The organism is Halorhodospira halophila (genome assembly GCF_016653405.1).
GTDB lineage: Bacteria > Pseudomonadota > Gammaproteobacteria > Nitrococcales > Halorhodospiraceae > Halorhodospira > Halorhodospira halophila_A.
Genome location: NZ_NHSN01000004.1, coordinates 1 through 56,694, shown reverse-complemented (window position 1 = coordinate 56,694; position 56,694 = coordinate 1). Strand labels below are relative to the sequence as shown.

Genomic DNA, 56,694 nt, shown 5'->3' with positions numbered 1-56,694 from the left:
CCGGGAGGAGCCGCGCCGGCGGGCGGCCGTCGAGGCCCGGATCGAGCAGCTCGTCGCCCACCTGGCGGCGGTCTTCGCCGAGCCGCCGAGCGCCTTCCACCGGCGCTTCCGTCGCCGGCGCTGGGCGGTGGTGGGCCGCCGGCTGCTGCCGATGACCGTCTTCTTCCTGATCCTCGCCGCGGTGCCGCTGTTCGGCGTGGTGCTGCCCGAGGGCGAGATGCCGCCGTGGCTCCACGGTGTCCCGCCGCTGCTGGCCATCGGCGCGCTGCTCTTCTCCGGGACCGAGGTCCCGCTGGTGGACCGACCGCCGTTGCCGCGGCCGCTGACGGCGAGCACCTGGCACGGAGGGAGCGATGGCGGCTGATCCGATGAACATCCCGGCGGTCTCGGTGGCCGCCGCCCGGCAGGCGCTGATCGAGCAGTACGCCGACCCGATCCTACGCCGGCGGGCCACCATGCTGTGGGGCACCCGCGGCGTGGGCAAGTCCTCGGTGGTGGCGCAGGTGGCCGAGCACTTCGGGGTGCCTCTGGTCGACCTGCGCCTGACCACCATCGAGCCGGTGGACATCCGCGGGGCGATCTACGCCGATGAGCAGCAGCAGCGCACGGTGTGGTTCCCGCCGGAGTTCCTCCCCGGTGCCGACCAGCCGGAGGGAATCCTCTTCCTCGACGAGCTCACCGCCGCCGATCAGCGTCTGCAGATCTCTGCCTACTCGCTGATCCTCGATCGCAAGGTGGGGGCGTACCGGCTGCCCGACGGCTGGCAGGTGGTGGCGGCGGGCAATGCCCGCTTCCAGGGGGCGGTGAGCCACGACATGGGCACGGCGCTGGCCGATCGCATGTTCCACTTCAACGTGCAGACGGCCCTGGAGGCGTTCCTCGACTACGCCGCCGAGCGCGAGCTGGCCCCGGAGGTGATGGCCTTCCTGCGGGTGCGCGCCGACCGGCTCGACGACACCGCCACGCAGCTGGCCAACGACCACCTGGTCGGCGCCAGCCCGCGGGGCTGGGAGGATGTCTCTTCGGTGCTCCGGGCCGATCTGGGCGATGCCGTGCGGCGGCTGTTCGTGCAGGGGCGCATCGGGGCCGCCAACGCCGCTGAATTCTTCGGGGTGCTCGATGAGCTGCAGGCGGCTGCCGACGTCACCCGGCTGCTGGCCGCGCAGCCCGGGCCGGAGACCGCGGCGCTGCTGCCCGAGAGCCTGGATGGCCTCTACGGCATGGTCTACGGCCTGGTGGCGGCGGTCACCGACGAGCCGACCCTTACCCGCGCCCTGGAGATCATCGAGCAGTTCCCGGAGATGCGCGGGCGTACGCCGCTGCCGGCGCGCGAGGCGCAGACCCTGGCCATGGAGCTGCTCTTCCAGCGCGGCCTGGTCTGGGGCCTGGAGGGGGCGATCCTGCGCAGCGAGGCGTACCAGCGCTACATGGCCGAGCGCCAGGCCGATGGCGACTGAGCCCTACACCCACCGCGGCACGGCGGCGATTCGCGTGATGGTCGAGCAGGCCCCCGGTACCGGCGGGCTGGCCCTCTGGGCCCACCACCAGGATGTGGAGGCGGGCGACCTCGAGGCGCCGGTGGTCAACGACGGCCGCACCCTCTACTACGCACCGGCCTTTGCCGGACTGCCGCGGGCGCAGCAGGTGGGGTGGGTGGCCCACGAGGTGCTCCATGTGGCCCTTCGCCATGCGCAGCGCCGGGAGGCCCTGGCGGGGGTCCTCGGCGATGTCGATCCGGCGCTGTTCAACCACTGCGCAGACGCCCTGGTGAACACCACCCTTGGCCACCTGGACTGGCTGGAACTGCCCGCCGGGGCGGTGACCCTGGAGCGGGTGCTCCGCGAGGTCCTGCCGGATGACGCCGCCACCCCCGAGCGCGCGCTGCTCGAGTGGGACGTGGAGCGCCTCTACCGCGCCGTGGACGATCGGCGCGGGGGCAGCAGCGAGGACCGGGGCCGGGCCGGGCAGCAGGGCGGGGCGGCGAGCTCGGGCCGGCGCGATGGCGCCACCGGGCGCAGCGATGGGCCGCGGGCAGCGCGGCTGCGCCAGCTGGCCGCCGGCGCCGAGGCCGATCTGTTGCCCGCCGAGGGCGAAGCGCCGGAGGTGGCCGCGGAGCGGGCCCGCGCCTGGTCCGAGCGGCTGCTGCGGGCGCACGCCGATGACGGCGCCTTCTCCATGCTGCGCGGGCTGCTGGCCGATCGGCCGACGCCGCGCACGCCCTGGGAGCACATCCTGCGCACCCGCCTGGCCCGGGGGCTGGCGCGGTTGCCGGAGCGCTCCTGGTCGCGCCCGGCGCGCTCCTGGCTGGCCAACCGCGGCCGCACCGCCGGTGGCCGGCGCATGCCCTGGGAGCCGGGGGTAGTCACGGCGCGGCGGGTGCCGCGGCTGGCGCTGGTGGTGGACGCCTCCGGGTCCATCGACGACGCCCTGCTGGAGCGCTTCGCCAGCGAGCTGACGGCCATCACCCGGCGCAGCGAGGCGCAGCTGGTGGTGATCGTCGGCGACGACCGGGTGCGCCGGGTGGTGCACCTGGCCCCGGGCGACTCGCCACGGGCCGAGCTGACCTTCCACGGCGGGGGTGGGACGGACTTCACCCCGCTGCTCGAGGAGGCCGACCGCCACGCCCCGGATCAGGCGGTGGTGCTCACCGACCTGCAGGGGCCGGTGCGGTTCCGCCCGCCGTGGCCGCTGCTGTGGGTGGTGCCGCCGGCCTGGGCCGATGCCGAGCCGCCGTGGGGCGAGCGGCTGGTGCTGGCCGATGTGCCCGCGGGCAGCCCTAGCGCGGCAGCAGCCGCTCCATGAAATCGGCGTTGCGGAACCACATCAGGGTGGGGGCCTCCGCGTCCGGCACCTCCTCCTGGGTGAGGATCAGGTGCTCGTCGCGGTCCCAGACGAGCCAGGTGAAGGCGTCCTCGATCCGCCGGTCCGGCTCGCCGAGAGCTTCGCGCAGGCGCTCGTGGTTGGCGTCGTGCTCGGCCGGGTCGAGGACGACGTTCACTGCGGCCAGGGCGTTGTCGCTGTCGAAGAACAGCGCCAGGTAGTCGGCGGCGTAATCGTCGGCGCGACTGACCGGGGCGAAGCAGACCCGCTCGCCGGTCTCCAGGCCGGTCTCGTCATCGGTGCACTCGAATTCCACCTTCTCCAGCCGGTCCTCCAGCTCCTCGCGCGGCGTCTCGGTGGTGAGTTCGGTCAGGCGCAGATCCGCCTCCTGGGCCGGGCGCAGATGCTCGCGGGCGAAGGCCAGTACGACCATGATGATGACGAACATCACCAGGGCGGAGATCAGCATGCGCATGGGTCGATGATCCTCCTCGCGGGTGTGGCGACGGCCGACAGCGGAGGCGCGGCCGAGAGAGCGCGCCAGCGCTGGCGGCTCAGGGTACCTGCCCGGTCATTGGCGGCGCCAGCTTTTGAGGTTACGTTACGCGGGTGTCTCGCCGTGACCCCGGGGAGGGGGCCGATGCTCGTCAGTGCCGTGACCGGTCTGGGCGCCGTGCTGCTGCTGATGACCGCCGTGTGGGCGTACAGCCTGCGAACCGGCGACGCCAGTCTGGTGGACCGTTTCTGGGGTGCCGGTTTCGTGCTCCTGGCGCTGCTCTACCAGGCGCTGGCCGGGTTCCCGGCCCACGGCTGGTGGATCGTCGCCCTGGTGGCGCTGTGGGGCGGGCGGCTCAGCCTTTATCTGACCTGGCGCAGCTGGGGAGCGGGCGAGGACGCCCGTTACGCCGCGCTGCGCCGATCCGGCGGGCCCGGCTGGGCCCGGCGCAGCCTGGTGACGGTGTTCGGCCTCCAGGCAGTGGTGCTGTGGCTGGCGGCGGCGCCGCTGCTCCACGCCATCGCCCGGGGCGATGCCGAGGCGTGGACGGCACCGCTGGGGCTGGTCGCCGCGGCGGTCTTCCTCGTCGGCTGGCTCTACGAGACGGTGGCCGACGCCCAGCTGGCCCGCTTCCGGGCCGATCCGCGCAACGCCCGCGCCGTCTGCGACCGCGGCCTGTGGCGCTACAGCCGCCACCCCAACTACTTCGGCGAGATCCTGGTGGCCTGGGGGCTGTGGGGGCTGGCCGCCGCCGCCGGCGGCTGGTGGACGGTCTTCGCCCCGCTGCTGATGACCGGGCTGCTGCTGCGGGTCTCCGGGGTGCCGCTGCTCGAGGCGCACCTGCGCGATACCCGGCGCGACTACGCCGACTACGCCGCCGCGCGCAATGCCATCGTCCCTGGCCCGCCGCGGCCGGCCGACCGGGGGTCCGGCCATGACTGAACGGCAGCGGATCGGCTGGCGCGAGTGGGTGGCGCTGCCGGAGCTGGATATCCACCGGCTCAAGGCCAAGGTGGACACTGGGGCGCGGACCTCGGCGCTGCACACCTTCGCCATCGAGCCCTTTGAGCGCGACGGGCGGACCTGGGTGCGCTTCGGTATCCACCCCCGTCAGCGCTCCTCCGAGCCGGAGCTCTGGTGCCAGGCCCCGGTGGCGGATCGCCGGGTGGTGGCCGACTCCGGCGGCCACCGGGAGTCGCGCTGGGTGATCGCGACCCTGCTCGAACTCGGTGGAATCCGTTGGCGGGCGGAACTCACCCTGACCGATCGGGACACCATGCGCTTTCGCATGCTGCTCGGTCGAACGGCCATGGCCGGCCGTTTCGTGGTCGACCCCGAAGCCTCCTACCTGACTGGGCGGGCCGCGCTCCGCCCCCGTGTCACCGCGACCCGATGAGGAGACGCTGAAACCGTATGAAGATCGCCGTGCTCTCGCGCAACTCGCGGCTCTACTCCACGCGCCGACTGGTGGAGGCGGCGCAGAGCCGCGGGCATCAGATCCGCGTGATCGATCCCCTGCGCTGCTACATGAACATCGCCACCAGCAACCCGGAGATCCACTACAAGGGGCAGAAGCTCGAGCCCTACGATGCGGTGATCCCGCGCATCGGGGCCTCGGTCACCTTCTACGGCACGGCGGTCCTGCGGCAGTTCGAGATGCTCGGCACTTATCCGCTCAACGAGTCCCAGGGCATCAGCCGCTCGCGGGACAAGCTGCGCTCCATGCAGCTGCTCTCCCGCGAGGGGGTGGGGATGCCGGCGACCGGGTTCGCCCACTCCCCGGACGATACCGACGACCTGATGCAGCTCGTCGGCGGCTCGCCGGTGGTGATCAAGCTCCTCGAGGGGACCCAGGGCATCGGTGTGGTGCTGGCCGAGACGCGCAAGGCCGCCTCCAGCGTCATCCAGGCCCTGCGCGGGCTCAAGGCGCACTTCCTGGTCCAGGAGTTCATCGAGGAGGCCGGCGGCGCCGATATCCGCTGCCTGGTGGTTGGCGGCAAGGTGGTGGCCGCCATGAAGCGCCAGGGCAAAGAGGGCGAGTTCCGCTCCAACCTCCACCGCGGCGGCAGTGCCAGCCTGGTGCGCATCTCGCCCAAGGAGCGGGCCACGGCGGTGAAGGCCGCCAAGGTGCTGGGCCTGAACGTCTGCGGTGTGGATATACTGCGGGCCAACAGCGGTCCGGTGATCATGGAGGTCAACTCCTCGCCGGGTCTGGAGGGCATCGAGACCGCCACGGGCAAGGATGTCGCCGGAATGATCATCGAGTTTATCGAGCGCAACCGCAAGCCGGGCAAGACCGGGACCAAGGGCCGGAGGGGCTGATGGCCCGGCGGCGCTCCCCGTTCGTCATCAGCGAGCAGGCCGTGCCTCCGGGGGAGCGGCGCACGGTGCAGCTGGACGTGGCGCAGCTCTACACCCACACCCCGGTGGGCATGCCGGTGCATGTGGTCCACGGCCGCCGCGATGGCCCCACACTGTGTCTGAGTGCGGCCATCCACGGCGATGAGATCAACGGCATCGAGATCATCCGCCGGGTGCTGGCCCTGCCGCAGCTGCGCCGGATGCGCGGTACGCTGCTGGCGGTGCCCATCGTCAACGTCTTCGGCGTGCTGGCGCAGACCCGCTACCTGCCCGACCGGCGCGATCTCAACCGCTCCTTCCCCGGCAGCGCCGGCGGCTCGCTGGCCGCGCGGCTGGCCCATCTGTTCATGAGCCAGGTCCTCGAGCGGGCCTCCCACGCCATCGATCTGCACACCGGTACCGCGCACCGCACCAACCTGCCGCAGATCCGGGCCAACCTCGATGACCCGGGTACCCTCGATCTGGCCCGGGCCTTCTCGGCGCCGGTGATCATCAACTCGGACCTGCGCGACGGCTCGCTGCGCCACGCCGCCGACGAGCGCGGCATCCCGGTGCTCCTGTATGAGGCCGGTGAGGCGCTGCGCTTCGACGAGGACTGCATCCGCCTGGGCGTGCGCGGGATCACCGGGGCGATGCGCGAGCTGGGCATGCTTCCCCGAGTCAAGCGCAAGTATCCGCCGCGCCGTCCGGTGCAGGTGGAGAACACCCGCTGGGTGCGGGCCGAGAGCAGCGGTATCCTGCGCACCACGGTGCAGTTGGGCCAGCGGGTGCGCCGCGGCGAGCAGCTGGGGCTGATCTCCGACCCTTTCGGCGATGGCGAGACGCAGGCGCTGGCGGCCTTCGACGGCATCGTCATCGGCCGCACCAACCTGCCGCTGGTCCACGAAGGCGACGCGCTGTTCCACGTCGCGCGGGTGCGCCACCCGGATCGTGCCTCCGAGGTGGTCGAGGAGCTGGCCGAGCTGGACGCCGAGGAGGAGGATGAACCGTCGTGAGGCGTGCAGGCATCAGGAGGGAGACCGGATTCGATGAGTGAAGCGAAGGGGACGGCGGCCGGGGGGCACCACGCTGGCGGCTTGCCCCTGTCCGAGGCGCGGCGGCGCATCCTCGACGAGGTCGCCCCGCTGATCGGGCAGGAGCGGGTCGCCCTGGGTAATGCCCTGGGGCGCGTGCTGGCGGAGAACATCCACGCCCCGCTGGATGTGCCCGGGGCCGACAATGCCGCCATGGACGGCTATGCGGTGCGCAGCGTCGATGTGCCCGGCGAGGGGGCGGTGCCCCTGCGCGAGGTGGGCTGCGTGCTGGCCGGGCAGGCGCGCCAGCAGCCGCTGGCCGCCGGTGAGTGCGTGCGCATCATGACCGGCGCGCCGGTGCCACCCGGCGCCGACGCCGTGGTCATGCAGGAGCAGGTCGAGCGCATGGAGGGGGCGGAGGTTGTCGTGCCCGGACCGGTCGCCGCCGGCACCAACATCCGCCGTGCCGGCGAGGACCTGGCCGCCGGCAGCGTGGCGCTCGGCGCCGGACGGCGCCTGCGACCGCAGGAGGTGGGGGTGCTCGGCTCCCTGGGCTGTGTCGAGGTGGCGGTCCACCGGCGTCCGGTGGTTGCCTTCCTCTCCACCGGCGATGAGCTCTGCGCCCCGGGCCAGACCCCGGGGCCGGGGCAGATCCACGACAGCAACCGCCACCTGATCGGCGCCGCGCTGCGCCGGCTCGGTGTCGAGGCCCTGGACGCCGGCGTCATCGGCGACGACGTGGGGGCGCTCAAGGCGGCCCTGAGCGAACTCGGCTGCTACGCCGATGCGGTGATCACCACCGGCGGGGTCTCGGTGGGCGAGGCGGATACGGTCAAGGATGCCGTCGACTGCGCCGGCGACGTGGCCTTCTGGCGGGTGGCCGTGCGGCCGGGGCGGCCCCTGGCCTTCGGCCGCGTCGGCCAGTCGGTCTTCTTCGGCCTGCCGGGCAATCCGGTCTCGGCGGCGGGCACGTTCTACCAGCTGGTCCAGCCGGCCCTGCGCCGGCTGATGGGCGAGGCCGGCACCTTGCAGCCGGTCCAGCTGCCGGTGATCGCCGCCGAGCGCCTGCGCAAGCGCCCCGGGCGCACCGAATTCCAGCGCGGCATCCTCGAGCCCGGCGCCGACGGTGCCGTGCAGGTGCGCTCCACCGGGGCCCAGGGTTCGGGGATGCTGACCTCGCTGGTCCACGCCGATTGCCTGATCGTCCTCGAGGCGGAGCGGGGCGACGTGGCGGCGGGGGAGACCGTGCAGGTACAGCCCCTTGAGGGGCTGCAGCGCTAGCCGGCCTTGTTGGCGATGGCGCCGCCCGCTGCCGATGCCCGGATCACCGGCGTCGTCCTGGCCGGGGGCAGCGGCCGGCGCATGGGCGGCCGCGACAAGGGGCTGGTGCGGCTGGCCGGCCGGCCGCTGGCCGCTCATGTGCTGACCCGACTGGCCCCGCAGGTGGCGGCCATGCGCATCAACGCCAACCGCCACGCGGCGCGCTACCGGGCCCTGGGGGTACCGGTGGACGGCGACCGCCCCCCGGGCGGGCTGGGGCCGCTGGCGGGTATGGCCAGCGCCCTGGCCTGCGCGCGGACGGAGCGCGTGCTGGTGGTCCCCTGCGATGCACCGTTGTTGCCCCATGATCTGGCGGCGCGGCTCACCGATGCCCTGGAGGCCGCCGACGCCGAGCTGGCGGTGGCCCGGCTGGAGGGTCGGTTGCAGCCAGTCTTCGCGCTGCTCAAGCGCCGCCTGTGCGCCGATCTCGACGCCGCCCTGGCCGCCGGCGAGCGCCGCGTCCACGGCTGGCTGGCGCGCCACCGGGTGGCCGCGGCGGACTTCGACGATCAGGCGGCGGCACTGGTCAACATCAACACCCCGGAGGCGCTGGCGCGGGTGGCGCGGCGCCTGGACGCGGCGGCGGAGTGACCGGGCCGGCGGGCTGCGGCGCGGCGCCGCAGCGTGTACCATCGTCGGCTTCCAGCGATGCGGGATGGCTCTATGGTGAACGAATCCGACGCCTCCGGGCCGGCGCTCCGGGCCGAGGGGCTGCTCAAGCGCTACGGCGGGACGACGGTGGTCGATGGCATCGATCTGCATGTCCCCCGCGGCGAGTGCTTCGGGCTGCTCGGACCTAACGGCGCCGGCAAGACCACCACGCTGCGCATGATCCTCGGCGTCACGCCGCCGGATGGCGGCACGCTGGAGGTCCTCGGCGAGCCGGTGCCGGCTCGGGCCCGGGCGATGCGCGCGCGCATGGGGGTGGTGCCGCAGATCGACAACCTCGATCCGGACTTCACCGTCCGCGAGAACCTCTTCACCTACGCCAGCTACCACGGCCTCGGCCGCGAGGCCGCGCGGCCCCGGGTGGACGAGCTGCTCGCCTTCGCCGCCCTGGAGGGCAAGGCCGATTCGCCCATCGCCTCACTCAGCGGCGGCATGAAGCGCCGCCTGACCCTGGCCCGGGCGCTGGTCAACGACCCGGATCTGGTGGTCCTCGATGAGCCCTCCACCGGACTCGACCCCCAGGCGCGGCAGAACATCTGGCAGAAGCTGCGGGCGCTGCAGAAGCAGGGACGGACCCTGGTGATCACCACCCACTACATGGAGGAGGCCGAGCGCCTCTGTGACCGGCTGGCGATCATGGACCACGGCCGGATCATCGACTGCGACAGCCCGGCGGCGCTGGCGCGCAGCCACCTGGAGCGCTACGTGGTGGAGCTGCGCGGCGACGAGGCGCGGGCCTGGCTCGGTCGGGCGGGGCTTTCCGGTGCGGCGCGGGTGCGTGAGGTGGGCGAGACGGTGCTGCTCTACGCCGACGACCCGGCACCGGTGGCCGGCGCCCTGCACGAGCAGGGGCTGACCTACCTGCAGCGCCCGACCAACCTCGAGGACGTCTTCCTGCATCTGACCGGCCACGAGCTGAGGGAGTGACCATGAGCGAACGCGTGGAGATCGCCTCGGCGGAGGCGGATCCGCCCTCCGAGCGCGACCGCTGGCTGCCGCGCCCGAGCCTGCGCTTCATCCCGGTCTGGCGCCGCAATTTCCGCGTCTGGCGCCGGCTGATCTGGCCGTCGCTGCTGGGCCACTTCGGCGAGCCGGTGCTCTACCTGCTGGCCTTCGGCTACGGGCTCGGGGCGCTGATCGGCGATCTCGACTCCGGGATGCCGTACATCGTCTTCATCGCCTCGGGCATCGTCTGCTCCAGCGCCATGTTCACCTCCAGCTTCGAGGCGCTGTACTCCGCCTACACGCGCATGGAGACCCAGCAGACCTGGGCGGCGATGCTCGGTGCGCCGCTGTCGGTGGACGACATCGTCCTCGGCGAGGCGGTGTGGGCGGCGAGCAAGTCGCTGCTCAGCGCCGGGGCCATCGGCATCGTCGCCGTGGCCCTGGGCATCCTCAGTCTGCCCGGCATGCTGTTGGCGCTGCCGGTGGTTTTCCTCGCCGCCCTGGCCTTCGCCAGCATGGCGCTGATCATCACCGCGCTGTCGCCGAGCTACGACTTCTTCCTCTACTACTTCACGCTGGTCCTGACGCCGATGCTGCTCCTCTCCGGGGTCTTTTTCCCCATCGAGCAGCTGCCGGCGCTGATCGCCGGGCTGGCCTACCTGCTGCCGCTGGCGCACATGGTCGAATTAGTCCGGCCGCTGGCGGTGGGCGAGGGCCTGGCCCCGGGGGCGCTGCTCCACCTGGTGGTGCCGCTGGGCTACATCGCGGCCGCCTTCACGGTGGCCTCGTACCTCTTCCGCCGCCGCCTGATCCGCTGAGCCGGCCGGGCCGCCGCCGGCTCAGGCCGGCGGCGGCTCGCCGCCGGGCGGTGGCCCCACCAGCCGCTGCGCCTCGGCCAGGGCCTGGCGGACCCGCCGCAGGTCCCCGCCGGCGATGGCCTCCTCGGCCTCGGCCAGGCTGCGGGCCACGGCGGCCAGGTCGCACTGGTCGCCGGCCCGACGGGGCGGGCGCACCGCGCCGCCCGCCGGGCGGCGTGGGCGGAGCTGGGGGATCCGCCGGCCCAGGCGCTGCAGGAGGATGCGGGCGCGGGCCTCGTCGGGGTGGTCGCCGGCGAGCTCGGCGACACTGCGGCTGAGCGCCTCCAAGCGCTGCCCGGCGGCGCGGGCCGGATCCTCCTGACCCTCGATTTCGGTGAGCAGCTGCTCCAGCTGCAGGCGGGTGCGGGTGGCGTCGCCGCCGTGGTTGCGCGGCTGCTGCATCAGGGCGGCCTGGGTGGCCTGGCGGAAGCGTTCGCTGAGTGCCGGCGGCCGTGGCTCGTCCAGTTCCCGCCAGCGGGCCATCAGCGCCCGGCGGCGGGTGTGGTAGCCGGGCCACCAGCCGCCCTCGGCGAGGCCGGTCATGGCGTTGGCCAGCGAGGCGGCGGCGCCCGTGGCCGGTGCCGGATCGTCGTGGTCGGCGGCGGGGGCCGCGTCGGTCTCTGTGGTGGCGGTGTGCCCCTCGGTGGTGGGCGGTGCCGGCGGGTTCAGGCGCCGCTCCGCGGCCTCGGCCACCTCCGGCGCCAGGCTGCGGGCCCGCTCGGCCAGCGCGCGTAGGCTCTTCGGGTCGTCCAGCTGCTCGACAGCGTGCAGCCGGGTGTCGGGGTCGTCGTCGTGGAGGGCCACCTCGGCGATCACCTGCGCCTGCTCCAGCTGGGCGAGGGCGGCGCGGCGCACCGCCGGGGTGCGGCCCTGCTGGGCGATGTGTGCGGCCACCGTGGGGTCGTCGCAGTGGCGCAGCTCGGCGGTTACCGCTTCCGGGGCGGCGTCGCCTACCAGCCGCTGGCGGTAGCGGACCGTGGCGGCCGTGCGCACGCTGGCGTCGGGGTCGTCGCGGCGCAGCCGGCGCAGGGTGGCCAGGTCGCTGCAGCGCTTGGCGGCGGCCTCGCGCACCGGCGGGGCCGGGTCGTCGATCAGGGCGGCCAGGGCCTCGGCGGTCTCCGGCTGGTTGGGATCGAGGTCCATAGCGGCGCGACGACGGGTGGCCGGGTCCGGGTGACGCCAGCGCGGGCCGAAGAGTCCGGAGAGCGTTCGCCAGTGGGCCATGAAGCGGTTGCCGGGGCGTGGGTGAGACTCTGATTCTAGCACCCGGGGCGGGTGCGGTCGGAGCGACGAAAAACCCCCGATACCCGACCGGGTACCGGGGGCGGTTGCGGGCGCCCAGGGGCGCCGGTTCTAGACCTGCTGGCTGAGCTTGATCAGGCGGCGCTCGTGGCGCAGCCCGATGAGCAGGCTCAGGCAGATGAGCAGCAGGATCACGGTGAACGGCAGTCCGGCCGAAACGGCCCCTGCCTGCAGGGCGCTGAGCGCGGCGTCACCGCCGACGAACAGCAGCACACCGGCGATCAGGCCCTCGAGCACCACCCAGTAGACGCGCTGGGCGTCCGGGGCGTCGGTCTTGCCGCCGGCGGTGATGCTGTCGATGACCAGCGAACCGGAGTCCGACGAGGTCACGAAGAAGACCAGCACCAGGAAGACCGCCACCGAGGCGGTGAGCAGGGTCCAGGGCAGCTGCTCGAGCATGTGGAACAGGGCCATGGACTCGTCGGCGCCGATGCCGTCGGCCAGCGCGCCGATGCCCTCGATGGCCTGCTGCAGGCCCACACCGCCGAAGGCACTCATCCAGAAGACGGTCACCACCGTGGGCACGATCAGCACCGCGGTCATGAACTCGCGCACGGTGCGCCCGCGGGAGACCCGGGCGATAAACATGCCGACGAACGGCGACCAGCTGATCCACCACGCCCAGTAGAACGCCGTCCAGCCGTGGAGGAAGGTCTCGTCCTCGCGGCCGACCGGGTTGGAGAGGGCGAAGAAGTCGCCGGCGTAGGCGGCGGTGGTGTGCCAGAGCTGGGTGACGAAGGCGATGGCGCCACCGGCGATGATCACGAAGAGCATCAGCAGCCCGGCCAGGCTGATGTTCAGGTTGCTGAGCAGCTTGATGCCGCCGTCGATGCCGCGCAGCACCGAGATCAGCGCCGCCACCGTAACGCCGATGATGATGGCGACCTGGGTGGCCAGGGTATCGGGGACGGCCTCGAAGACGTAGCTCAGGCCGCTGGCCGCCTGCTGGGCGCCGAAGCCCAGGGAGGTGGCCAGGCCGAAGATGGTGGCCAGCACCGCCACGGTGTCGATGATGTGGCCCAGCGGACCCCACACCCGCTCACCCAGCAGGGGGTAGAAGACCGAGCGCACGGTCAGCGGCAGCCCCTTGTTGTAGGTGAAGAACGCCAGGGCCAGCGCCATGACGCCGTAGATGGCCCACGGGTGCAGGCCCCAGTGGTACATGGTGGCACCCATGGCCGCCTTCGCCGCCTCATCGGTACCGCCCTCGATGTTGAACGGCGAGCCGAACCACTCGGTGTAGTAGCCCACCGGCTCGGCCACCGCCCAGAACATCAGGCCGATGCCCATGCCGGCGGCGAAGAGCATGGCGAACCAGGACAATCGCGAGAAGTCCGGCTTGGCGTCCTGTCCGCCGATGCGGATGCTGCCCAGCGGCAGGATGATCAGCAGCAGGCAGAAGAGGACGAAGATGTTGCCGGCGGTGAGGAAGAACCAGTCGAAGTTGCTGGTGGCCCAGCCGCGGACGCCCTCCAGGGCCTCCTGGGCGGGGGCGGTGAAGATCAGGGTGCCGATGAGGAAGACGAAGATGAGCGCGGAGCTGACGATGAAGACCGGGTTGTGCAGATCCAGAGCCAGCCCGATGGGCTTGATCTCCGGGGTGATGTTCTGCTCGCCGATCTCGTGCTCGGTGTCGTACGCCTGTTCGAGCTCCTCGATCTCCTTCTTCACCTCTTTGGGGTTGGTGTTCTCGGGATCGGTCACGGGTGAAGCTCCCTGTGGCTGACGAGGACCCGCACGCAGGGCTGTCGCAGTGCGGGGTACGGCAAAAGCCTCGCAAAGGCTCCCCGGAGAGTCAATTCGGACTGCGGGGGATCTTTGGGCAGCCAAAGCAGTAGCCCACAAACAGCAAGGGCGCGACCGAGGCCGCGCCCTTGCAGGTGGCTACATGCTTCTCAGACCCGGATGGGCTTAGAAGTAGTAGTCCATGGTGATGTCGATGACGAAATTGGTATCGTCCTCGTAGACACCGGTGCCCGTGGGGTTATCTTCCTCCGTGACGTTGGTCACCAAAGCCTCCAGGTAGATCCAGCCCGGGCCGTAGTTGTACCGCGTGCCGAGTACCGCATCCATCGTGTTGTCGGCATCCGCGCTATCATCCAGACGCAGGGAACTGTCGTCATCCGGCAGTTGCATGGACAGGTCGGTGTAGTGATACCAGTCGCCCTGTGGAACGCCGGCGCTCAGTGCTAGCACCTGACCTTCATCCGGGGTTGGAGTACCTTCGACTTCGTCTTCCAGATCGTAGTGGACGATCTTGCCCGAGACATCGATCCCGCCGTAGGTGCCCTCGAAGTAGGGAGAGAGGGCGTAGAAGGACTCGCTCTCACTAGCATCACCAGTGCTGATCAGCTCACCGGCCTGAGCGGAGAAGCCCCAGCGGGTCTCCAGCGCGGTGAAGCCGACATCGCCAATCAGCGTGTTGCCGCGGAAGTAATCGTTGTCACCTTCCCAGAAACCGAATGTGCCGTCGTCCTGCTGGGTTGGATCGTCGCCCATGTTCTGGTTCTTGACGAACATGAGGCTGCCGTCCAACTCCGTGCCCGGATCCCAGTCGAAACGGATACCAGTGCCGTCGGAGTCATCGAAGCCGGAGGCCTGACGGGCGCCGGGCCAGAAGTTGTAGCGGGACCAGGCGAACGGGATGGAGGTCTTCCCGACCGTCATGGTCCAGTCGTCGCCGTAGTGGCGACCGATCGCGAGCTCCTTGATGCCCCAGGCCAAGGAGTCGTCGCCATCGTCGGCGACTGTTTGCCCGCTAAAGTTTTGGAAGCTGCCACTGCCGAAGCGGACCTCGGCGTCGAAGAACCAGTCATCGTGTTCGTGGTTGGCGTAGATGTTGAACGACTCGAAGTCGATGTTGCCGGCGGTCTCGTCCTCCTCGTCATTGTAGCTGTAGTTCATCCACGCCCCGAACCCGAGGACGTCATCCAACGCCAGCGCCGAGGACATCGGCGTGGCCAGGGCCACGGCCGCACCGGAGAGGACCAGGCTCTTGGTCTTGTTGTTCATGGGTGCTCCCTCTTTTTGGCTCTCTATTGAATCGTGGTGCCCGAATAATTTCGCCGAAACGGCGGGGGCCCGGCAAGGGCCGGGCCCCGCGTCAGGCCGAGCGGATCAGTTGCGGGCGCAGCGGATCCACTCGTCGACCAGATCGGCCTCCTCGTCGAGGAACTGCTCGACGGCCGCCTCGGTGCCTTCCTCGCGGCCGAGGAACATGTACTCGTTGAGCAGATCGATGTCGATGTTGATGCAGCTGGCGAACTCCGCCACCTCGGGGTGGTCCTCGGGGAAGCCCTCACGGGACATGGCGTGGATCGATTCGGCCCCACCCAGGGTGCCCTCCGGGTCCTCCAGGTAGGTGAGGTTCCAGGCGCCGAACTTCCAGTGCGGGCTCCAGCCGGTGACCACGATGGCGTTACCGCGACGGGCCGCCCGGTTCAACGCCGCGGTCATCGCGGAGTCGGAGGCCTCAATCAGATCGTAGTCCAGGTCGTAGTCCTCGATGACATCGTGGGAGAGGCGGGTCAGGCCGGCACCCGGATCGATGCCCTGGATCTGGCCATTAAGCCGGTCGTGCCACTCGGGATCCTTGAGGTCCTCGATGGAGGTCAGGCCCTCGTCGTAGAGGTCCTGCGGCACGATCCAGCCCAGGGCGGCGTCGCCGTACAGGACGCCGAGGTCGACGATGTCGTCGCCGAACTGCTCGATGTAGTCCTCGTGGGTGATCGGCTGCCAGGACATGAGCATCAGGTCGATGTCGCCCTGGGCGAGGCCGGTGTACTGCGGCGCGATGTCGGTCTGCACCAGCTCAACATCGGTGTTGAACTCGCTGGTGATGACATCCTCGGCCATCCGCGTGATGAACTCGGCGTCGGCCCAGGCCGTCCAGCCGATGCGGATCTCGTCGGCGTTGGCCGCGGAGGCCATGCCGGCGGTGATGGCGGCGGTGGCCGCCGCGGTGGTCAGCTTGCGTCGCATGGTACCACTCCTCTGCTGCTTTCCCTCAGTCCGCCCCGCACCGGCCCCGGAGGGCCAGCCACGGGGCCGGGTTCGTGTTCAGCCCTGGGCGGCCGGGCCCTGCTGGCGGTTGCCGAAGAACCAGCGCAGCAGCGCCCCGTAATCGCGCCCCTGGCCGTGCCGGCGCTCGCCGAAGCTTTGCGAGATGCGATCCAGCAGGATGGCCAGGAAGACCACGGCGAGGCCGCCCTCGAAGCCGAGCCCCACCTGCAGGCGCTGGATGCCGGTGAGCACCGTGCCGCCCAGGCCGCCGGCGCCGATCATGGAGGCGATGACCACCATGGACAAGGCCAGCATGATCGTCTGGTTGATGCCCTGCATGATCGACGGCGCGGCCAGTGGCAGCTGGATCTTGACCAGCAGTTGCCGCGGTGTGCAGCCGAAGGCCTGGCCGGCCTCCACGTGTTCCTGGCTGACCTGGCGGATGCCGAGGTTGGTCAGGCGCACCGCCGGCGGCATGGCGAAGATCAGCGTGGCGATGGCCCCCGGCACCGTGCCCAGACCGAAGAAGATCGCCGCCGGGATCAGGTAGACGAAGGGCGGCATAGTCTGCATCAGGTCCAGGATGGGGCGGACCACCATCTCCACCCGGTCGCTGCGTGACATGGCCACACCGATGGGCAGGCCGATGATCAGCGCGGCGATGGAGGAGGCCACCACCAGCGACAGGGTGCGGATGGTCTCGGGCCAGAGTTCCATGCTGAAGATCAGCCCCAGGGCGATGACGGCAAAGATGCCGAAGCGCCAGCCCACGCGCCAGAAGCTGACCAGGATCACCAGCAGCGCCAGCACCCAGGGTGGCGGGTACCAGAGCAGCGCCTGGATGGCCTCGGAGAACAGCCCCATGCCGAACAGCGCCACGGCCACGCCGAGGGCGATCAGGCCGGCCTTGCGGCCCCACGTCCGCCAGGCGCCGACCACCAGGAAGAAGGCGGCGACCCACAGCGGGTAGAGCAGGAGGAACTCGGTGGCGTCGACCAGGGCGCGGATGGCCCCCTCGATGCCGTCGAGCAGGGGCTCGAGGTTGTCGCTGATCCAGTCGACGCCGTTTTCGATCCAGTCGCCAATGGTGATCCGGTCCAGCACGTTGTCGCTGAACCACTCGGCGGCCTGATCGATCGGGCCGATGGTTTCGTGTTCCTCGATATCCGGTTGATCTTGCATGTCTGTCCCTTACGCCTGTTGGGTGCGATCCAGGGTGAGCAGCAGCTGGCTGCGCGAGAGGGTGCCGACGTAGTGCCCGTCGTCATCCACCACCACCAGCGGGTACTCGCTCTCGGCCGACGGCCCGAGCACGTCGGAGATCGCCGTGTCGGCCGCGATGGTCTGCACGCCACTGAGAAAGGCGTCGCCGTATTCGGTGCTGCCGCCGCTGCGGATGGCGTCGGTGAGGCTGTCGACGGAGACCAGCCCCTGGAAGCGGCGGTTGCGGTCGATGACCACGCCGATGTCGCTAGCGTAGTGCTTGAGCCGCTCGAGCGCGGCGCGCACGTCCACGCCGGGGCGCTGGATCACGGTGACCCGGCGGCGCTCGGCGATGTCGCCGGCGTTGTAGACCTGGCTGACGTCCACGCCGTAGAAGAAGGAGCGCACGTACTCGTTGGCCGGGTTGGAGACGATCTCCTCTGGCGTGCCGATCTGGACCACCTGACCGCCCTCCATGATGGCGATGCGGTCGCCGATGCGCATGGCCTCGTCCAGATCGTGGGAGATGAAGATGACCGTGCGGCTCTGCTCCTGCTGCAGACGGATCAGCTCATCCTGCATCTCGGTTCGGATCAGCGGATCGAGGGCCGAGAAGGCCTCGTCCATGAGCAGGATGGAGGGGTCGGTGGCCAGGGCGCGGGCAAGGCCGACGCGCTGCTTCATGCCGCCGGAGAGTTCGTCGGGGTAGCTGTCGGCGTTGGCCGCCAGGCCGACGGCCTCGAGGGCCTGCAAGGCCTTCTCGCGTCGCTCCGCGGTGCCGTGCCCGGAGACGTCCAGGCCGAAGGCGGCATTCTCGGCGACGGTCTTGTGCGGGAGCAGGGCGAAGGACTGGAACACCATGGACATGTCGCGTCGGCGCATGTTGATGAGCTCCTGCTGGCTCATCGCCATGATGTCGTGGCCATCGACATAGATGTGGCCGTAGGTCGGGTCGATCAGGCGGTTGAACATCCGCACCATGGTCGACTTGCCGGAGCCCGACAGCCCCATGATGACGAAGACTTCACCCTCGTGGATGGTGAAGCTCGCTTCGCGCACGCCGACGGTGTTGCCGGTGCGCTGGAAAATGTCGTCCTTGTTGTAGCCCTGTTTGAGCAGCTCCATGGCCCGCTCGGGTTTCGGGCCGAAAATCTTGTAGAGGTCTTCTACGACGAGTTTTTCAGTCATGCTGATCCGTCGGTTTGAATGGAGCGTGGTGCAATCAATGCTAGGGGTGCGCGTGCCGCGGCCACTGGGGGATCAGTAGCTTGAACAAGGCCCGGGCCGGGCGACGGCTGGTGTGAAGCGAGCGCGTGTGCGCTGCCTTTTTGCTTGGTCATGCTTTTCAACTAGAACATGCCCAATGCACCCGTTGCAAGATCAGCATGTTAAAAAGCCCTCTTTCGGGTCCGGGAGCGGGGGGCGGCCGCGGCGCGGCGTTTGCGTCCACCCGCCGTATGCCTTATGCTTTCGCGTTCCAATCGTCACGGCGATTGGCGACTCAGGAGAGGTGTCCGAGCGGTCGAAGGAGCGCGCCTGGAAAGCGCGTGTACCGAAAGGTACCGAGGGTTCGAATCCCTCCCTCTCCGCCAGGCGATGGTGGCTGCACCGGTCCCCCCGCGACGAGTCGCTGTGAACCCCGTCAGGCCCGGAAGGGAGCAGCGGCAGCAGCGATCCTCGGGCGCCGGGGTGTGGCTGGTGTGGCTGCCTCCACCCAACCGGAGCCGCCGTCGGCATGACCTACCAAGCCCTTGCGCGCAAGTGGCGGCCACGCCGCTTCGAAGAGGTGGCCGGCCAGGAGCACGTCCTGCGCGCGTTGGCCAACGCCCTGGCCGATGGCCGTCTCCACCACGCCTACCTGTTCAGCGGCACCCGCGGGGTCGGCAAGACCACCGTGGCGCGCATCCTCGCCAAGTGCCTGAACTGCGAGCAGGGCATCACCGCCGAGCCCTGCGGCACCTGTGACAGCTGCCGCGAGCTGGACGCCGGGCGCTTCGTCGACCTGATCGAAGTGGACGCCGCCTCGCGGACCAAGGTCGAAGATACCCGCGAGCTTCTGGACAACGTCCAGTACGCGCCCACCCGCGGGCGGTTCAAGATCTACCTCATCGACGAGGTCCACATGCTCTCCAGCCACAGCTTCAACGCGCTGTTGAAGACGCTGGAGGAGCCCCCGGACCACGTGAAGTTCCTGCTGGCCACCACGGATCCGCAGAAGCTGCCGGTCACCGTCCTTTCGCGCTGCCTGCAGTTCCACCTGCGCCGTCTCTCCAGCACCCTGATCCGCGATCGGCTGCTGGGGCTGGCTGAAGAAGAGGGCGTGACGGTGGAGTCCGGCGCCGCCGCTCGCCTGGCCCGCGCCGCCGACGGCAGCCTGCGCGACGCCCTGAGCCTGCTCGACCAGGCGCTGGCCTTTGGCGAGGGGGCGGCCCGGGACGACGAGGTCGCGGCGATGCTCGGCGCCATCGAGCGCGACCACGTGCTGGCGGTGCTCACTGCCCTGGCCGATGACGATGGCGCGGCACTGATCGGTGCTGCCCGGCAGATGGCCGAGGCGGCGGCGGACTTCGACGAGGCCCTGGCCGAGCTGGTGGCCACGGTGCACAGCCTGGCCCTGGCGCAGCAGGTGCCCTCGGCCATCGGCGAGGACGAGCCCGAACGCGATCGGCTGCTGGCGCTGGCCGAGCGCATCGATGCCGAGGATCTGCAGCTCTACTACCAGATCGGCGTCAATGCCCGCCGCGATCTGCCCTACGCACCGGACCCGGCCACCGGCTTCGAGATGGCCCTGCTGCGCATGCACGCCTTCCGACCCGCCGAGACGGCGCCGCGGATCAGCGCACCAGCGGGCAGTGGTGGGGCGGCGGCCGGCGGTGGGGCCGGCCCGTCTGTGGCGAACGCGCCGCCCTCGGGAGCGGGGTTGGGTGCGGCCGCGCCCCGGGATGGGGCTCCGGCGTCGGCGCCGCCCCCGGCTGAAGGCGCGGAGGCGGGTCCGCAGCCGGCCAGCGACGACGAGGAGGGCGCGGCGCGCTGGACGCGGATCGTCGGCGAGCTCGACGGGCCGCTGCGCATGCTTGCCGGACAGTGCGAGTGGGTCGGCCGCGAGGGGGAGCGTGTTATCCTGCGGCTGGACGAAAGCCACGAATACCTGAACAATGCCGAGCGGCGCGAGCGGCTGCAGACGGCGCTGGGGCGGTTCTTCGGCGAGGCGATCACCCTGCGCATCGACATCGGCCCGACCCGGTGGACGCCGGCGATGGCCGAACGGCAGCAGACCCGCGAGCGCCAGGCCGACGCGGAGCGGGCCCTGGCCGCGGACCCCGGGCTGCAGGGGCTGTGCGAGGCCTTCGACGGCCAGCTCCACGGCGTGCGGCCGGCCGATGGCGAGAGCAATCATCCGTAAAGACGAGCATCGAGGTAGAAGGCGATGAAGGGCGGACTCGGCAATATCATGAAGCAGGCCCAGCAGCTGCAGGAGGACATGCAGAAGGCCCAGGAGGAGATCGCTGCCATGGAGGTCAGCGGCGAGGCTGGGGCCGGTATGGTCAAGGTGACCATGACCGGGCGCAACGAGGTGCGCAAGGTCGAGATCGACCCCTCGCTGTTCGAGGACGACCGCGAGATGGTCGAGGACCTGGTGGCGGCGGCGGTCAACGACGCCGTGCAGAAGGTCCAGCGCGAGAGCCAGGAGCGCATGTCCGGCATGGCCGAGGGCATGGGCCTGCCCCCGGGGATGAAGCTGCCGTTCTGATCGGCAGCCGATGAGCGTCTACTCGCCGCGGCTGCGCGAGCTGGTCGAGGGGCTGCGCCGTCTGCCCGGAGTGGGCACCAAGACGGCGCAGCGCATGGCGCTGCATCTGCTCCAGCGCGACCGTGACGGCGCCCGGCAGCTTGCCGCTGCGCTGCAGGGGGCGGTGGAGGGCGTTGGCCACTGCCCCGATTGCGGGCTGCTGACCGAGGAAGAGCGCTGCGGGCTCTGTGCCAGCCCGCAGCGCCGTCGTACGCTGCTTTGCGTGGTCGAGAGCAGCGCCGACGTCTTTGCCCTCGAGCAGGCCACGGATTTCCAGGGGCTCTACTTCGTCCTCGGCGGGGCGCTGTCGCCGCTCGACGGCATCGGCCCGGAAGAGCTCGGGCTGGATCGGCTGCAGCAGCGGCTGGATGCCGGCGAGGTCGAAGAGATCATCCTCGCCACCAATCCCACCATCGAGGGCGAGGCCACCGCCCACTACGTCCAGAGCCTGGCCGCCGAGCGCGGGGTGCGCACCACGCGCATCGCCCACGGGGTGCCCATGGGCGGCGCGCTGGAGCAGGTGGACCAGGGGACCCTCTCTCACGCTTTCATGGGGCGGCGGGATTACGAGGGCTGAGCATCGGCCGGAAAAGGAGGCACCGATGACCGACTGTATCTTCTGCAAGATCGTCGCCGGGGAACTCCCCGCGGAGATCGTCCACAGCGGCGAGCACGTGATCGCCTTTCGGGATCTCCATCCCCAGGCGCCGACCCACATCCTGATCATCCCGCGGCGCCACGTGCCGACGCTGCACGATCTGACCGCCGACGACGGCGAACTGCTCAACGAGATGTTCACCGCCGCCCGCACCCTGGCCGAGCAGGAGGGCCTCAGCGAGCGTGGCTACCGCACCGTCTTCAACTGCAAGGACGAGGGCGGGCAGGAGATCCACCACCTGCACCTGCACCTGCTCGGTGGCCGGCAGATGACCTGGCCGCCGGGCTGAGCGCCGCGGCCGCCGCCGCGGGTCGTGGGCTACAGCTCGCCGAGGCGCTGGCCGCCGAGGGCGCAGAGCCGCCGGAACGCCTGGAAGCTCGGCTCGTCGAGGGCGTTGTCGATGCGGTGGCGGTCGGCGTAGACCATCCCCTGCGGGCGGCCGTTGGCGAACACCGCGGCGAGGAAGGCCGAACGGCCGTCGGCGAGGGCGTGCAGGGGCTGCGGCACGCGGTGCCGGATCCGCTCGTAGCGCTGCGGCGTCAGCCACACCGCCGATGGCTTCGCCATCAGCTCCTGCAGGAGCGAGGGGCGGGCGAGGTCCACCCGAAAGCGGTGGAAGTTCGGGTCGCCGGCGGCGCCGAGGACGTACTGTCCGGCCAGGGTCTCGCCGTCCGGGAGCATCTGGGCGTAGAGCACGCGGCTCAGCCCCAGGCCGTCGTAGAGCCCGGTGAGGACCAGGTTGAGGATGCAGTCGCGGGGCGAGACGCGGCCCTGGCGGCGGCGCATCTGCGCCTCGGAGCGCGCGTAGTCGCGGTTCTCCAGTTCATGGCGCACCCGTTGGAAGACCTCGCGACGCGGCGCCAGGCAGACGCCGCCCTTGGCGGTGCCGTCGGAGAGGTAGGGGTTGTCGGAGGTCTCGCTGATCGGCGCGCGAGCCGGTTGTTCCGGCTCGTCCTCGTCCGTCTCGCCCAGCAGCGGGGCGAAGGTCACCGGTTTCCAGGGCAGCAGCTCGGCGGCCTCGGCGGCGCCGGCGGAGATCTCCGCCCGGGTGGCCTCGTCGTCGAGTTCGAGTAGCTCGGCGAGGGCGTCGAGCAGCGGCGGCATCTCCGGGTGGTGCCACCCCTGGCGGGCCAGGGCGGCCAGCCGGGTGGCCAGGCCCACCGCCCAGCTGCGCGGCGAGCGCGTGTCGGCGGCCAGCGCCTCGCTGGATTCGGCCACCAGGGCGGGCAGCTGCCACTGCTGGGCCAGGGCCAGGTTGAGTTCCCCCAGGGAGAAGCCCAGGGCGACGTACTCCGCCTCGGAGGCGTAGGCGGGCTCCGGCGCCATCTCGTGGATGGTGCGCATCACCCGGCCCTCGTCGTGGCTCCACATGACCAGCTCGGCGCTGTGGCGCAGCATCGCGGCGGTGTAGACCTCGTTGGGCAGCAGATCGGCGAGCTGCCACGCCCAGCGCCGGGCCTGGCAGGCGGCGTGGATGGCCCGCTCGCAGGTGAACAGGTAACCGCGGTAGTTGGCCCGGGTCAGGGCCGATTCGGCGCGGGGCAGCCCGTCGGCCACAGCGCGGACGTTGCGCACCCCGCGCAGGAGCACGGCCTCTTCCATGCTGTGCACGCCGGAGTCCAGGTGGCGCGAGGCGTGGGTATTGACGTCGCGGATCAGCCCGAGGACCAGGGCCGGGTCCACGTAGATCTGCGCGGCCAGATCGCGCGGCGGCAGCTCATAGTCCAGCGTGTGCCGGGGCAGGCGCGGCAGCCGCGGCTCGCCGATGGCCGCAACCCAGTCCTCCAGACGCCGCTGCGGGGATTCGGGATCCTTGTTCATGGCGTCATTGTAGGGCCCCTGAACGGCTCCGGGAATGGAAAGGGCGCTGCCCCGACAGGGTTGATCGGTTAGACTGGCGGCCACGGATCCTCCAGCCAGCAGCCACAGGGGGGCAGGCAGGCACACATGCTGGTTATCATTGGCGCTGCCATCGCATTCTTCTCGGTGATCGTCGGCTACACCGCCCACGGCGGCCCGCTGGCCATCCTCTGGCAGCCGTACGAGTTCCTGATCATCTTCGGCGCGGCCATCGGCGGCTTCCTGATCGCCAATCCGCTGAAGGTCATCAAGCGGGTGTTGAGCACCATCCCCAAGATCCCCGGCGGAGCGCCCTACGGGCGCGAGCACTACATGGATCTGCTCGCGCTGCTCTACGAGATCTTCCAGCGCGCCCAGCGCGACGGGCTGCTCTCCATCGAGGACGATGTGGACAACCCCCACGAGAGCGAGTTGTTCAAGTCCTACCCGCGCATCCTCAACGACCACGTGGCCCTGGAGTTCCTCTGCGACTACCTCCGTCTCATGGTGGGGGGCAACATGAACCCCTTCGAGATGGAGAACCTCATGGACGTGGAGATCGAGTCCCACCACAAGGAGGCGTCGCACCCGGCGGCCGCGGTGAACAAGGTGGCCGACGCCATGCCCGGGTTCGGCATCATCGCCGCGCTGCTCGGCGTGGTCATCGCCCTCGGTTCTTTGGACGAGGACGTGATGACCATCGGCGGGTTGGTGGCCTCGGCGCTGGTCGGCACCTTCACCGGCATCTTCGCCGGTTACGCCTTCGTCGGCCCGCTGGGCCAGGCCATGGAGCACCGGGCGCAGGAGCAGACCAAGTTCCTGGAGACCATTAAGCTGACCCTTTTGGCCGTGCTCAACGGCTACAAGCCGGTGGTGGCGGTGGAGTTCGGCCGCAAGGCGATGTTCGAGGCGGAGCGACCGACCTTCTTCGAGCTCGAGGAGCACGTGAAGATGCAGGCCGCCCGCAGTCAGGACGCTTAAGGGCAGCCCCGGGGCATGGTCGAGGAGAACAAGACCCGCCCGGTCGTCATCAAGAAGGTGGCGAAGCACGGCGAGGAGCACCACGGCGGCTCGTGGAAGATCGCCTTCGCCGACTTCATGACGGCGATGTTCGCCATCTTCCTGGTCCTTTGGCTGCTGCTCGCCCTGGACGATGATCAGCGCAAGGGCATCGGCCAGTACTTCCGGGATCCGCAGGCGGCCCATCCGCCGGCGGCCCGCGACGTGATCGACTTTGAGGGCGAGCGCCGCGCGCCCATCGACCTGGAGGGCATGCCCCTGGGCGAGGGCGGGTTCATTCGGGCCGAGGAGATGCAGGATCTGGCCGAGCGCTTCCAGGATGCGGTGATGGACGACCCGGACCTGGCCGAGTACGCCGATCAGATCATGCTCGATATCACCGACGACGGTCTGCGCATCCAGCTGGTCGACCACGACGGTCGGCCGATGTTCGAACTCGGCAGCGCCGACCCCAAGGACCACACCGAGGAGATCCTCCGTGCCCTGGCCGGTGTGCTCGAGGAGGTGCCCAATCCGGTCTCGCTCTCCGGTCACACCGACGCCCGGCCGTTTGCCCGGGACGACTACGACAACTGGTCGCTGTCCACCGACCGGGCCCATTCCGCTCGGCAGACGCTGGTCGACGGGGGGCTGCCCGCGGGGCGCATCGGCCAGGTGGTCGGCTACGCCGATACCATCCCCGCCGACCCGGACGACCCCCGGGCCGACATCAACCGCCGCATCTCCGTCGTCCTGCTCAGCCGCGCGGCGGTGGCGAGCATCGCCGAGCGCGAGCGGCGCATGGACCCCGATGAGCACGCCCTGGATGCCCTGCCGCGCCGGCCGCGGGAGCTGCTGACCCCGGAGGAGCGGCGGATCGAGCAGGGGCTCGACGACGTCGAGGAGACGGTCCCGGAGGTCGATGAGGATGAGGCGGCGGAGGCCGACGGCGAGGCCGAGGAGGCGCCGGACGACGACGGGGAGGAGGCGGGCCCCGAGGTGGAGATGCCCGACCTGGAGCCCCCGGCCGAGCCGGAGACCTGGTGACGCCCGGGCTCGGCGCCGATGCTAGACTGAACCACTCACGCGCAGGCGAGAGCACACGTATGGGTTTCTCTGAATGGAATCTGATCTGGATCGATCTTGAGATGACCGGTCTGGATCCGAGTCGCGACCGGATCATCGAGATCGCGGTGGTGGTCACCGACAGCAACCTCGACACCCTGGCCGAGGGACCGGTGTTGGCCATCCACCAGGATCGATCCTTGCTCGACGGCATGGACGAGTGGAACACCCGCCAGCACGGCCGCTCGGGGCTGACCGAGCGGGTGCGGGCCAGCACCGTGACTGAGGCGGAGGCCGAGGCGCAGGTTCTGGCCTTTCTCCGGCAGCACGTGCCGCCGCGGACCTCGCCGATGTGCGGCAACAGCATCTGCCAGGACCGGCGTTTCCTGGCGCGCTGGATGCCGGAGCTGGAGGCGTACTTTCATTACCGGCACATCGACGTCAGCACGCTCAAGGAGCTGGCCCGGCGTTGGGCGCCGGAGGTGGCCGAAGGGGTGCGCAAGTCCGGCAACCACCTGGCCCTGGACGATGTCCGCGACTCGATCAACGAGCTGCGCCACTACCGGCGCGAGTTCCTGCGCATGCCGGCCTGACGCCGGCGGGAGGGGAGGATGCTGCTGCTCGATCCGGGCGATCTGCAGACCCTGCGCGAGCGCGAACCGGTGCTCGTGGTGGATGTCGGGGACGACGACGGCCGCTACCGGCAGACGCACATCCCGGGGGCGGTGCACCTGCCCTACGGCCACCTGACGCGCGCCGAGCCGCCGGCGATGGGGCTGGTCCCCGACGCCGCGGTCCTGGGCAAACGCCTGGGCGCGGTGGGGATCGACGACTCGGTCACGGTCATTGCCTATGACTCCGACGGCGGGGGGCGGGCGAGCCGCCTGCTATGGACGCTGGATCTACTCGGTCATCCCCGCCATGGGTTGCTCAACGGTGGTCTTCAGGGGTGGCTCGCCGAGGAGGGGCCGGTGGAAGGCAGCGCGGTGGCACCGCAGTCGTGCAGCTACTCGGCGCAGATCCGCCATCCCGAGTGCCTGGTCGACCGCGACTGGGTGCTGGCGCACCTGGACGACCCATCGGTGACGCTCATCGACGCCCGGTCCCGGGGGGAATACACCGGTACCGACGTCCGCGCCCGCCGGGGTGGTCACATCCCGGGGGCGGTGCACCTGGACTGGCAGGCGCTGATGGATCCCGAGGATCCGCCGCTACTGCGCCCGGCGCCGCAGGTGCAGCAGCTGCTGCACGAGCGCGGCATCGACGACCCGCGGCAGGAGCTGGTGGTGCACTGCCAGACCCACCACCGCTCATCCCTGACCTACGTGGTGCTGCGCGCGCTGGGCTACCAGCGGGTGCGCGCCTACGCCGGCTCCTGGTCGGAGTGGGGCAACGATCCGGAGCTGCCGGTCCGCGAGGGCGGCCCGTAGCAGTGCATCGCAGCGGGTAACCGTGGGGAAGGGCGGACCGGGGAGGGGCGCCGCCGCCCCCCGGTCCGTGGGAGGAGCAGCGCCTTACTGCTCCTTGCCCGCCAGATACAGCCAGGTCTCGACGACCGTATCCGGGTTCAGGGAGACGCTCTCGATGCCCTCGTCCATCAGCCACTGGGCCAGGTCGGGGTAGTCCGACGGGCCCTGGCCGCAAATGCCGACGTACTTGCCGTGGCGGCGGCAGGCCTGGATGGCCATGGAGAGCATGCGCTTGACCGCCTCGTTGCGCTCGTCGAACTGATCGGCGATGACACCCGAGTCACGATCCAGTCCAAGGGTCAACTGAGTCAGGTCGTTGGAGCCGATCGAGAAGCCGTCGAAGTGCTCCAGGAACTCGTCGGCGAGCACGGCGTTAGAGGGCAGCTCGCACATCATCATGACCTTCAGGCCGTCCTTGCCGCGCTCCAGGCCGTTCTCGGCAAGCAGGCGGATGACCTGCTCGGCCTCGGCGGTGGTGCGCACGAAGGGCACCATCAGCCAGACGTTGTCCAGGCCCATCTCGTCTCGGACCCGGCGCAGGGCGCGGCACTCGAGCTTGAAGCACTCCTGGAAGTCGGGGCTGATGTAGCGCGAGGCGCCCCGGAAGCCGATCATCGGGTTCTCTTCGTGCGGCTCGTACTTCTCGCCACCGATGAGGTTGGCGTACTCGTTGGACTTGAAGTCCGACATGCGCACGATCACCGGCTTCGGGTGGAAGGCGGCGCCGAGCATGGAGACCCCCTCGGCGAGCTTGTCCACGTAAAACTCCTCGGGGTTCTCGTAGCCGGCCGTCTGCGAGCGGATGACCCGCTTGATCGACTCCTCCTGCTGATCGAACTCGAGCAGCGCCCGGGGGTGGATGCCGATCATCCGGTTGATGATGAACTCCACGCGGGCGAGGCCGACGCCCTCGTTGGGCAGGAACTGGAAGTCGAAGGCGCGGTCCGGGTTGCCGACGTTCATCATGATCTTGAACGGCAGATCCGGCATGTCGGACAGGGAGACCTCGCGGACCTCGAAGTCCTGCTTGCCCTCGTAGACGTAGCCGGTGTCGCCCTCGGCGCAGGAGACGGTGGCGTCGATGCTATCCGGGATGGTCTCGGTGGCATTGCCGCAGCCGACGATTGCCGGGATGCCGAGCTCGCGGGCGATGATCGCGGCGTGGCAGGTGCGGCCACCGCGGTTGGTGACGATCGCCGCCGCGCGCTTCATGATCGGCTCCCAGTCCGGGTCGGTCATGTCGGTGACCAGCACGTCGCCTTCCTGGACGCGGTTGATCTCACTGACATCCTGGACGACGCGGGTGGGGCCGGCGCCGATGCGCTGGCCGATGGCACGACCCTCGGTCAGCACCTGGCCGCGATCCTTGAGGTGGTAGCGCTCGAGCACCTGGCCGCCGTCCCGGCTTTTCACCGTCTCCGGGCGGGCCTGGAGGATGTAGAGCTGCCCGTCCTCGCCGTCCTTGCCCCACTCGATGTCCATGGGGCGGCCGTAGTGCTTCTCGATGATCACCGCCTGGCGGGCGAGATCCTCGATGTCGGCGTCGTTGAGGCAGAAGCGCATGCGGTCGGACTCGGGGACGTCGACGGTCTCGACGGTCTTGCCGTGCTCGGTGCTGCCCGAGTAGACCATCTTGATCGCCTTGCCGCCGAGGTTGCGGCGCAGGATGGCCGGGCGGTTCTGCTCGAGGTTGGGCTTGTAGACGTAGAACTCGTCGGGGTTGACCGCGCCCTGGACCACCGTCTCGCCCAGGCCCCAGGAGGCGGTGACGAAGACGGCCTCACGGAAGCCGGACTCGGTGTCCATGGTGAACATCACGCCGGAGGCGCCGATATCGGAGCGCACCATGCGCTGGATGCCCGCCGAAAGGGCCACCTGCTCGTGGTCGAAGCCGTGGTGGACGCGATAGGCGATGGCGCGGTCGGTGAATAGAGAGGCGAAGACGTGGTGGATGGCCTCGCGGATGCCGTCCAGGCCGCGGACGTTGAGGAAGGTCTCCTGCTGACCGGCGAAGGAGGCATCCGGCAGGTCCTCGGCGGTGGCCGAGGAGCGCACGGCGAAGGAGGCCTCGCCCGGGTGCTGCGACTCGAGCTTCTCGTAGCCGGCGCGGATGGCGGCGTCGAGGCTCTCGGGCAGGGGCGCGTCGAGGATCATCTGGCGGATCTTCGCGCCGGTGGCGGCGAGCTGCTCGACGTCGTCGACATCCAGCCCCGCCAGCGCGTCACGGATCCCCGAGCGCAGGTTGTTGGCGTCGAGGAACTCCCAGTACGCCTTCGCCGTGGTGGCGAACCCGCCCGGGACACGGACGCCCGCCTTGGCGAGGTTGCTGATCATCTCGCCGAGGGAGGCGTTCTTGCCGCCTACCTGGTCAACATCGCCCATGCCAAGGGCGTCGAACTCCACTACGTAATCTTGCAAGGCTGTGCTCCCCTGAAGCGTCACAATGGCCGTGCTCGCGGTGCTGCGTGCCGCGGCCGGCGGTCTTGGTCTAAGATGGCCCGCCGACACATGGCCGCAACGGGACCGACCCACCGATGACTGATGTGCGCAGGGTTTTCTTTGTCTCCGATCGTACCGGGATCACGGCCGAGGCCCTCGGCCACTCGCTGATGACCCAGTTCTCGGTCACCACCGAGCAGGCCACGATCCCCTTCGTCGAAACGGTGGAGCGGGCACGGGCGGCGTTACGCCGGATCACGGCGGCATCCACCGAGGATGACCATCCGCCCATTGTCTTCTCCACCATCATCGACCCGGAGGTGCTCGCCGTCCTGCGCGGGAGCGAGCACATTGTCCTCTTCGATTTCTTCGACACCTTCATCGCGCCGCTCGAACGCGAGCTGGAGGTGCCGTCGAACCATGTCATCGGCCGGTCGCACGGAATCGCGGATGATAGCACGTACGATGTGCGGATCGATGCCATGAATTTCGCACTGCACCATGACGACGGCGCCACCCATCAGCACTACGGCCGCGCCGACGTCATCCTGGTGGGGGTCTCGCGCAGCGGGAAGACCCCGGCATCGCTCTATTTGGCGCTGCAGTTCGGCGTCTACGCCGCCAACTACCCGCTCACCGACGACGACCTGATCGCCACTCGGCTGCCCCGGGCGCTGGTCTCGCACCGCGAGAAGCTCTTCGGGCTGACCATCGACCCGGACCGGCTGCACCAGATCCGCAGTGAGCGTCGCCCCAACAGCCGCTACGCCGAGCTGCGCCAGTGCGAGTACGAGGTGGCGCGCGCCGAGGCGATGTTCCGCCGCGAGGGGATCCCCTATCTGGACATCACCACCATGTCCATCGAGGAGATCTCTTCGACGGTGATCCATCAGCACGCGCTGACCCGGCGCGTCTAGGCCATGGGTTTGCTGCGCGGCGGGGCATGTTATGCTCGCGCGCATGGTTCAGGAAGCCTCCGCCACGCACCGAGCCCTTGAGGCGAAACCGCGCACCTTCGCGGCGCTCATGGAGCTCTACGAGACGAACTACATCTACATGCGCCGCCTGGTGCCCGATCTGGAACGGGCGGATGCCGAGCGCGAGATTTCCTTCTCGCGGGACGGCGTGGCGCTTCGTCTCGAGGTGCTCGAACGCAGTCGCTACACCACCACCGTCCTCCTGACCCACCGCTTCGCATCCGGCTGCGGGGCCGAATCGCTGCCGGAGCTGACCGTGCGGGTCTACCACGACGCCCGAGTGGCCGAGGTGATGGCCACCGGCGGGCGTACGGTGCGCGATCCGGCCGGCAGCCTGGAACAGCGCTGGGTCAGCAATCGGTTCCTGAGTCGCTGGCTGCGGTTCAGCCTGGGCGAGGGGCACGGATTTCGCCTGCAGTCCGGGAGTTCGACGGATCGACCTTGACCGGACGCAATCCGGCCGCTATAACCAGAGATACCCCCCATCTTGTTAAGGAATTGGCTATGCGCTTGTCGACGAAAGGGCGTTACGCGGTCACTGCGATGATGGAGCTGGCCCTCAACAGCGAGAAGGGGCCGGTGACCCTCGCGGAAATCTCCCACACCCAGGGCATCTCGCTGTCGTACCTGGAGCAGCTGTTCGCGCGCATGCGTCGCGACGGGCTGGTCGTCGGGGTGCGCGGCCCCGGCGGCGGCTACCGCCTGGCGCGTCCGGCGGGCGAGATCTCGGTGGCGCAGATCATCACCGCAGTGGATGAAGGCACGGCCCAGGGGCAGAGCGTTGGTGAGGGAGGCGCCGACGACGACCGCTGCCTGACCCACGACCTGTGGGTCGACCTGAGCCGGCAGATCTACGACTTCCTCAACGGCATCACCCTCGAGCAAATGGCCCGCGACGCCGGCGTGCGCGAGGTGGCGGAGCGCGTCGGCTCCGGTGATCGCGACGTGGGGCGCGGCGACCGCTCCTCGTCGGTGGCCTGAGTCGTACGGGAGTCTCCATGGGTCCGGTCCTGGTGGTTCGGCATGCCATTGCCGAACCCCGCGACCAGGCCCCCGACGGCAGGGATCGGACCCGCCGCGTCTCGGATCAGGGGCAGCGGGTCATGCGTCGGGCGGCGCTGGGGCTGCGGCGGGTGGTCGAACACCTGCCGCTGGTGGCGCACAGCCCGCTGACCCGTGCCGTGCAGACCGCAGCCATCCTGGATGCCGCCTTCCCCGAGTCTACTGCCCGGCGCGAGCTGGCTGCGCTGGCCCCCGGCGGGGATCCCGCGGCCATCTTCCAGTGGCTGGCCGGGATCGATGAGACGCCGGTGGCCCTGGTGGGCCACGAGCCCGATCTCGGCTGCTGGGTCGGGCACGCCCTGATCGGCTCGCCGGTCTCCTTCCTCGCCTTCCCCAAGGCGTCCGTCTGTCTGCTTGACTTCCCCGAGGGGGCGGCCCCCGGTGCGGCGCGGTTGATCGGTCACTATCCTCCCCGGGTACTCAGCGACCTGTCGGAGGTGGCGCAGTGATGCACGATGAGCAGGTGATCGCGGCGGTTGATCTGGGTTCGAACAGCTTCCACATGGTGGTCGCGCGCATCGATCCGGCCACCCGTACCCTGCGCGTCATCGACCGGCTGCGCGAGACGGTTCGCCTGGGCTCCGGGCTGGAGCAGGGGCAGAAGCGTCTGAGCGAGGCCGCCCGGGAGCGTGCCCTGGCGTGTCTGGCCCGCTTCGGGGACCGGCTGCGCCGCCTGCAGGCGCAGCAGGTGCGGGCGGTGGGTACCAACACCCTGCGCCGCGCGCGCGATGCCGCCGATTTCATGCAGGAGGCCGAGCACGCCCTGGGCCACCCCATCGAGGTGGTCTCGGGCTACGAGGAGGCGCGCCTGATCTACCTCGGGGTGGCCCACAGCCTCGGTTTCGATGAGCACCGCCGATTGGTGGTGGACATCGGCGGGGGCAGCACCGAGCTGATCCTGGGCCGCGGTCCCCGGGCCGAGCAGATGGAGAGCGTCCATCTCGGCTGTGTGTCACTGACCGGGCGCTGTTTCGCCGACGGTCGCATCACCGAGCGGCGGTTCCGGGAGGCGGGGGTTCTGGCCCGCCTCGAACTCGGGCCGGTGGAGGGGGCCTTTCGGGCGCCGGCCTGGCAGGGTGCGGTAGGCGCCTCCGGGACCGTGCGCGCCGCGGCGGACGCCTGCGCCAGCCGGGACTGGTCGCCGCCGGGGTGGATCACCGCCGAGGCGCTGGGCCGACTGCGCCGGCTGGCGGTGGAGGCCGGCGATGCGGAAGTCCTGGGCGAGTGGCTGGGCCTGTCCGGCGACCGCCGGCAGGTCTTCCCGGCTGGGCTGGCGGCGCTGTGCGCCGTCTTCGAGGCGCTGGGCATCGAGCGCATGGAGGTTGCCGACGGCGCCATGCGCGAGGGGGTGATGCACGACCTGGCGGGCCGGCTGGGCATGCTTCAGCACAGCGAAGACGCCCGGGCCAACACGGTGGCGGCGCTGCGCCGGCGCTACTCGGTGGAGTCGGGACAGGCCGACCGGGTGGCGGCGACGGCGGCCACGCTGCTGGAGCAGGCGGCGCCTAGCTGGGGGCTGGTCGATCGCTTCTACCATGACATCCTGGACTGGGCCGCGCAGCTCCATGAGATCGGCCTGGACATCTCCCACGCCCAGTACCACAAGCACGGCGCCTACATCCTTCGCAATGCGGACATGGCCGGCTTCTCCCGCCAGGAGCAGCAGCTGCTGGCCCTGTTGGTGCGGGTCCACCGCCGCAAGCTCGCCCGCGGGCAGCTGAAGGCCCTGCCGCAGCGGTGGCTGGATACCGGCAAGCGGCTGGCGGTGGTGCTGCGCCTGGCCGTGCTGCTTCACCGCGGCCGGGCCGACGGCAGCGTGCTCGAGCCACGGGTCGAGCCGCTGGGCGACGGCATGCGCCTGTGGTTCCCGGCGGGGTGGTTGGCCGACAATCCTCTGCTGCAGGCCGATCTGGCCCAGGAGCAGCGCTACCTGGAGCGCGCCGGCATGACCCTGGAGCTGGCCGAGTCGGCCGGCTAGGGCGGCGCCGGCGCGCGGGCCAGGTTTAGGCGTCCTCGGCGAGGTGGGCGAGCAGGGCCTGTTGGGCACTGAACGGGGTCTCTTCATCGCCCTCCGGCCGGGCGCGCACGTAGGAGCCGTCCGCCTGGAGCAGCCACGCCTGCTGGGTATCCGCCAGGTAGTAGGCCAGGTCCTTGCCGATGCGCTCACGCGCCTCCCGGTCGTCGATGGGGAAGGCGGTCTCCACCCGGCGGAAGAAGTTGCGATCCATCCAGTCGGCGCTGGCGCCGTACATCTCCGGGGTTCCGGCGTTCTCGAAGTAGAAGACCCGGGTGTGCTCGAGGAAGCGGCCGACGATCGAGCGCACGCGGATGTTCTCCGAGACCCCGGGCAGCCCGGGGCGCAGGACGCACATGCCGCGGACGATCAGGTCGATCTCCACCCCGGCCTGCGAGGCCCGGTAAAGGGCCTGGATGGCGCGCGGCTCGGTCAGGGCATTGAGCTTGGCGATGATCCGTCCGCCGCGACCTGCGGCGGCGTGCTCGGCTTCGCGCTCGATGCGGGCGAGCACGCCGTCGTGCAGGGTGAACGGGGCCTGGAGCAGGCGGTGCAGATCCTTGAACCGACCCAGGCTGGTCAGTTGCAGGAAGACGCTGCGCACGTCCTCGCCGATGCGCCGGTCGGCGGTCAGCAGGCCGTAGTCGGTGTAGAGCCGTGCGGTGCGCGAGTGGTAGTTGCCGGTGCCGAGGTGCACGTAGTTGCACAGGCGGCCGCCCTCGCGCCGGACGATGAGCATCATCTTGCCGTGGGTCTTGTAGCCCACTACTCCGTAGACCACGTGCGCGCCGGCCTCCTGGAGGCGGTTGGCCAGGCGGATGTTGTCCTGCTCGTCGAAACGCGCACGCAGCTCCACCACCACCGTGACCTCCTTGCCGGCGCGGGCGGCGCGGACCAGATTGTCGACGATGGCCGAATCGGGGCCGGTGCGGTAGAGCGTCTGTTTGATGGCCAGGACGTTGGGGTCCTGGGCGGCCTGGCGGACCAGGTCGACCACCGGCAGGAAGGATTGGAAGGGGTGGTGGAGGAGGATGTCCCGCTGCCGGATGGCCTTGAACAGGTCGGTCCCGGTGCTCAGCACCGCGGGCAGCCCCGGTGTGAACGATGGGTACTTGAGGTCGGTGCGGTCGACCAGGTCGTAGACGGCCATCAAGCGGTTGAGGTTCACCGGGCCGTCCACCTGGTAGAGGTCGTCGCGGCCGAGTTCGAACTCCTCGAGGAGGAAGTCGGCCATGGCGTCCGGGCAGTTGGCTGCCACCTCCAGGCGCACGCCCTGGCCGTAACGGCGCTGCGGCAGCTCGCCCTCCAGCGCGCGCATCAGGTCGTCGACCTCCTCCTCGTCGACGAAGAGATCGCCGTTGCGGGTGACGCGGAACTGGTAGCAGCCGCGCACCGTCATGCCCGGGAACAGGTCGTTGACGAAGGCGTGGATGACCGAGGAGAGGAAAACGAAGTCATTCGGGCCGCCGCCGTCGATCTCCGCCGCCGGCAGCTGGATGATCCGGGGCAGGGCGCGGGGCGCCTGAACGATGGCGTAGCCGGTGTTGCGACCGAAGGCGTCCTTGCCCTCGAGCGAGACGATGAAGTTGAGGCTCTTGTTGAGCACCTTGGGGAACGGATGCGCCGGGTCCAGGCCGAGGGGGCTGAGGATGGGCAGCAGCTCGGTCTCGAAGTAGTGGCGCAGCCAGTCGCGCTGTGCCTCGCTCCAGTCCTGGCGGCGTACGAAGTGGATCGACTGCTCGGCCAGCGCGGGGATCAGCTGCTCGTTGAGCACCCGGTACTGCTCGTGGACGATCTCGTGGGCCACTGAGCCGGTGGCGCGCAGCACCTCCTGGGGGCTGCGGCCGTCGGCCTCGGTCTGCACCGAGCCGAGCTCCGCCCGCTGCTTGACGCCGGCCAAGCGGATCTCGAAGAACTCGTCCATGTTGGTGCTGAGGATGCACAGGAACTTGAGCCGCTCGAGAAGCGGTACGCTCGGATCCCTGGCCTGTTCCAGGACCCGGCGGTTGAACTCGAGGAGGCTGAGCAGGCGGTTGTTGTAGAGCTCGGGCTGTTTGAGGTCGGTCGGTTCTTGCATGCCTTCTACGCTAGCAGAATCCGCCTCTGGGCGGTTTTTCGATTCTATGACATCCTGCGAATGTGAAGCCCGACAACCATCGAGGAGCGACGATCATGAGCGACGAGCGCCCCGCAGCGGACCCCAGCGAGGACCCCGGCGAGCAGCGCCGCCTGCAGCGTCGGATCGACCGCGCGGTGGCGGGGCTGGTGCTCTATGAGCGGTCATGGTGCCCGTTCTGCATGCGGGTCAACATGACCCTGCGCAGCCTCGGCATCGAGCTGGAACGCCGCGATATCGGCCAGGATCCCCAGGCCGCTCGCGAGCTCGAGGAGCACGGTGGCAAGCGCATGGTGCCCTGCCTCTACATCCCCGACGGCGGCGACGGACAGTGGCTCTACGAGTCGGGGGATATCGCCGCCTACCTGCGCGCACTGGTCGAGGAGCTCGGCCCCGACGGGCGCGACGGGTGAGCGGGGGTCAATCCGCCTTTTCCAGGAGCCGGTCGCGGATCGCCTGGTCCGGGTAGCCGTCGGCCGGCAGCCCCCGATCCTGCTGATAGGCACGCAGCGCCGCGCGGGTCTGCGGGCCAAGGAGCCCGTCGACGGGGCCGGCGTCGAAGCCCAGCTCGTTGAGGACTTCCTGGATCTGGCGCAGTTCGTTGTGCCGCGGGGGCGGCTCGTCGGGGAAGTCCGCGCGCAGCGGCGGGGCGCCGTCGAGCCGGTCGGCGAGCAGGCCGACGGACAGGGCGTAGGAGACCGAGGCGTTCCAGCCCATGATGCGGCGGAAGTTCTCGTAGACCAGGAACGCCGGGCCGTTGCGTCCCATGGGCAGGAGCAGCGCGGCCGGGATGTCGCTTTCCGGCAGGTCGGACCCGTCGGCCCGACGCACGCCCAGCTGCTGCCATTCGTCCAGTGGTTGGGGGTCGTCCAGGCCCAGGTGCTCGAAGCCGAAGCCGTCGGCCAGCCTGACCTCGCGGCCCCAGCGTAGGCCGGGGCGCCAGCCCATGGACCGCAGGTAGTTGGCGCCGGAGGCGAGGGCATCGGCCACGCTGTCGCGTAGATCGATGCGCCCGGAGCCGTCGTAGTCCACGGCGTGCTCGCGCAGCGTGGTGGGCATGAACTGCGTGTGCCCCAGGGCGCCGGCCCAGGAGCCGCGCAGGCCGTCACGCGCGAGCTTGCCATCCTCCAGGAGCGCCAGCGTGGCGTCGAGCTGGTGGAAGAAGAAACGCGCCCGGCGGCCCTCGCAGGCGAGGGTGGTCATGGCGTCGATGATGGGCACCTCACCGAAGTAGCTGCCGTAGTGGGTCTCCATGCCCCACAGCGCCACGAGGTAGCGCGGCGGTACGCCGAAGTCGGCGTGGATCCGCCAGAGCAGTTCCCGGTGCTCGTCCATCATCGCCTCCCCGCGGTCGATGCGCTGATCCGTCAGCCGGGCGTCCAGGTACTCGCGGAAGGTCTGCACGAACTCCGGCTGCTCGCGGTCGAGCTCGAGGATGCGCTCGAGCTGCTCGACGTCGGCGAAGGTCTCCTCGACCACCGCGGCGTCGCGGCCCTGCTCCTTGAGATCGGCGCGCAGGTTGGTGACGCACTGCTCGAAGTCGTCGGCGAGGACGGGGGCGGTCAGGCACACCGCCATGAGCATCGGCCAGCGGGGGGGGCGCGGCATGGTCTCGATTCTTCCAGGCTGAACGGGGCCCCTCACAGGGCGTTGCGTGCAGTGTAAGATAGCGCCGCCAACCGGTCGACCGCTGCTGCGAGGAGTCCGATGTACGCCCTGATCCGCCGTCTGCTATTCCGGCTCGAACCCGAGCAAGCCCACCGCGTGAGCATGCGACTCGCCCGCCTGGGTCTGCGTATCGCCGCTGTGCCCGGGGTGCGGGGCCTGCCCGCGGTGCCCCGACGGGTGATGGGGATCGATTTCCCCAATCCGGTCGGTCTGGCCGCCGGCTTCGACAAGGACGGCGAGTACATGGACGTACTCGAGAAGCTCGGTTTTGGCTTCCTGGAGCTGGGGACGGTTACCCCGCGCGCGCAGCCGGGCAATCCGCGCCCCCGGGTCTTCCGGATCCCCGAGCACGAGGCCCTGATCAACCGCATGGGTTTCAATAATCAGGGCGCCGAGCCGCTCGCCCGCCGGCTCGAAGTCTCGCAGCACCGTGGTGTGATCGGTATCAATATCGGCAAGAACCGGGATACGCCCCCCGAGCGGGCCGTAGAGGACTACGCCCTGGCGCTGGGAATGGTCTACGGGGTGGCCGACTACGTGGCAATCAACCTCAGCTCGCCGAACACCCCGGGGCTGCGCGATCTGCAGCATGAGGGCGCGCTTCGCAACCTCCTCGATCGCCTCCAGACCGAGCGCAAGCGCCTGGCCGAATTCCACGACAAGCGGGTGCCCCTGGTGGTCAAGATCGCCCCGGATTGGGATGCCGGGGAGCTGGATGCCACCTTGGATATCCTGCTCGAGCGCCGGGTGGACGGCATCGTGGCCACCAATACCACGCTGGGGCGCCCCGGGGTGGGCCGGGATCCCCGGGGCCGCGAGAGCGGCGGGCTCAGCGGGGCGCCGTTGCGCGAGCAGGCTGAGCGCGTCCTTGAGCAGGTGGCGGCCCGGCGCGAGCGGCGTACGGCCCTGATCGCCGCCGGGGGGATCTGCTCCGGCGAGGACGTGAGCCGGCGCCTGGATCTGGGCGCCGATCTGGTCCAGCTTTATACCGGCATGATCTACCGCGGACCGGGTCTGGTGCAGGAGGCCGTACGTGCCGCCGCCCGGCACGCCGGTCAGCCCGGCTAGGGGGCGTCGTCGGGCCGACCGCTCTGCGGCTGCAGCCCGGCGATATAGATCATGACGTAGGCGTTGTGGTTGAGGTAGAGCCGGTGCTCGAGCTTCTTGATCGACTCGAGGTAGAGGCGGGTGCTCTCGGCGCCGAGGGCGTGGTTGAACAGCTCCAGGGGCAGCTCTGGCTCCATGGCGGCGCGGAACTCGTCGAGGTCGATGGCGTCGATGATGGGCGATGGCGGCTGCGCCGTATCATCGTTGCTCTGCGGGTCGAACTGCTCGAGGTAGGCCACGCTGCGCAGGATCCGCTGGCGGACGTCGCCGATAATCTCCTCCCGGAAGACGCGGTAGTCCCCGCCGCGCAGTTCGCTGACGCGTGAGAAGAGCGCCTCGAGGTGGCGCAGGTAGATCAGCACCCCGCGTTTGAGCAGCACCGAGTCGTGGACGATCCGCTGCGCCAGCGCCTCGGAGGTCTGGAAGCGGCCCAGGTCGATGCGGATCTCACGTGCGTCCAGGGCGATGTAGAGCGGATAGGGCAGGGGGGTACCGCTGGTCAGGGTGGCCCCGGCCCACTGACCGCCCTCCTCGGTGGACCAGCGTTGCCAGGCGACGTAGCCGCGGTTGAGGATGCGCTCGCCGAAACGAAAGGGGACGTGGAAGAAGATTTGGTCCCCCTCCCGAAGCCGCTCCCGGCTGGCCAGCCAGTCGGGCAGGAAGATCCCCAGCCCGCCGCTGCTGACGTCGTGCAGCAGGTATTGGAAGGGCTGCAGGGCCTCGCCGCGCGAGCCGAGGAACGGCAGGGCGATGGACTCGACCGGGCGGCGCAGTTCGCGCCGGGCGTCCATGGCCGCTCGGGCGCTTTCAGTCACCATGGGATCGTCCCTCCAACAGGGCGGCGGGCTCGCTGCGCATCCGTCGTAGCGGGTCCAGGGCCTCGGATGGCACCCCGGCATCGAGCCGCCAGTCCTCCTCCTTCCGGTACTCGGCGTGGACGCCGGCGTGCGGGCCGCGCCGGCGCTCCAGGTGCGCCAGGCGCTGCCCGGCCTGGGCGTGCCCCGGTGCCATCTCGAGCACGCGCCGGTAGGTGGCCCGTTCGGCGTCACATAGGCCGAGGGTGCACTCGATCTCGGACTGATCGAAGGCGGTCTCCAGGTTGTGGGGCTGGAAGCGTGCGGCACGCTGGAGGACGGCGAGGGCGGCCCGCGGCTGGCGGTCCTGGACCAGGGCCTTGGCGTGGGCCTCCTGGTGGACGGCCCGGTGCTCGGCGAGGGCCGGATAGTCCGGGTGGGCCGGTGCTGGCAGCGGCGCCTTCTCGGGCGCGGGCGTAATCAGCACGGGACGGGCCGAGGCCTCGTCCTCGGCGTCCGCGGTGCTATGTAGTTGGTTCAGCAAGGCGGCGTAGCGCTCCTTGGACTGCTTTCGATCCCCGGCCCAGCCCGCCACGCGCGCGGCCTCTACGGCGAAGGTCGGATCCGTCGGGTTGGCCTCGGCGAGGGTGTCGTAGAGTTCCAGGGCGCGCTCGTAGTCGCCCTGCCAGGACGCCAGCCGGGCCCGGGTCAGGCCGGCCTGGGTGGTATCGGGGAAGCGCTGCAGGATGGTGGCCAGGGGGTCCTCGGCCTCGGCCAGGGCGCCGCGGGCGATGAGCTGATCGGCGAGCAGGTAGCCCGCCCGGGTCAGTTCCGGCTCCAGCCTCAGGGCCCGGCGCGCGGCTGCCTCGGCGGCCTCGCGTTCGCCGCGGGCCGCGGCGTGTTCAGCGACCTTGAGGTAATCCCGGCCGCTGCGCGGGTCCGCCGGCGGCTCTGCAGTCAGGGGTTCCGGCTCCGGGTCGTCGGCCGGCCCGGGTGTCGCCCGGTGGGCCAGCCCTTCGAGGCGTGCCGATGCCCGGGCATTCCCGGGATCTGCCTCCAGGATGCGGGCGTAGTGGTGCTCAGCGGCGTAAGGCCGGCCCTGGGCCTGAAGGATGTCACCGAGCTGGCGCCGCAGTTCCTGGTCCCCGGGGGTCTCGTCGAGGAGCCCGCGCACGGCGTTTTCCGCGCCGTGGAGCACCCCGGAGGCGGTCAGCGTGGCGACGTAGAGCAGGTGTTCGGGGCGGCCCCGGAGGGGACGGAGGGCCCCCAGCAGGACCCGGGCCCGGCCGCTGCGCCCGAGTGCGAGCTCCACCCGGGCCTGCAGCAGGAGGCTCGCTCGCGTGCGCTCCGCGCCCGCCGGGAGGGAGGTCAGAAGGCCCGCGGCGGTCGCGTCATCCCCCATCCAATGCAGGAGTTGCGCTGTGTCGTAGACCAGTGTTGGGTCCTGCGGGGCTTTCAACTGATCGCAAAACCTCTATTATAGCCTATTGAACCTGTTTAATGCGATATGCCATAATTAGGTTATGGTGCCTATCAGCAAAGCCGCCAAGATCCTCGGCGTCTCCGTTCCCACGCTCTATCGCTGGGAGAAAGAGGGGCGGCTTCTGCCAGACAGCCACACCAAGGGCGGCCAGCGGCGTTACGACGAAGCACGTTTGAGTCGTTTGGCTGGCAAGTCGCACGCCGAGCGCACCGAAGACGCCGTCACCGTTGCCTACGCCCGTGTCTCCAGCTCGGATCAGCGCTCGGACCTAGAGCGCCAGAAGCAACTGCTCACGGACTTCTGCGGGGCGCGCGGATGGACGTTCGAGGTCATCGCCGATCTCGGCTCCGGGATGAACGACCGCAAAAAGGGGCTGCGCGGGCTGCTGTCGCGGCTGATCGACGGCAAGGTGGATCGCCTCGTGCTCACCCACAAGGATCGGCTTCTCCGCTTTGGCAGCGAGCTAATCTTCGCGGTCTGCGAGATGCGCAACGTCGAGGTGGTCATCATCAACCAGAACGAAGAGGCGTCCTTCGAGGAAGAACTCGCCCAGGATGTCCTTGAAATCATCACGGTGTTCAGCGCCCGGCTCTACGGTGCGCGCTCGCGCAAGAACCGGGCGATCATCGAGGGCCTCCAGAAGAGCGTTGCGGCGGCGGACAATGAGCATGGCTGAGGCTGCTACCAAGATCCGGCTGGAGGTCGAGGGCGATGTGGCTGCGCAACTCGACGGCCAGTCGCGGATCTGCAACTGGCTCTATAACCACCTGCTCGAGCGCGCCAACAACCTGCGCGCGCAATATCGACACACGCAAGACCCCGAGATCGGTGGGCTGCTCTACAGCAAACGCGGATTGCGGAACCTCCTTCCGCAGATCAAGGAGGAAAACCCCTTTATCAAGGTCGTACACTCCTCACCTTTGAAAAACGCCGCGCTGCGCGTCTCCGACAGCATCCGGCGCCACCAGGACGCACGGCACGGCCGCCGCAAGGGCGGCCCTGTGGGCTGGCCCCGGTTTCGATCCTGGCGGCATAGTGGGTGGTTTTCGCTGCTCTACGACGAGCCGAACAAGGGCTTCAGGATCCACGGCGAGCAGCTCACGCTCTCGCTGGGCAAGGATCGGAACAACCAACAACGCTATGTCGTCGTTCGGGCTCCGGGTGTGCAGAAAGCCCTCAAGGGCAAAACGGTCAACAACCTCCGCATCGTCAAGCAGCAGGGCGTGTTCTACGCCGTCTTCGGGGTTGATCGCCCTGTTCCCAAGCCGAAGGAAATCAACCACGCGATCGTCCTCGATCCGAACCACAAGAACCTCGCTTACGGCGTCGATTCGGAAGGCAACGCTGTCTCCATCGAGACGCCGTGGTGGCTCAAGATCCTGGATCGGCGAGCCGATGAGCTCCAGGCCAAACGTGACCGATGCTGCAAGCACTCGGTGCGCGTGCCGGTGCTCGACGCCGACGCTCAGGAGACAGGCCGCCACTACTGGCGGCCATCGAAGCGATGGATGCGCTATGATAAGGCCCTCCAGCGGGTGCTGGCGAAACGTCGAGAGCAGAGCAAGACGTACCTCGCCACCGTCGCCAACCGGCTGTATCGCCACTACGACTGGGTGGTGATTGGCGACTACACCCCGAAGGGCAACGGCATCACCACCGCCATGCGCCGGGCGATGAGTAATCGCTCGGTCATCGGGCAGTTCAAGGACACCCTCTCCTGGACGGCGCTCAAATCGGGCAAGCAGTTTTCGGTGTTCCAAGAACACCGGACGACACGGACTTGCTCCGAGTGTGGACACGCCGTCGAGGGAGGCATCGCCCCCGGCGTGGACGAGTGGGATTGTCCGTGCTGCGGTGCCCATCACCTGCGCGACGAGAACGCCGCGCGCAATGGATGGGCCGTGTTCCTGCGGGAACAGAAGCAAAACAACGGCGGCTTTCAGCCGCCAGTGCCTCGCTCAGGCCCCGCTGCCGTGCGGCAGCGGTGGACCTGGCGTGTCCGGCCTAGCGGGATCTACTCGCGGGGGTCGGGCTGGGCGTGCGACGCCTGAGCGCCAGGGAAAAACGCGGCTGTGGCCAGCAGCCGGGCCAGAACCCGTGAACAGGTTTGATCGGGTTTTGGCGAGCGGCAGCTGGGCTTGGGTGAGGAGGCGTCCGGGGCGGTGGAGCAGGCCCTGTGCGAGGCGGTCAACAACGCCATCATCCACGCCCACGGCCAACGAGCAGGCTACACCGTGCGCATCACCGTCCGGCAAGACGACGACTGGCTGATCGTCCGGATCCACGATGAGGGCGAGGCAACAGGCCCGGACTTGCCCCCGGTGGAGGCGTCCGGCGGCACGGTGGATCTGGACGAGGGCGGCCGCGGGCTGCGGATCATCCAGGCCCTGATGTGGCAGGTCTGTTACCTGCGGCGCCCGGAGGGCAACACGCTTGAGATGCGATACCCGCTGCCGGGCGGTACCGAGGACTGACCCGGGCGGCGTTCGCCGGTATCCCGGGTGGCCCGCAGTGGCGCCTGTGCGCTACCATCCTGTTCCATAGGAGAGGTGGCTGAGCGGTCGAAAGCACCCGACTTGAAATCGGGTGAGGGCATGCGCCCTCCGGGGGTTCGAATCCCTCCCTCTCCGCCAGCGCATTTCAAGTCGCCAGTTTGCCAGGTCGGCGATTTCCACCAGATCGAACGTGCACTCAAGTCCTTTCCTGGAGAGCCTAACGGACTACAAAACCCTGCGGGATAACGGGTTAAAGGGCGCGTCGCATTGGTGGAATGGCGCTGGCCCGGTCGTCCACTGAATCTTCGCCCGCTCGAAGGGATGCGGGGTTGACATTCCCGCCCGACGCAGAACCAGCGTGGTTATTTCTGCACAGGCGATGCGAGAACCCCGCGTAAGCCGCTGACATCTGGAGGCGTGTTCGCAAGGTGCTGATTTGTGGTTGGTTTGTAGCTGGACAGTCTTTGTCCAATAGACCTCGAAGGCCTTCGCGAAGCGGGTTCAGCTGACTTTCTCCACACGGTTTTCCACAGGTTCTGTGGAATCCTGGCCGACCCAGGGGCAAGGAGGTGAGATGCAGCGCCATGTCGTTTTACCCGACGGAGAGCGGGTTCCGGCCCTCGGCCAGGGGACCTGGCGCATGGGTGAGCGCCCAAGCGAGCGCGCGGCCGAGGTCGCGGCGCTGCAGGCCGGGCTGGATGCCGGGCTGACCCTGATCGATACCGCTGAGATGTATGGCGACGGCGGTGCCGAGCGGGTGGTGGGCGAGGCCCTGGCCGGGCGGCGGGATCAGGCCTTCATCGTCAGCAAGGTCTTCCCGTGGAATGCAAGCCGCAAGGGCGTGGTCCGCTCGTGTCAGCAGAGTCTCGAGCGTCTGGGCACGGATCGGATCGATCTCTACCTGCTGCACTGGCGCGGCGGCGCCTCGTTGGGGGAGGCGGTGGCCGGATTCCAGGATTTGCAGCGCGCGGGCTGCATTCGCCACTGGGGCGTGAGCAACCTCGATGCGACTGACCTGCAGGAACTCTGGGGGGTGCCCGGCGGGGGCGCGGTCGCCGCGAATCAGCTGCTCTATCACCTTGGCGAGCGGGGTATCGACTGGGACACGCTGCCGTGGTTGCGCCAACGCGGCATCCCGGTCATGGCTTACTGCCCGCTCGGGCAGGGCGGGCTGCTGAACGACTGGCGTCTCGTGGGCTTTGCGGAGCGTCACGGCATCACGGCGGCCCAGGCGGCGCTGGCCTGGTTGCTGGATCAGGGCGACGTGATCGCCATCCCGAAGACGCGAACGCCGGAGCGTGTTCTCGAAAACCGCGCCGCGCTCGAGATCACCCTGACCGAGGCGCAGCATACGGAACTCGAAGAACTCTTCCCGCCGCCGGACGGCCCCCGGCCGCTGGCCATCGTTTGATGGGGCCTGAGGCGCCGTATTTTTACCGGTTTTGCTTTGTTACCCCGTAGGGCGGGCCCGCCTTCCGAGGGTGGGTCAACTCTGTTGGCCAGCTGGGGTCAGCCTACGGGGCCGCTAACAATCCTGGCCAGCAAGAGCCAGAGTTCCTTGCGCTCGAGCGGTTTGTTCAGATAGGCATCGCAGCCGAGGCCGAAGCACTCCTGTTGGAAGTGCTCCAGGGCATGGGCGGTGATCAGGGCGATGGGCGTGCGCGCCAGGGCGTGTTCCGCCTCTTGTGAACGGATTATGCGCAGTGCCTCACGGCCATCCAGCTCGGGCATTTGAAGGTCGAGCAGGACGAGGTCGGGGCTCGCTTGCTGCCAGTGCTCGATGGCCTCGCGGCCATTTTGCACGCAGGTGATCTGTGCGCAGCCAGCCTGTTCGAGCAGGTTGTTCACGAGTAGTGCGTTGGTCGGCTCATCTTCGGCGACGAGAACGCGCAGCCCAGTCCCCACCGGCGCGCTTGTATCAACTTCGGCCTCTTCGGGGGTGTATAGCAACGGGGTGGCGGAGGTGGCTGGTGGCATCGCCACCGTGAAGCGGAACCTCGTTCCGTGGCTGGGCTGGCTCTCGACCGAGATGCGCCCACCCATCAGCTCCACCAGCTCTTTGCAGACCTTCAGCCCCAGGCCGCTGCCTTCCTTGCGGGCGAGCGCAGGACCAGCCTGCCGGAACGCCTCGAAGATGTGCGGCTGGTCTTCCTCCGGGATGCCGGCTCCGGTGTCCGTGACGGTGAAGGCGAGTTCATGCTCGGATGAACCGCGCTCTACGTGAACGCGGATATGGCCCGATTCGGTGAAGCGCAGCGCGTTGCTGACCAGGTTGTAGAGCACCTGACCGAGGCGCACCGGATCGCCATGGACCCGGAATGGGGCTTCGGTGCCTGAAGACCACTCCAGGTGCAGGCCCTTCTGCTCGGCCAGCGGCACGAGAAGCCCCAGCTGGGTATCCATGAACGCGCGCAGATCGAAATCCTCCTCGCTCAGCTGAACTCGGCCGGCTTCCAGCCGCGAGAGCTCCAGGACGGTGTCGATGAGCCCGAGCAGGGTATGGCTTCCGGCTTGGCAAAGCTCCACATGGTGATGCTGCCGCGGGTCCAGCTCGGAGTGCGCCAACTGATCCAAGAATCCCGTGATGGCATTGAGCGGCGTGCGCAGGTCGTGGCTGACCGCGGCGAGGAACATCCTTTGGTCCTCCAGCGTACGTTGGCGCTCCTCTTCCAGGGCTCGACGCTCACTGATATCGCGCAGGATCCCCGCCGCGTGCCAGCGCCCGGCAATCTGTACGGGTGCCAGGGTCAGCTCCAGGGCGATCTCGTGTCCGTCGCGGTGGATGGCCACGACTTCGGTCTGTTGGCCCACGCGGGTTTTGCCGCCGGACTCCCGGAAGTGGCGCATGCCTGCCTGCATCGCCTCCCGGTGGCGCTCGGGGACGAAACGGTCATGGAAGGGGGCACCTGCAAGTTGGTTGGCGCGATAACCGAGTAGTCGCTCGAAGGCCGGGTTGCAGTACACCAGCCGGTCCTCGGCATCGATCAGAACAATGGCATCGCGCGCGGCGGTGGTGATCGCCTGGAATTTGGCTTCGGCGGCGTGGTGGGCTTGTTCGAGATAGCGCCTGTCGGTGATGTCCTCGAGGATATGGACCGAGCTGCGGTAGGCCCCCTGTTCATCCAGAACCACATACGAGCGTGAGTGAAAGACTCGGCCGTCAGGCAGTTCGATTTCTTCGGAGGTCTCGGAGCAGCCGGTCTCGGAAGGACCGGCGTCGCCGGCGGATACTTTGGCCATGGCCGACTGGCATCCGGGCAGGGGGCCCTCGCCGCGGGGGAAGAAGTGCCAGTAGGGCTGGCCGGTCACCTGATCGAGCGTGGCGCCGGCCTGCTCCAGGTAGGCGCGATTCGCGCGCAGGATGCGATAGTCCTGGTCGTGGAGGAAGATCGGATGCCCCATGGCATCCATGGCATCGTTCCAGCTAGGGATGGGGTGCGCTTCCACGGGTGGGCTCTCCGGTGGTGGTGCCGGTCTCGGGCTCCTTCCGCAGCGCCAGCGATTCGATCCATTGCCGCAGCTCCGTGCGATCCAGCGGCTTGCCCAAGAACGCATCGAAGAGCGCGGACTCCAGGACCGCTTCCACTTCGTTGCGGGCATAGGCGGTGTAAAGGGCGATGGGTACCCGGGGGTAGCCCTCGGCCTGTTCCTCGGCCCGGATGTGTTCGGCCAGCTTGTCGCCATCGAGTCCGGGCATGTGGCGGTCGAGCACCAGGGCATCGAAAGTCCTTGTTTGCCAGGCCGCCAGAGCGCCGGCGCCGTCCTCGGCCGTGGTGACCGTGCAGCCGAGTTGCTCGAGGAGGGTCCGGGCTAGGAAGACGTTGACCGTCTGGTCATCGGCCACCAGTACACGCAGCGGGTCCGCCTGCGTATCCCCGCCAGAGGGCCGGGTGGTGGCGCTCAGGCCAGCGGCGGTGGCGCGGTCTGTCCCCGGTGCCGCTACGGGTGGCAACGGGAGCGTCACGGTGAACGTGGAGCCTACCCCCGGCGTGCTCTCGAGCGAGATCTCTCCGCCGAAAAGCTCGGTGAGTTCGCGCACGATGGCCAGGCCCAGGCCGTGGCCGCTGCGCGAGCCGCGATAGCCGGCGCGATCGAAGGCCGCGAAGATGTGCGCCTGCTGGTTTGGGGGAATCCCCGCCCCGGTATCGCGCACGCGGAAGCTGATCCGTTCATCGGGCTCTGTGCATACCGTTAGATCGATATGGCCTTCGTTGGTGTACTTGATGGCGTTGCTGAGCAGGTTCGACAGGATCTGGCCCATCCGGGTGGCATCGGCGTTCACCCAGTGCGTCACGCCGGGGTCGATGCTGCAAGAGAACGCCAGGCCGTGTTCTTGGGCCAGGGCGGTGTAGACGGTGCACTGGCCCTCGATCGCCGAGTGCAGGTCGAAGGGGGTCGGGCGCAGTTCCAGCCGCCCGGCCTGCAGTCGGCTGAGATCGAGCAGCGAATCGATCAGTTCCAGCAGACGACCACTGGCACGGCGGCACTGTTGCACGTAGACCTGACGCTGCTCTTCTTCCAGGTCCGGCTCGGCGAGCAGTTCCACAAAACCGGTCAGAGCGTTGAGGGGCGAGCGCAGATCGTGGCTGACCGCGTTGAGGAAAGTCGTCTTGGCCTCCACGGCCTCGGCCAGCTCCCGCTCCGCACGCGTCTGGTGGCTGATGTCGAAGCTAACGCCCAGTGTCGCCACCAGCTCTCCGCGCTGATCGGTAATGGGGTGGACGGTGAACAGCGCCGGGAACGTGCTGCCATCCCGGCGGCGCAGCTCGGTCTCTAGGCGGATCGGTTGGTGCTCGCGGAACAGCTGATCCACATATTGGGGCAGCCGCTCCATGTCCGCTTCGGTATGCAGCAGGCTGACGTGTTGGCCGAGCAGCTCCTCGCGGTCGTATCCGAACAGCGCCTCAGCGCCGGTGCTGGCCTCGAGGATGACGGAATTCAGGTCGGTCTTGATCAGGCTGACCGAGCTGGCCGCCTCGATGATCGCCTCGAGCTCCTGCTGCCGCTGTTGAAGCTGCTCGCGCAGCTGCTGCTCGGCCTGCTCGGCGCGGCGGCGCGCGGTGATGTCCACGCCCACCGACTGGACGTGGCTCAGTGTGCCGTGCTCATCGAAGAATGCGCGGTTGGTCCAGAGGGTCCAGTGGGTCTGGCCGTCCGCGCCGGGAATGCTGTTCTCGAAGTGGCCTACCGGCTCCTGAGGAGTCAGCCTCGCCAGGTGCGCTCGTGCCTCATCGCGCTCATCGGCGGGCAGGAAGTCGATCCAGCGTTGCCCGATCAGCTGATCCGGTTCGGTCTGCACATGCGCTGCCAGGGCGGGGTTGGCATAGGTGATGGTGGTATCGGGCAGGAAGCGCTCAATCATCAGCGGCTGGTTCTCGACAAGGTCCCGGTAATGGGCCTCCCGCTCGGCGAGCTCGTGCTGAAGGGTCCGTTGCTCGGTGACGTCCTGGGCCGTCCCGCGCAGGATTTGCGGATTCCCGGCTGCGTCAAACTCCGCATAGCCGCGTGCCTGCACAATCCGCTGACTGCCGTCCGGGGTTGTCAGGCGGTGCTCGATCTCGTAAGGCTCTCCCTGGTTCAGGGTGCGGTCGATGGCCTGATGGAGGGCCGGGTGATCCTTGGCCGGCACTCTGGAGAGAAAACTCTCCCAGTCCATGGGCTCCTGCGTCGGCTCCAGGCCGAGGAGGCGGTACATCTCGTTCGACCAGTGAACTGTTCCGCAAGGGATGTCGTAAAGCCAGTGCCCGAGCCGGGCAATGCGCTTGGCCTCGGTCAGTTCCAGCTCGCTGCGGCGCAGTGCGAACTCGGTCTCCTTGAGGGTCTGGACATCGACATGGGTACCCACCATGTAGCTCGGCGAGCCGTCGGCGCCGCGGCGCAGGGTCTGCCCCCGTCCCTGCACCCAGAGCCAGCCGCCATCGGCGCAGCGGTAGCGGAGTTCGACCGTGAAGGGCCGGCCTTCGTCGAGGTGGCCTTCGATCACCGGCTGGATGCGTTCAAGATCCTCGGGATGGATCATCGCCTGCCAGTCGGCGAAGGTCAGGGCGCCCTGCTGATGGGGATCATAGCCGAGCATGCGCCAGCAGGCCTCATCCCAGTACACCTGATCCGCCGCCAGGTCCCAGTCCCAGACCCCGAAGCCGGCGGCCTCCTGGGCCATGCGCAGACGCTGCTCATGGGCAAATTGAGTCGATAGATCGATACAGGCACCGATCTTTCCCACGACTTCGCCACGCTCATTGAGCAGCGGCGCGGCGCTCACTTGCGCCTGGAAACGCTCCCCGCTACCCCGAATCAGCTCGCACTCCGTGGTGTAGCCTTCGCCGGTTTCCTGCATGCGGGCGATCCCCTCACGGATCTGCGCATATTCGTCAGGGTCGTGCAGTATACAGATGTCGCTGCCGACCAGCTGTGCGCGTGTGTACCCAAACATGCGCTCGGCACTGTGGTTGGCCTCGCGCACTGTGCCCTCCAAGTCAACCTCGGTCAGGGCCACATCAGGTACCGCCCGAAGGATGGCCTCGATTCGTTGCCGGCCCGCCTCGCTGCGCTCCAGCGCCTGGCGCTGCTCGGTGATGTCCTGAATGGTCCCCTGAATGATTTGCTGGCCGTGCTCACCCTGCCAGCGCTGGGCGATCTCGCGGACCCAAAGCGTGCGCCCCCCGGGGTGGACGATGCGGTACTCGCCCTCGCAGGAGAGCAGGGAGGGATTGTTCTCGAACTGGAATTCGGCGACCTGGTCTCGATACCCCTCGGGGACCCGGGCGATGAACGACTCCCAGTCCGGTGGCGGCCCCTCCGGGTCGAAGCCGCAAAGCTGATAGGTCATCGAAGACCAGATCAGCTTCCCGGTCTCCGGGTAGGCAACCCAGTGCCCGATCGCCCCCATCTGCTCGGTCCGCTCGGCGCGCTGCAGGGCCTGGTCCCGGGCCTGGCGTTGCGCCTCCAGCTCAGCAACCTGCTGCTCGAGCAGATCTGTCTTGTGTCGAAGGCGCATGTGGGTGTCCACCCGCGCGCGGACAATCGCCGGTGAAAACGGCTTGGTGATGTAGTCCACCGCGCCGAGACTCAGGCCGTATTCCTCATCACTGGCCGCATCACGTGCCGTGACGAAGATAATGTCGATGCCACTGGTTTGCGGATCCGCCTTGAGGCGGCGGCAAACCTCGTACCCATCGAGGCCCGGCATCTGGATGTCGAGGAGGATCAGATCCGGTTGGGGCCGGTGCGAAGCCTGCAGCATCACCAATGCCCTGTCGCCGGAGTTAGCGACCTGAACCCGGTAGTTGTCCTTGAGCAGATTGCCAAGCGCCTGGATGTTCGTGGGCTCATCATCGACCACCAGAACGCTCTGGTGTGGCGTATCGCTGCTCATGTTGCCCCTTCTTGGTTACCTGTCAGCAGCGAGTTGAGCCGCTGCAGCGCCTCATCGAGCTCGAACTGTTCCACGAGGGCCTCCAATGCATCGCAGTCGAGTCCCTGGCCGCGCAGGTAGGCCAGGGCCTCCTGGAACGTTTCCTCCTCGATGAGTTCGCTGGCCTCCAGTTTTTGCCGCAGGCACGTCACGGCCTCCGGCGACCCTTGCCGGGCTGGTTCCGGCTCGCTGTTGAGCCCGTTTAAGGCCTGACCGGCATCCTGCAAAGCCTGCTCAAGGGCTTCGACGCATTCCGCGGTGACCGCATGACCGGTTTTCAGGGCGTGATCGATTTGCTCCGCCTGCTGCTGCAGGTCCACGGCCCCGAGTGTTCCGGCCACGCCCTTGAGGGTGTGGGCGAGTCGGCTCGCCTGCGCGTTATCACCGGCGCGCAGATAGTCGATCAGCGCGGTGTAGTCCGTGGTCAGTTGGCCGCGGAACCTGCGCAGCTGCCGCAGGTAGAGGGTTTCATCGCCACCGAGCTGGCGAAGCCCGCGTTCGAGATCGAACCCGGGCGGTCCGGCTGGCAGAGTATGAGTTTCCCGGGCCGAAACATAATCTTCCGGGACCGCCGCCGCGGTGCGCTCGGCCCGCAGATGCTCGATCAGTGCGGCGTAGAGATCCGGGCTTTCGATCGGCTTGCCCAGGTGGCCATCGGCGCCGGCCTGCGCCGCGCGCTGACGATCCTCATCCATCACGGCCGCTGAGAGGGCGAGGATGGGGCGGTCGTAGCCTTCTTCGCGCAGTACCCGCATCGCCTCATAGCCGTCCATCACCGGCATCTGCAGGTCCATCAGCACCAGATCCGGCGGATTGGCGCGCACCGTCTCGACGGCCACGGTGCCGTTCTCCGCGGTCGCCACGGTAGCCCCGGTCTTCTCCAGCAGTTCCGTGGCCACCTCCCGGTTGGTCTCGTTGTCTTCAACGAGCAGCAGGCGGTGGCCGCGCAGATCCGGCGCGTGGTGGGATGTGCGCTCACCGCCTCTCGGGCCTTCCCCTCCCTCGGCGCGAGCGAGTGCATCAATCAGCACGCGGTGGCCGCGGGTATTCGGGCAGGCGATGGTCGCTTCGCGGTCTTCGCCGAGAGGCAGAGTGAGTGTGAAGGCAAACGTGCTGCCTTCCCCGGGGGCGGAGTCGACCGTGAGTTCACCGCCCATGGCTTCAACCAGCCGCCGGCTGATCACCAGTCCAAGGCCGGTGCCGCCATAACGCCGGGTGGTGGAGGTATCGGCCTGGCCGAAGGCCTGGAAGATCCGGGCGATTTGCGCCTCGCTCATGCCAATGCCGGTATCCCGCACGTAGAAACGCAGCGTGGTATGGCCTGAGGGAGCTGGTGCGATGCCCCGTATGCCGAGCTCCACGGTGCCGCCTCGCTCGGTGAACTTCGTGGCGTTGCCGAGCAGGTTGCTGAGCACCTGCGAAAGGCGCAGGGAGTCGCCGACCAGGGTCTGTGGCAGGGACGGTGGGATGTCGTAGAGCAGTTCCAGGCCGCCGGCGTGGGCCTTCTCGCCAAAAAGGGTCGCCATCTGCTCAACCACATCAAAGAGCTGGAACTCGCGGGCCTCCAGCTCCAGCTTGCCCGCCTCGATCTTGGAGAAGTCGAGGATGTCGTTGAGGATGCCGAGCAGCATCTTCGATGAGTGCTCGATCTTCCGCAGCTGGTCGCGCTGCTTGGCGCTCAATTCGGTTTGCGCAAGGAGTTGGCTGAGACCGATGACCGCATTCATCGGGGTGCGGATCTCGTGGCTCATGTTGGCCAGGAACTCGCTCTTGGCCCGGTTCGCGCGCTCGGCTTCCTGGCGCGCTCGTTCCAGGGCCTCCTGCTGTTGCCTGCGCTCGGTGATGTCGTCCTGGACACCGAAGTGGCCGGTGGCGCGGCCATGCTCATCGTAGAGGCAGGTATAGTCCCCGTGGATGATCACGGGTGTGCCATCCAGTCTCCGTTCATGCGTCACCGCGCGGGCCCGGCCTCGGTCGAAAACCTCCCGGAGCACGGCGCGACTGTGCTCGATCTGTTCGTCGGGGAAAAAGTCCCGGCAGGCATGGCCGATGAAATCCTCACGAGTAGCCCGATACTGATCGAGCATGGCCTGATTGATCTTGGTCATCCGCTGATTGGCCAGGACATGGTCAAGCAGCGACTCTTTCTCCGCCTCTGAAGCCGAGTGCCAGTCGATCGGCTCATCGAGCATCATGAAGAAAAAGCCAATGATCGACTGGTTGAAGAATTCCTCGAGCAGCGCCTTGCTCTCGGTCAGTTCCTGCTCGGCGCGGACTCGGTCGGTGATATCGTGCACATACCCGTGCCAGAGGGTGCTGCCGTCAGCCAGGCGCTGCGGCGTGGCGTGTCCCTCGAGCCAGACCGTGCCCTTTAAGGGGTGCTGGATCCGGTAGCTGTGGCGCCAGGGCGTCAGGGTCTGGGCCGATTGCTCAATGCTCCGGTAAACCTCTTCCCGGTCGGCTTCCCATACCACTTCGAAGAGGCGATCGGCGCGCTCCAGGGCCTCTTGAGGCGTGGTGCCGTAGATCTTCTCAATGCCCTCGTTGGCGTAGACGAAAGCCGAGCTTCCGTCAGGCCATAGGCGGTATTGATAGATGAATCCGGGTAGCTGCGCGGCGAGATTGGCCAGCTGCTCCCGCGCCCGCTCGGACTCCTGTTGAGCCTGCTTGATCTCGGTGCGGTCCTCGTAGACCGCAACCACTTCGCCGGAAGAGAGCCGGAAGATCCGGTTCTCGCGCCAGCCGGTGATCCGTTCGTCCTGGTAGGCGGCCAGCGGCAGCTCTTCGGGCACGCCGGTGTCAGCCACCCGCTGCAGCGCCGCGAGCAGGCCCATCTCCTCGACACCCGGGAAGCATTCGGCGAGCGTCCGGCCGATGAGTTCATCTCGGGATCTCTGTTCAATGCGCTCGGATGCCGGGTTGAGATCGATGAACTCGAAATCCCGTCCCTGATCCACCGGGCGATACACGGCCACGCCACTGCCGGTCTGCTCGAAGATCCCGGCGAAGCGTTCCTTGGCCGCCTGCAGGGCTTGCTCGGCGCGGTGCTGTTCGGTGATATCGAGCACGAATCCGTCCAGGTGGGCCACATCGCCCTGGGCATTGCGCACGGCAACCCCCCGCTCCTGGACCCAGCGTAGTGACCCGTCTCGGTGCCGAAGGCGGTATTGCACCTCCCAGGGACGGTTTTCGCCCACCGCCTCGGCGATGGCCTCATCGACCCCGGCCAAATCATCCGGGTGAATGAGCTGGGCATAGGAGACAGTGGCATTGTTGACCAGTTCGTCGCTGGCGTAGCCGGTCACCCGCTCGGCCGCCTGACTGACCAGAAGCATGGTCCAGTCATCGTCGTCGAGGCAGCGGAAGGTGATCCCCGGGACGTTATCCATCAACGAGGCGAGCTGGTTGTTGGCGTCCTCCAGCGCTTGTCGGGTCTGCTCGATGTCGGAGATATCCTGGATGATCGACCAGATGACCTCGCGCCCCTCCGGGGTGGTGGTCTTGAAGCCGTGGAGCAGGACCGGATAGCAGTGGCCGTCCTTGTGGATGTACTCCTTTTGGAACGGCCCGTAGCGTCCAGTGCGTTGCAGCGACTCGATCTGCTCGAGTTCCTGCGGTCGATACGCCTCCGGGGTCACGTCCCAGTAGCTCAGCGCCCGGAACTCCTCGCGGGTGTAGCCGGCGGGCTCGTTGATGGCGTCGTTGAAATCGAGGAACTCGCCGGTGTGGAAGTCGTTCATGGCGATACCAACCGGCGAGAGTTCGAAGAGCCCGCGGAACTTGGCCTCTGCCGCGGCGAGGTGGCGGAGGTTCTCTTCCTCCTCGGTTACATCCTGGTTGACGCCCACGACCCGCACCGGGGCGCCGGAGGCATCGCAGACCACCTGGGCAAGCCCGAGCAGGGTGCGGAATCGGCCGTCATCCGCGCGGCGGATGTCCATCCGGATATTGAATGGAGTGCGGGTGGCTACCGCCTCGTTCAGCGCAGCCACCGCGCTATCGCGGGACCCGGGTAACAGGGCCTCGGCCCAGTCCTCGAATGAATGACCGAAAGTGGCCGGGTCCACACCGTAGAGGCGGAACATGCCCTCATCCCACTCGAGCCGTCCACTGGTCAGGTCGTAGTCCCAGATGCCGATGCTGGCGGCCGAGGTCGCCAGGTGCAGGCGCTGCGAGAGCTCCTCCTGAGTCCGTTCCGCGTCTTTTTCGGCGGTGACATCATGCTCAACGCCGAGCAAGTGGGTGGGTGTGCCCTCGGCATCGCATTCCACACGGCCCGTTGAGCGCAGATACCGGATCGCCCCATCCGCACGCCGGATGCGGTAGGTCAGATCCCAGGCGGTGTGGCGGTCAAAGGCCCCGCGAAAAGACGCCTCCACCCGTGCCCGGTCCTCTGGGTGGACGTGCTCGCGCCAGAGCGCCTCCGTCCACGGAACGGGACCAGTGGATGGATCTGTCCCCGGGTGCCCATACAGCGTAAGCAGTTGCTCGTCTGCCGTCACACGGCCTGACTCGAACTCCTGCCGCCAGAAGCCCGCCCCAAGACCTTCGCGCAGTAGACTGAGCTTGGTCTCCGCATCGGACGGCTTTTCTTCCGGCGCGCCTTGCTCGCCCAACCGTTCCACCTGGATCTCGACCCCGCCAAACTTTATTGATCAAGGCTACAGTACCCCATCCTACTCAATGACCACAAAAATTATCCTCCTTCCGCTGAGCGAGGGCCTGTCAGGCTGATTGGGGGTTATCCGGAGTTTCGGGCTCCTGCTGGCAGGCTGGTGTCGGATGCCCCCGTATGGCCGTAAGCACGCGCTCTTCCAGGTTGGCCAGCGCGCCGGGGCGCAGGTGTGCCCCTCTTTTTTGAACAGGGTGCTCGAGCTCGGCCCGGATCTGCCCCGGCGTGTCTCCGATCACCAGGATGCGGTGGCAAAGCTGGACGATTTCCCGTACGTCGTGGCTGACGAAGACCGCAGCTACGCCCGAGTCCACCACCCGCTCGCGAACCAGCTCGAGCAGTTCGGCTCGGTTGATGTAGTCCAAGCTGGCAAAAGGCTCGTCCATCAGCAGCAAGTCCGGATGAGCAGCCAGCGCACGGGCAATCCCCACCCGCTGGCGCATGCCGCCGGAGAGCTGCGCTGGGTATTGGCGGGCCGCCGCTTCCAGACCGACGCCGCGCAGCGCCTCCAGTGCGCGAGGCTTCTCCGTCCGGGGCAGCACCAGCTCGATATTGCCCTGTGCGGTTAGCCAAGGGAGGAGATGGGGTTCCTGGAAGACCATGCCCAGTCGACCGTAATGGCGCCGGATGGTGCCGGTGTCGGGTGTTTCGCGTCCGGCGATCAGGCGCAGCAGGGTGGATTTGCCGCAGCCACTGGCGCCGGTGACCCCGACGACCTCGCCGGGGGTCACGGCGAGGTCGACTGCCGATAGGCCCCCGCCGCCGGAGAAGATGCGGCTTGTGCCTTCCAGGGCGACGACGGGACCGCCGTGCCGGGTTGCCAGGGCTGGATCCGTGGGCCCTAGGTCGGTCTGGTTACGCATGTTGGAGCCTTCGTTCGATGAGTTGCCGGCCGGGATGAATCAGCAGGTACTCCAGCGCCAGTCCGAGGATGACGATCCACAGGACGTGGGCATAGACCGTCGTCACGGCGCCGTAGAGGTAGCTCCCCCAGAGCGATTGCCCCAGCCCCGCATCGCTTGCGAATGCCTCGGCCATGATCACTGCGCGCCAGCTGACCGATAGCGCCCCGGAGGCCGCGCCGGCCAGGGTCAGCGCCAGGTGGGGGAGCAGGATGCGGGTCAGGCGGGTGTACCAGTCGAGCTGGTACACATGGGCCATGTCCATGATGCCTCGGTCGATTTGCGCAATGCCGTGGCTGGTGGCCATGTAGATCAGAGGCAGCGCCATGCTTACGCCCACCAGCACCGGAGGGCCGGCGCCGATGCCGAGCCAGAGGACCGCAAGGACCAACCAGGCGATATGCGGGGCTGCCTCGATCAGGACGATGACCGGGTGCAGCGCCCGCTGCAGGGTTGGCCATCGTGCCGCCCACAGTCCGATGGTCACGCCGCCGAGCACTGAGAACAGGAAGCTGAGCACGACGTTGCGCAGCGTCACCGCGGTGCTCGCCCAGTGCTCGGTGGATTGAAGGAAGCCTCCGAGTTCAACGGCGACGGTTTGCGGATCCGGCAGGATGGAGTCCGGCACTTGCTCAGCGGTGACCAGCCACAGCGCTGCAACGCCGAGGAGTCCAGCCCAGGGTGGCCAGCTGGTCCAGAGGCGGCGCTACTGCGCATGCTCCGTAGCGAGCGGGTGGTGTGGA

The 56,694-nt window shown here is 68.7% G+C and carries 48 protein-coding genes, 2 tRNA genes and 1 other RNA gene (1 of these 51 only partly in view); 33 read left to right on the top strand and 18 right to left on the bottom strand.

Annotated elements, in window-relative coordinates:
- The 3 genes in view from CCR79_RS01655 to CCR79_RS01645 are tightly spaced (each overlapping or abutting the next) and all read left to right on the top strand, a layout consistent with a single transcriptional unit that may run on beyond the window.
- Positions 1–364: the end of a hypothetical protein gene (locus CCR79_RS01655; protein WP_201168024.1), read on the top strand. The gene continues 605 nt to the left of window position 1, outside the view; the window shows 364 of its 969 coding nt (coding positions 606–969); the start codon falls outside the window, past its left edge; its stop codon occupies positions 362–364.
- A complete protein-coding gene (locus tag CCR79_RS01650) occupies positions 354–1,457 on the top strand; it encodes an AAA family ATPase (protein WP_201168022.1) in 1,104 nt (367 codons plus the stop codon). The genes CCR79_RS01655 and CCR79_RS01650 overlap by 11 nt, the downstream gene beginning before the upstream one ends.
- On the top strand, positions 1,447–2,802 hold the full coding sequence (locus CCR79_RS01645; protein WP_201168020.1) for a DUF2201 family putative metallopeptidase: 1,356 nt from the start codon (positions 1,447–1,449) through the stop codon (positions 2,800–2,802). Before CCR79_RS01650 ends, CCR79_RS01645 begins: the two co-directional genes overlap by 11 nt.
- Here the strand turns inward: CCR79_RS01645 and CCR79_RS01640 are convergent.
- A complete protein-coding gene (locus CCR79_RS01640; RefSeq protein WP_201168018.1) occupies positions 2,777–3,295 on the bottom strand; it encodes a hypothetical protein in 519 nt (172 codons plus the stop codon). The genes CCR79_RS01645 and CCR79_RS01640 overlap by 26 nt on opposite strands.
- A 165-nt stretch (positions 3,296–3,460) precedes the next feature.
- Here CCR79_RS01640 and CCR79_RS01635 point away from each other — a divergent pair, with 165 nt between their 5' ends.
- From CCR79_RS01635 to CCR79_RS01600, 8 genes are all read left to right on the top strand, one after another.
- On the top strand, positions 3,461–4,258 hold the full coding sequence (locus tag CCR79_RS01635; RefSeq protein ID WP_201168016.1) for a DUF1295 domain-containing protein: 798 nt from the start codon (positions 3,461–3,463) through the stop codon (positions 4,256–4,258).
- Positions 4,251–4,712, top strand: coding sequence for an ATP-dependent zinc protease family protein (locus CCR79_RS01630; protein ID WP_201168013.1), 462 nt, complete (start codon positions 4,251–4,253; stop codon positions 4,710–4,712). Before CCR79_RS01635 ends, CCR79_RS01630 begins: the two co-directional genes overlap by 8 nt.
- A 17-nt stretch (positions 4,713–4,729) precedes the next feature.
- Positions 4,730–5,638, top strand: coding sequence for a 30S ribosomal protein S6--L-glutamate ligase (gene rimK / locus CCR79_RS01625; protein ID WP_201168010.1), 909 nt, complete (start codon positions 4,730–4,732; stop codon positions 5,636–5,638).
- Entirely contained in the window at positions 5,638–6,672 is a 1,035-nt protein-coding gene (locus tag CCR79_RS01620) for a succinylglutamate desuccinylase/aspartoacylase family protein (RefSeq protein WP_242510777.1), read from the top strand. The genes rimK and CCR79_RS01620 overlap by 1 nt, the downstream gene beginning before the upstream one ends.
- A 33-nt stretch (positions 6,673–6,705) precedes the next feature.
- A complete protein-coding gene (gene moeA, locus CCR79_RS01615; protein ID WP_201168007.1) occupies positions 6,706–7,971 on the top strand; it encodes a molybdopterin molybdotransferase MoeA in 1,266 nt (421 codons plus the stop codon).
- Between the two features lie 15 nt (positions 7,972–7,986).
- Positions 7,987–8,601: a molybdenum cofactor guanylyltransferase MobA gene (gene mobA / locus CCR79_RS01610; RefSeq protein WP_201168004.1), complete on the top strand. Its 615-nt coding sequence runs from the start codon at positions 7,987–7,989 to the stop codon at positions 8,599–8,601.
- A 72-nt stretch (positions 8,602–8,673) separates the two neighbouring features.
- Positions 8,674–9,606: an ATP-binding cassette domain-containing protein gene (locus CCR79_RS01605; RefSeq protein WP_201168001.1), complete on the top strand. Its 933-nt coding sequence runs from the start codon at positions 8,674–8,676 to the stop codon at positions 9,604–9,606.
- 2 nt (positions 9,607–9,608) lie between these two features.
- The gene (locus tag CCR79_RS01600) at positions 9,609–10,442 is read left to right on the top strand and encodes an ABC transporter permease (RefSeq protein WP_201167998.1); all 834 of its coding nucleotides are present in this window, start codon (positions 9,609–9,611) and stop codon (positions 10,440–10,442) included.
- 21 nt (positions 10,443–10,463) lie between these two features.
- On the opposite strand, the gene CCR79_RS01595 is transcribed toward CCR79_RS01600, so the two are convergent.
- The 6 genes from CCR79_RS01595 to proV form a co-directional block, all read right to left on the bottom strand.
- Positions 10,464–11,705, bottom strand: coding sequence for a hypothetical protein (locus CCR79_RS01595; RefSeq protein ID WP_201167995.1), 1,242 nt, complete (start codon positions 11,703–11,705; stop codon positions 10,464–10,466).
- 129 nt (positions 11,706–11,834) lie between these two features.
- Positions 11,835–13,487: a BCCT family transporter gene (locus CCR79_RS01590; RefSeq protein WP_201167992.1), complete on the bottom strand. Its 1,653-nt coding sequence runs from the start codon at positions 13,485–13,487 to the stop codon at positions 11,835–11,837.
- 207 nt (positions 13,488–13,694) lie between these two features.
- Positions 13,695–14,795, bottom strand: coding sequence for a hypothetical protein (locus tag CCR79_RS01585; protein WP_201167989.1), 1,101 nt, complete (start codon positions 14,793–14,795; stop codon positions 13,695–13,697).
- Positions 14,796–14,900: 105 nt separating this feature from the next.
- Positions 14,901–15,764 (bottom strand): glycine betaine ABC transporter substrate-binding protein, encoded by an 864-nt coding sequence (locus tag CCR79_RS01580; RefSeq protein ID WP_201167987.1) that lies wholly within the window; start codon positions 15,762–15,764, stop codon positions 14,901–14,903.
- A gap of 78 nt (positions 15,765–15,842) precedes the next feature.
- Positions 15,843–16,967: an ABC transporter permease gene (locus CCR79_RS01575; protein WP_201167984.1), complete on the bottom strand. Its 1,125-nt coding sequence runs from the start codon at positions 16,965–16,967 to the stop codon at positions 15,843–15,845.
- 9 nt (positions 16,968–16,976) lie between these two features.
- On the bottom strand, positions 16,977–18,176 hold the full coding sequence (gene proV, locus CCR79_RS01570) for a glycine betaine/L-proline ABC transporter ATP-binding protein ProV (RefSeq protein ID WP_201167981.1): 1,200 nt from the start codon (positions 18,174–18,176) through the stop codon (positions 16,977–16,979).
- Between the two features lie 316 nt (positions 18,177–18,492).
- Between proV and CCR79_RS01565 the strand changes: the two genes are divergently transcribed.
- From CCR79_RS01565 to CCR79_RS01540, 6 genes are all read left to right on the top strand, one after another.
- A tRNA-Ser gene (locus CCR79_RS01565) sits at positions 18,493–18,580 on the top strand.
- Positions 18,581–18,594: 14 nt separating this feature from the next.
- Positions 18,595–18,692, top strand: an RNA gene (gene ffs, locus CCR79_RS01560) — signal recognition particle sRNA small type.
- Between the two features lie 31 nt (positions 18,693–18,723).
- The gene (gene dnaX / locus CCR79_RS01555; RefSeq protein ID WP_201167978.1) at positions 18,724–20,391 is read left to right on the top strand and encodes a DNA polymerase III subunit gamma/tau; all 1,668 of its coding nucleotides are present in this window, start codon (positions 18,724–18,726) and stop codon (positions 20,389–20,391) included.
- A 24-nt stretch (positions 20,392–20,415) separates the two neighbouring features.
- On the top strand, positions 20,416–20,739 hold the full coding sequence (locus tag CCR79_RS01550) for a YbaB/EbfC family nucleoid-associated protein (RefSeq protein WP_201167975.1): 324 nt from the start codon (positions 20,416–20,418) through the stop codon (positions 20,737–20,739).
- A gap of 10 nt (positions 20,740–20,749) precedes the next feature.
- The gene (gene recR, locus CCR79_RS01545; RefSeq protein ID WP_201167973.1) at positions 20,750–21,355 is read left to right on the top strand and encodes a recombination mediator RecR; all 606 of its coding nucleotides are present in this window, start codon (positions 20,750–20,752) and stop codon (positions 21,353–21,355) included.
- A gap of 25 nt (positions 21,356–21,380) precedes the next feature.
- The gene (locus tag CCR79_RS01540) at positions 21,381–21,725 is read left to right on the top strand and encodes a histidine triad nucleotide-binding protein (RefSeq protein ID WP_201167970.1); all 345 of its coding nucleotides are present in this window, start codon (positions 21,381–21,383) and stop codon (positions 21,723–21,725) included.
- A 29-nt stretch (positions 21,726–21,754) separates the two neighbouring features.
- On the opposite strand, the gene CCR79_RS01535 is transcribed toward CCR79_RS01540, so the two are convergent.
- Positions 21,755–23,257: an HDOD domain-containing protein gene (locus tag CCR79_RS01535; protein ID WP_201167967.1), complete on the bottom strand. Its 1,503-nt coding sequence runs from the start codon at positions 23,255–23,257 to the stop codon at positions 21,755–21,757.
- 126 nt (positions 23,258–23,383) lie between these two features.
- Between CCR79_RS01535 and motA the strand changes: the two genes are divergently transcribed.
- From motA to CCR79_RS01515, 4 genes are read left to right on the top strand one after another with little or no spacing between them, the layout of a single operon-like run.
- Entirely contained in the window at positions 23,384–24,256 is an 873-nt protein-coding gene (gene motA, locus CCR79_RS01530) for a flagellar motor stator protein MotA (protein WP_201167964.1), read from the top strand.
- Between the two features lie 15 nt (positions 24,257–24,271).
- Complete coding sequence (locus CCR79_RS01525) at positions 24,272–25,321, top strand: flagellar motor protein MotB (protein ID WP_201167961.1); 1,050 nt, start codon at positions 24,272–24,274, stop codon at positions 25,319–25,321.
- A 59-nt stretch (positions 25,322–25,380) separates the two neighbouring features.
- Positions 25,381–25,932 (top strand): oligoribonuclease, encoded by a 552-nt coding sequence (gene orn / locus CCR79_RS01520; protein ID WP_201167959.1) that lies wholly within the window; start codon positions 25,381–25,383, stop codon positions 25,930–25,932.
- An 18-nt stretch (positions 25,933–25,950) separates the two neighbouring features.
- Positions 25,951–26,769 (top strand): sulfurtransferase, encoded by an 819-nt coding sequence (locus tag CCR79_RS01515; RefSeq protein ID WP_201167958.1) that lies wholly within the window; start codon positions 25,951–25,953, stop codon positions 26,767–26,769.
- Positions 26,770–26,853: 84 nt separating this feature from the next.
- On the opposite strand, the gene ppsA is transcribed toward CCR79_RS01515, so the two are convergent.
- Entirely contained in the window at positions 26,854–29,226 is a 2,373-nt protein-coding gene (ppsA, locus tag CCR79_RS01510; RefSeq protein ID WP_201167956.1) for a phosphoenolpyruvate synthase, read from the bottom strand.
- Positions 29,227–29,342: 116 nt separating this feature from the next.
- On the opposite strand from ppsA, the gene ppsR reads away from it, so the two are divergent.
- The 5 genes from ppsR to CCR79_RS01485 are packed head-to-tail and all read left to right on the top strand — an operon-like array spanning position 29,343 to position 33,264.
- Positions 29,343–30,164 (top strand): posphoenolpyruvate synthetase regulatory kinase/phosphorylase PpsR, encoded by an 822-nt coding sequence (ppsR, locus tag CCR79_RS01505; RefSeq protein WP_201167954.1) that lies wholly within the window; start codon positions 29,343–29,345, stop codon positions 30,162–30,164.
- 43 nt (positions 30,165–30,207) lie between these two features.
- A complete protein-coding gene (locus CCR79_RS01500) occupies positions 30,208–30,669 on the top strand; it encodes a DUF1249 domain-containing protein (RefSeq protein ID WP_242510776.1) in 462 nt (153 codons plus the stop codon).
- Positions 30,670–30,728: 59 nt separating this feature from the next.
- On the top strand, positions 30,729–31,205 hold the full coding sequence (locus CCR79_RS01495) for an Rrf2 family transcriptional regulator (RefSeq protein WP_201167950.1): 477 nt from the start codon (positions 30,729–30,731) through the stop codon (positions 31,203–31,205).
- 17 nt (positions 31,206–31,222) lie between these two features.
- A complete protein-coding gene (locus tag CCR79_RS01490) occupies positions 31,223–31,735 on the top strand; it encodes a SixA phosphatase family protein (protein ID WP_201167947.1) in 513 nt (170 codons plus the stop codon).
- The gene (locus tag CCR79_RS01485; RefSeq protein WP_201167944.1) at positions 31,735–33,264 is read left to right on the top strand and encodes a Ppx/GppA phosphatase family protein; all 1,530 of its coding nucleotides are present in this window, start codon (positions 31,735–31,737) and stop codon (positions 33,262–33,264) included. The genes CCR79_RS01490 and CCR79_RS01485 overlap by 1 nt, the downstream gene beginning before the upstream one ends.
- Before the next feature lie 25 nt (positions 33,265–33,289).
- Here CCR79_RS01485 and ppk1 read toward each other — a convergent pair whose 3' ends face one another.
- Positions 33,290–35,377 (bottom strand): polyphosphate kinase 1, encoded by a 2,088-nt coding sequence (gene ppk1, locus CCR79_RS01480; protein ID WP_201167941.1) that lies wholly within the window; start codon positions 35,375–35,377, stop codon positions 33,290–33,292.
- Positions 35,378–35,472: 95 nt separating this feature from the next.
- Here ppk1 and CCR79_RS01475 point away from each other — a divergent pair, with 95 nt between their 5' ends.
- Positions 35,473–35,829, top strand: coding sequence for a glutaredoxin family protein (locus CCR79_RS01475; RefSeq protein ID WP_201167938.1), 357 nt, complete (start codon positions 35,473–35,475; stop codon positions 35,827–35,829).
- Between the two features lie 7 nt (positions 35,830–35,836).
- Here CCR79_RS01475 and CCR79_RS01470 read toward each other — a convergent pair whose 3' ends face one another.
- On the bottom strand, positions 35,837–37,024 hold the full coding sequence (locus tag CCR79_RS01470) for a lytic murein transglycosylase (protein ID WP_201167935.1): 1,188 nt from the start codon (positions 37,022–37,024) through the stop codon (positions 35,837–35,839).
- A 99-nt stretch (positions 37,025–37,123) separates the two neighbouring features.
- Here CCR79_RS01470 and CCR79_RS01465 point away from each other — a divergent pair, with 99 nt between their 5' ends.
- The gene (locus CCR79_RS01465) at positions 37,124–38,152 is read left to right on the top strand and encodes a quinone-dependent dihydroorotate dehydrogenase (protein ID WP_201167932.1); all 1,029 of its coding nucleotides are present in this window, start codon (positions 37,124–37,126) and stop codon (positions 38,150–38,152) included.
- On the opposite strand, the gene CCR79_RS01460 is transcribed toward CCR79_RS01465, so the two are convergent.
- Together CCR79_RS01460 and CCR79_RS01455 are read right to left on the bottom strand one after the other, a co-directional pair.
- Positions 38,149–39,009: a PilZ domain-containing protein gene (locus CCR79_RS01460; protein WP_201167930.1), complete on the bottom strand. Its 861-nt coding sequence runs from the start codon at positions 39,007–39,009 to the stop codon at positions 38,149–38,151. The genes CCR79_RS01465 and CCR79_RS01460 overlap by 4 nt on opposite strands.
- On the bottom strand, positions 38,999–40,297 hold the full coding sequence (locus CCR79_RS01455; RefSeq protein ID WP_201167928.1) for a tetratricopeptide repeat protein: 1,299 nt from the start codon (positions 40,295–40,297) through the stop codon (positions 38,999–39,001). Before CCR79_RS01455 ends, CCR79_RS01460 begins: the two co-directional genes overlap by 11 nt.
- Before the next feature lie 211 nt (positions 40,298–40,508).
- Here CCR79_RS01455 and CCR79_RS01450 point away from each other — a divergent pair, with 211 nt between their 5' ends.
- From CCR79_RS01450 to CCR79_RS01430, 5 genes are all read left to right on the top strand, one after another.
- On the top strand, positions 40,509–41,144 hold the full coding sequence (locus CCR79_RS01450) for an IS607 family transposase (RefSeq protein ID WP_201167926.1): 636 nt from the start codon (positions 40,509–40,511) through the stop codon (positions 41,142–41,144).
- A complete protein-coding gene (locus CCR79_RS01445) occupies positions 41,131–42,519 on the top strand; it encodes an RNA-guided endonuclease InsQ/TnpB family protein (protein WP_201167924.1) in 1,389 nt (462 codons plus the stop codon). The genes CCR79_RS01450 and CCR79_RS01445 overlap by 14 nt, the downstream gene beginning before the upstream one ends.
- 87 nt (positions 42,520–42,606) lie before the next feature.
- Positions 42,607–42,942 (top strand): ATP-binding protein, encoded by a 336-nt coding sequence (locus CCR79_RS01440; RefSeq protein WP_201167922.1) that lies wholly within the window; start codon positions 42,607–42,609, stop codon positions 42,940–42,942.
- Positions 42,943–43,011: 69 nt separating this feature from the next.
- Positions 43,012–43,101, top strand: a tRNA-Ser gene (locus tag CCR79_RS01435).
- Positions 43,102–43,537: 436 nt separating this feature from the next.
- The gene (locus CCR79_RS01430; RefSeq protein WP_201167920.1) at positions 43,538–44,374 is read left to right on the top strand and encodes an aldo/keto reductase; all 837 of its coding nucleotides are present in this window, start codon (positions 43,538–43,540) and stop codon (positions 44,372–44,374) included.
- Positions 44,375–44,472: 98 nt separating this feature from the next.
- Here CCR79_RS01430 and CCR79_RS01425 read toward each other — a convergent pair whose 3' ends face one another.
- The 5 genes from CCR79_RS01425 to CCR79_RS01405 all read right to left on the bottom strand — a co-directional run bounded on the left by CCR79_RS01425 (position 44,473) and on the right by CCR79_RS01405 (position 56,579).
- Complete coding sequence (locus tag CCR79_RS01425) at positions 44,473–46,410, bottom strand: ATP-binding protein (RefSeq protein ID WP_201167915.1); 1,938 nt, start codon at positions 46,408–46,410, stop codon at positions 44,473–44,475.
- Positions 46,388–50,338, bottom strand: a complete 3,951-nt coding sequence (locus tag CCR79_RS01420; protein ID WP_201167912.1) for a PAS domain S-box protein — start codon at positions 50,336–50,338, stop codon at positions 46,388–46,390. The genes CCR79_RS01425 and CCR79_RS01420 overlap by 23 nt, the downstream gene beginning before the upstream one ends.
- Positions 50,335–54,993, bottom strand: a complete 4,659-nt coding sequence (locus CCR79_RS01415) for a PAS domain-containing protein (protein ID WP_201167909.1) — start codon at positions 54,991–54,993, stop codon at positions 50,335–50,337. Before CCR79_RS01415 ends, CCR79_RS01420 begins: the two co-directional genes overlap by 4 nt.
- Before the next feature lie 109 nt (positions 54,994–55,102).
- Entirely contained in the window at positions 55,103–55,912 is an 810-nt protein-coding gene (locus tag CCR79_RS01410) for an ABC transporter ATP-binding protein (RefSeq protein WP_201167906.1), read from the bottom strand.
- The gene (locus CCR79_RS01405; protein WP_201167903.1) at positions 55,905–56,579 is read right to left on the bottom strand and encodes an ABC transporter permease subunit; all 675 of its coding nucleotides are present in this window, start codon (positions 56,577–56,579) and stop codon (positions 55,905–55,907) included. The genes CCR79_RS01410 and CCR79_RS01405 overlap by 8 nt, the downstream gene beginning before the upstream one ends.
- Positions 56,580–56,694 lie beyond the last annotated feature (115 nt).

Bases quoted from the DNA above. Each gene is read 5' to 3' on its own strand.
- CCR79_RS01650 (WP_201168022.1), top strand. From the start codon at position 354: ATGGCGGCTGATCCGATGAACATCCCGGCGGTCTCGGTGGCCGCCGCC.
- CCR79_RS01645 (WP_201168020.1), top strand. From the start codon at position 1,447: ATGGCGACTGAGCCCTACACCCACCGCGGCACGGCGGCGATTCGCGTG.
- CCR79_RS01640 (WP_201168018.1), bottom strand. From the start codon at position 3,295: ATGCGCATGCTGATCTCCGCCCTGGTGATGTTCGTCATCATCATGGTC.
- CCR79_RS01635 (WP_201168016.1), top strand. From the start codon at position 3,461: ATGCTCGTCAGTGCCGTGACCGGTCTGGGCGCCGTGCTGCTGCTGATG.
- CCR79_RS01630 (WP_201168013.1), top strand. From the start codon at position 4,251: ATGACTGAACGGCAGCGGATCGGCTGGCGCGAGTGGGTGGCGCTGCCG.
- rimK (WP_201168010.1), top strand. From the start codon at position 4,730: ATGAAGATCGCCGTGCTCTCGCGCAACTCGCGGCTCTACTCCACGCGC.
- CCR79_RS01620 (WP_242510777.1), top strand. From the start codon at position 5,638: ATGGCCCGGCGGCGCTCCCCGTTCGTCATCAGCGAGCAGGCCGTGCCT.
- moeA (WP_201168007.1), top strand. From the start codon at position 6,706: ATGAGTGAAGCGAAGGGGACGGCGGCCGGGGGGCACCACGCTGGCGGC.
- mobA (WP_201168004.1), top strand. From the start codon at position 7,987: ATGGCGCCGCCCGCTGCCGATGCCCGGATCACCGGCGTCGTCCTGGCC.
- CCR79_RS01605 (WP_201168001.1), top strand. From the start codon at position 8,674: ATGGTGAACGAATCCGACGCCTCCGGGCCGGCGCTCCGGGCCGAGGGG.
- CCR79_RS01600 (WP_201167998.1), top strand. From the start codon at position 9,609: ATGAGCGAACGCGTGGAGATCGCCTCGGCGGAGGCGGATCCGCCCTCC.
- CCR79_RS01595 (WP_201167995.1), bottom strand. From the start codon at position 11,705: ATGGCCCACTGGCGAACGCTCTCCGGACTCTTCGGCCCGCGCTGGCGT.
- CCR79_RS01585 (WP_201167989.1), bottom strand. From the start codon at position 14,795: ATGAACAACAAGACCAAGAGCCTGGTCCTCTCCGGTGCGGCCGTGGCC.
- CCR79_RS01580 (WP_201167987.1), bottom strand. From the start codon at position 15,764: ATGCGACGCAAGCTGACCACCGCGGCGGCCACCGCCGCCATCACCGCC.
- CCR79_RS01575 (WP_201167984.1), bottom strand. From the start codon at position 16,967: ATGCAAGATCAACCGGATATCGAGGAACACGAAACCATCGGCCCGATC.
- proV (WP_201167981.1), bottom strand. From the start codon at position 18,176: ATGACTGAAAAACTCGTCGTAGAAGACCTCTACAAGATTTTCGGCCCG.
- dnaX (WP_201167978.1), top strand. From the start codon at position 18,724: ATGACCTACCAAGCCCTTGCGCGCAAGTGGCGGCCACGCCGCTTCGAA.
- CCR79_RS01550 (WP_201167975.1), top strand. From the start codon at position 20,416: ATGAAGGGCGGACTCGGCAATATCATGAAGCAGGCCCAGCAGCTGCAG.
- recR (WP_201167973.1), top strand. From the start codon at position 20,750: ATGAGCGTCTACTCGCCGCGGCTGCGCGAGCTGGTCGAGGGGCTGCGC.
- CCR79_RS01540 (WP_201167970.1), top strand. From the start codon at position 21,381: ATGACCGACTGTATCTTCTGCAAGATCGTCGCCGGGGAACTCCCCGCG.
- CCR79_RS01535 (WP_201167967.1), bottom strand. From the start codon at position 23,257: ATGAACAAGGATCCCGAATCCCCGCAGCGGCGTCTGGAGGACTGGGTT.
- motA (WP_201167964.1), top strand. From the start codon at position 23,384: ATGCTGGTTATCATTGGCGCTGCCATCGCATTCTTCTCGGTGATCGTC.
- CCR79_RS01525 (WP_201167961.1), top strand. From the start codon at position 24,272: ATGGTCGAGGAGAACAAGACCCGCCCGGTCGTCATCAAGAAGGTGGCG.
- orn (WP_201167959.1), top strand. From the start codon at position 25,381: ATGGGTTTCTCTGAATGGAATCTGATCTGGATCGATCTTGAGATGACC.
- CCR79_RS01515 (WP_201167958.1), top strand. From the start codon at position 25,951: ATGCTGCTGCTCGATCCGGGCGATCTGCAGACCCTGCGCGAGCGCGAA.
- ppsR (WP_201167954.1), top strand. From the start codon at position 29,343: ATGACTGATGTGCGCAGGGTTTTCTTTGTCTCCGATCGTACCGGGATC.
- CCR79_RS01500 (WP_242510776.1), top strand. From the start codon at position 30,208: ATGGTTCAGGAAGCCTCCGCCACGCACCGAGCCCTTGAGGCGAAACCG.
- CCR79_RS01495 (WP_201167950.1), top strand. From the start codon at position 30,729: ATGCGCTTGTCGACGAAAGGGCGTTACGCGGTCACTGCGATGATGGAG.
- CCR79_RS01490 (WP_201167947.1), top strand. From the start codon at position 31,223: ATGGGTCCGGTCCTGGTGGTTCGGCATGCCATTGCCGAACCCCGCGAC.
- CCR79_RS01485 (WP_201167944.1), top strand. From the start codon at position 31,735: ATGCACGATGAGCAGGTGATCGCGGCGGTTGATCTGGGTTCGAACAGC.
- ppk1 (WP_201167941.1), bottom strand. From the start codon at position 35,377: ATGCAAGAACCGACCGACCTCAAACAGCCCGAGCTCTACAACAACCGC.
- CCR79_RS01475 (WP_201167938.1), top strand. From the start codon at position 35,473: ATGAGCGACGAGCGCCCCGCAGCGGACCCCAGCGAGGACCCCGGCGAG.
- CCR79_RS01470 (WP_201167935.1), bottom strand. From the start codon at position 37,024: ATGCCGCGCCCCCCCCGCTGGCCGATGCTCATGGCGGTGTGCCTGACC.
- CCR79_RS01465 (WP_201167932.1), top strand. From the start codon at position 37,124: ATGTACGCCCTGATCCGCCGTCTGCTATTCCGGCTCGAACCCGAGCAA.
- CCR79_RS01460 (WP_201167930.1), bottom strand. From the start codon at position 39,009: ATGGTGACTGAAAGCGCCCGAGCGGCCATGGACGCCCGGCGCGAACTG.
- CCR79_RS01450 (WP_201167926.1), top strand. From the start codon at position 40,509: ATGGTGCCTATCAGCAAAGCCGCCAAGATCCTCGGCGTCTCCGTTCCC.
- CCR79_RS01445 (WP_201167924.1), top strand. From the start codon at position 41,131: ATGAGCATGGCTGAGGCTGCTACCAAGATCCGGCTGGAGGTCGAGGGC.
- CCR79_RS01430 (WP_201167920.1), top strand. From the start codon at position 43,538: ATGCAGCGCCATGTCGTTTTACCCGACGGAGAGCGGGTTCCGGCCCTC.
- CCR79_RS01420 (WP_201167912.1), bottom strand. From the start codon at position 50,338: ATGAGCAGCGATACGCCACACCAGAGCGTTCTGGTGGTCGATGATGAG.
- CCR79_RS01410 (WP_201167906.1), bottom strand. From the start codon at position 55,912: ATGCGTAACCAGACCGACCTAGGGCCCACGGATCCAGCCCTGGCAACC.